General features: G+C 69.2%; 51 protein-coding genes and 5 tRNA genes. 25 read left to right on the forward strand and 31 right to left on the reverse strand.

The genetic code is table 11. From position 1 onward, the window contains the following. Positions 1-1,388: 1,388 nt before the first annotated feature. Both ACWF7A_RS42795 and ACWF7A_RS42800 read right to left on the reverse strand, forming a co-directional pair. Positions 1,389-2,105, reverse strand: a complete 717-nt coding sequence (locus tag ACWF7A_RS42795) for a M23 family metallopeptidase (RefSeq protein WP_452256196.1) — start codon at positions 2,103-2,105, stop codon at positions 1,389-1,391. Between the two features lie 281 nt (positions 2,106-2,386). After that, complete coding sequence (locus ACWF7A_RS42800; protein ID WP_452256197.1) at positions 2,387-3,367, reverse strand: esterase/lipase family protein; 981 nt, start codon at positions 3,365-3,367, stop codon at positions 2,387-2,389. A 124-nt stretch (positions 3,368-3,491) separates the two neighbouring features. On the opposite strand from ACWF7A_RS42800, the gene ACWF7A_RS42805 reads away from it, so the two are divergent. The 7 genes from ACWF7A_RS42805 (at position 3,492) to purH (ending at position 12,253) form a co-directional block, all read left to right on the forward strand. Beyond that, positions 3,492-5,171: a hypothetical protein gene (locus ACWF7A_RS42805; protein ID WP_452256198.1), complete on the forward strand. Its 1,680-nt coding sequence runs from the start codon at positions 3,492-3,494 to the stop codon at positions 5,169-5,171. Between the two features lie 212 nt (positions 5,172-5,383). Beyond that, a complete protein-coding gene (gene sucC, locus ACWF7A_RS42810) occupies positions 5,384-6,550 on the forward strand; it encodes an ADP-forming succinate--CoA ligase subunit beta (RefSeq protein WP_089915033.1) in 1,167 nt (388 codons plus the stop codon). A gap of 5 nt (positions 6,551-6,555) precedes the next feature. Further along, on the forward strand, positions 6,556-7,443 hold the full coding sequence (sucD, locus tag ACWF7A_RS42815) for a succinate--CoA ligase subunit alpha (RefSeq protein WP_452256199.1): 888 nt from the start codon (positions 6,556-6,558) through the stop codon (positions 7,441-7,443). Positions 7,444-7,618: 175 nt separating this feature from the next. Beyond that, positions 7,619-8,362, forward strand: a complete 744-nt coding sequence (locus ACWF7A_RS42820; protein ID WP_452256200.1) for a DUF5336 domain-containing protein — start codon at positions 7,619-7,621, stop codon at positions 8,360-8,362. 118 nt (positions 8,363-8,480) lie between these two features. Then, a complete protein-coding gene (locus ACWF7A_RS42825) occupies positions 8,481-10,022 on the forward strand; it encodes a cell division protein PerM (RefSeq protein ID WP_452256201.1) in 1,542 nt (513 codons plus the stop codon). 45 nt (positions 10,023-10,067) lie between these two features. Next, complete coding sequence (gene purN / locus ACWF7A_RS42830) at positions 10,068-10,685, forward strand: phosphoribosylglycinamide formyltransferase (protein WP_452256241.1); 618 nt, start codon at positions 10,068-10,070, stop codon at positions 10,683-10,685. Then, positions 10,682-12,253 (forward strand): bifunctional phosphoribosylaminoimidazolecarboxamide formyltransferase/IMP cyclohydrolase, encoded by a 1,572-nt coding sequence (gene purH / locus ACWF7A_RS42835; protein ID WP_452256202.1) that lies wholly within the window; start codon positions 10,682-10,684, stop codon positions 12,251-12,253. The genes purN and purH overlap by 4 nt, the downstream gene beginning before the upstream one ends. Positions 12,254-12,304: 51 nt before the next feature. Here the strand turns inward: purH and ACWF7A_RS42840 are convergent, their stop codons facing one another. Then, complete coding sequence (locus tag ACWF7A_RS42840; protein ID WP_452256203.1) at positions 12,305-12,589, reverse strand: hypothetical protein; 285 nt, start codon at positions 12,587-12,589, stop codon at positions 12,305-12,307. Positions 12,590-12,820: 231 nt separating this feature from the next. On the opposite strand from ACWF7A_RS42840, the gene ACWF7A_RS42845 reads away from it, so the two are divergent. The 3 genes from ACWF7A_RS42845 to ACWF7A_RS42855 are packed head-to-tail and all read left to right on the forward strand — an operon-like array spanning position 12,821 to position 18,438. Further along, on the forward strand, positions 12,821-13,591 hold the full coding sequence (locus ACWF7A_RS42845; RefSeq protein ID WP_452256204.1) for a hypothetical protein: 771 nt from the start codon (positions 12,821-12,823) through the stop codon (positions 13,589-13,591). Continuing rightward, positions 13,588-15,090, forward strand: a complete 1,503-nt coding sequence (locus tag ACWF7A_RS42850) for a DNA polymerase Y family protein (protein ID WP_452256205.1) — start codon at positions 13,588-13,590, stop codon at positions 15,088-15,090. Before ACWF7A_RS42845 ends, ACWF7A_RS42850 begins: the two co-directional genes overlap by 4 nt. A 60-nt stretch (positions 15,091-15,150) precedes the next feature. Further along, positions 15,151-18,438, forward strand: coding sequence for an error-prone DNA polymerase (locus tag ACWF7A_RS42855; protein WP_452256206.1), 3,288 nt, complete (start codon positions 15,151-15,153; stop codon positions 18,436-18,438). Position 18,439: 1 nt separating this feature from the next. Here the strand turns inward: ACWF7A_RS42855 and ACWF7A_RS42860 are convergent. The 5 genes from ACWF7A_RS42860 to ACWF7A_RS42880 form a co-directional block, all read right to left on the reverse strand. Then, positions 18,440-18,511: transfer RNA gene (locus tag ACWF7A_RS42860), tRNA-Asn, on the reverse strand. Positions 18,512-18,521: 10 nt separating this feature from the next. Further along, positions 18,522-18,610: transfer RNA gene (locus tag ACWF7A_RS42865), tRNA-Ser, on the reverse strand. An 8-nt stretch (positions 18,611-18,618) separates the two neighbouring features. Beyond that, positions 18,619-18,703: transfer RNA gene (locus ACWF7A_RS42870), tRNA-Ser, on the reverse strand. Positions 18,704-18,821: 118 nt separating this feature from the next. Continuing rightward, positions 18,822-18,893: transfer RNA gene (locus ACWF7A_RS42875), tRNA-Arg, on the reverse strand. A 263-nt stretch (positions 18,894-19,156) separates the two neighbouring features. Beyond that, entirely contained in the window at positions 19,157-19,720 is a 564-nt protein-coding gene (locus ACWF7A_RS42880; protein ID WP_452256207.1) for a dihydrofolate reductase family protein, read from the reverse strand. A gap of 75 nt (positions 19,721-19,795) precedes the next feature. Here ACWF7A_RS42880 and ACWF7A_RS42885 point away from each other — a divergent pair, with 75 nt between their 5' ends. Next, positions 19,796-20,365 carry a TetR/AcrR family transcriptional regulator gene (locus ACWF7A_RS42885; RefSeq protein ID WP_452256208.1) on the forward strand — a complete coding sequence of 190 codons (570 nt, stop codon included), beginning with the start codon at positions 19,796-19,798 and terminating at the stop codon, positions 20,363-20,365. Here the strand turns inward: ACWF7A_RS42885 and ACWF7A_RS42890 are convergent. From ACWF7A_RS42890 to ACWF7A_RS42900, 3 genes are read right to left on the reverse strand one after another with little or no spacing between them, the layout of a single operon-like run. Further along, the gene (locus tag ACWF7A_RS42890) at positions 20,355-20,648 is read right to left on the reverse strand and encodes a DUF3017 domain-containing protein (protein ID WP_452256242.1); all 294 of its coding nucleotides are present in this window, start codon (positions 20,646-20,648) and stop codon (positions 20,355-20,357) included. The genes ACWF7A_RS42885 and ACWF7A_RS42890 overlap by 11 nt on opposite strands. 13 nt (positions 20,649-20,661) lie before the next feature. Beyond that, a complete protein-coding gene (locus ACWF7A_RS42895; RefSeq protein ID WP_452256209.1) occupies positions 20,662-21,510 on the reverse strand; it encodes a bifunctional methylenetetrahydrofolate dehydrogenase/methenyltetrahydrofolate cyclohydrolase in 849 nt (282 codons plus the stop codon). After that, on the reverse strand, positions 21,507-22,427 hold the full coding sequence (locus ACWF7A_RS42900) for a DMT family transporter (protein ID WP_452256210.1): 921 nt from the start codon (positions 22,425-22,427) through the stop codon (positions 21,507-21,509). The genes ACWF7A_RS42895 and ACWF7A_RS42900 overlap by 4 nt, the downstream gene beginning before the upstream one ends. A 138-nt stretch (positions 22,428-22,565) precedes the next feature. Here ACWF7A_RS42900 and ACWF7A_RS42905 point away from each other — a divergent pair, with 138 nt between their 5' ends. Then, positions 22,566-25,343 (forward strand): TNT domain-containing protein, encoded by a 2,778-nt coding sequence (locus ACWF7A_RS42905; protein WP_452256211.1) that lies wholly within the window; start codon positions 22,566-22,568, stop codon positions 25,341-25,343. Positions 25,344-25,403: 60 nt separating this feature from the next. Here the strand turns inward: ACWF7A_RS42905 and ACWF7A_RS42910 are convergent, their stop codons facing one another. Continuing rightward, on the reverse strand, positions 25,404-26,003 hold the full coding sequence (locus ACWF7A_RS42910) for a pentapeptide repeat-containing protein (protein ID WP_452256212.1): 600 nt from the start codon (positions 26,001-26,003) through the stop codon (positions 25,404-25,406). A gap of 93 nt (positions 26,004-26,096) precedes the next feature. Between ACWF7A_RS42910 and ACWF7A_RS42915 the strand changes: the two genes are divergently transcribed. Next, positions 26,097-27,077, forward strand: a complete 981-nt coding sequence (locus ACWF7A_RS42915) for a malate dehydrogenase (RefSeq protein WP_189154450.1) — start codon at positions 26,097-26,099, stop codon at positions 27,075-27,077. Positions 27,078-27,101: 24 nt separating this feature from the next. Next, positions 27,102-27,914: an inositol monophosphatase family protein gene (locus ACWF7A_RS42920; protein WP_452256213.1), complete on the forward strand. Its 813-nt coding sequence runs from the start codon at positions 27,102-27,104 to the stop codon at positions 27,912-27,914. Here ACWF7A_RS42920 and ACWF7A_RS42925 read toward each other — a convergent pair. From ACWF7A_RS42925 to ACWF7A_RS42970, 10 genes are all read right to left on the reverse strand, one after another. Continuing rightward, positions 27,911-28,102 carry a DUF1918 domain-containing protein gene (locus tag ACWF7A_RS42925; protein WP_452256214.1) on the reverse strand — a complete coding sequence of 64 codons (192 nt, stop codon included), beginning with the start codon at positions 28,100-28,102 and terminating at the stop codon, positions 27,911-27,913. The genes ACWF7A_RS42920 and ACWF7A_RS42925 overlap by 4 nt on opposite strands. Positions 28,103-28,200: 98 nt before the next feature. Next, on the reverse strand, positions 28,201-28,548 hold the full coding sequence (locus ACWF7A_RS42930; RefSeq protein ID WP_452256215.1) for a bacteriophage spanin2 family protein: 348 nt from the start codon (positions 28,546-28,548) through the stop codon (positions 28,201-28,203). Positions 28,549-28,593: 45 nt separating this feature from the next. Then, positions 28,594-29,565, reverse strand: coding sequence for an ABC transporter ATP-binding protein (locus ACWF7A_RS42935; RefSeq protein WP_452256216.1), 972 nt, complete (start codon positions 29,563-29,565; stop codon positions 28,594-28,596). Then, positions 29,562-30,359 carry an ABC transporter permease gene (locus ACWF7A_RS42940; RefSeq protein WP_452256217.1) on the reverse strand — a complete coding sequence of 266 codons (798 nt, stop codon included), beginning with the start codon at positions 30,357-30,359 and terminating at the stop codon, positions 29,562-29,564. Before ACWF7A_RS42940 ends, ACWF7A_RS42935 begins: the two co-directional genes overlap by 4 nt. Then, the gene (locus ACWF7A_RS42945) at positions 30,352-31,062 is read right to left on the reverse strand and encodes an ABC transporter permease (protein ID WP_452256218.1); all 711 of its coding nucleotides are present in this window, start codon (positions 31,060-31,062) and stop codon (positions 30,352-30,354) included. Before ACWF7A_RS42945 ends, ACWF7A_RS42940 begins: the two co-directional genes overlap by 8 nt. A gap of 111 nt (positions 31,063-31,173) precedes the next feature. Continuing rightward, complete coding sequence (locus ACWF7A_RS42950) at positions 31,174-32,550, reverse strand: serine/threonine-protein kinase (RefSeq protein ID WP_452256219.1); 1,377 nt, start codon at positions 32,548-32,550, stop codon at positions 31,174-31,176. Between the two features lie 38 nt (positions 32,551-32,588). After that, on the reverse strand, positions 32,589-33,536 hold the full coding sequence (locus ACWF7A_RS42955) for a hypothetical protein (RefSeq protein WP_452256220.1): 948 nt from the start codon (positions 33,534-33,536) through the stop codon (positions 32,589-32,591). A gap of 67 nt (positions 33,537-33,603) precedes the next feature. Beyond that, entirely contained in the window at positions 33,604-34,170 is a 567-nt protein-coding gene (locus tag ACWF7A_RS42960; RefSeq protein ID WP_452256221.1) for an HhH-GPD-type base excision DNA repair protein, read from the reverse strand. 121 nt (positions 34,171-34,291) lie between these two features. Beyond that, entirely contained in the window at positions 34,292-34,876 is a 585-nt protein-coding gene (locus ACWF7A_RS42965; protein WP_452256222.1) for an RICIN domain-containing protein, read from the reverse strand. A gap of 216 nt (positions 34,877-35,092) precedes the next feature. Continuing rightward, the gene (locus tag ACWF7A_RS42970) at positions 35,093-36,208 is read right to left on the reverse strand and encodes a J domain-containing protein (protein WP_452256223.1); all 1,116 of its coding nucleotides are present in this window, start codon (positions 36,206-36,208) and stop codon (positions 35,093-35,095) included. Positions 36,209-36,314: 106 nt separating this feature from the next. Here ACWF7A_RS42970 and ACWF7A_RS42975 point away from each other — a divergent pair. From ACWF7A_RS42975 to ACWF7A_RS42985, 3 genes are all read left to right on the forward strand, one after another. Next, positions 36,315-36,389, forward strand: a tRNA-Trp gene (locus tag ACWF7A_RS42975). Between the two features lie 96 nt (positions 36,390-36,485). After that, positions 36,486-36,857, forward strand: a complete 372-nt coding sequence (locus tag ACWF7A_RS42980; protein ID WP_452256224.1) for an MmcQ/YjbR family DNA-binding protein — start codon at positions 36,486-36,488, stop codon at positions 36,855-36,857. A 20-nt stretch (positions 36,858-36,877) separates the two neighbouring features. Then, positions 36,878-37,138 (forward strand): Prokaryotic metallothionein, encoded by a 261-nt coding sequence (locus ACWF7A_RS42985; protein ID WP_452256225.1) that lies wholly within the window; start codon positions 36,878-36,880, stop codon positions 37,136-37,138. Here ACWF7A_RS42985 and ACWF7A_RS42990 read toward each other — a convergent pair. Beyond that, entirely contained in the window at positions 37,135-37,728 is a 594-nt protein-coding gene (locus ACWF7A_RS42990) for a TetR/AcrR family transcriptional regulator (RefSeq protein ID WP_452256226.1), read from the reverse strand. The genes ACWF7A_RS42985 and ACWF7A_RS42990 overlap by 4 nt on opposite strands. Positions 37,729-37,808: 80 nt before the next feature. On the opposite strand from ACWF7A_RS42990, the gene ACWF7A_RS42995 reads away from it, so the two are divergent. Then, positions 37,809-38,144, forward strand: coding sequence for a nitroreductase/quinone reductase family protein (locus tag ACWF7A_RS42995; protein WP_452256227.1), 336 nt, complete (start codon positions 37,809-37,811; stop codon positions 38,142-38,144). A 5-nt stretch (positions 38,145-38,149) separates the two neighbouring features. Here the strand turns inward: ACWF7A_RS42995 and ACWF7A_RS43000 are convergent, their stop codons facing one another. Genes ACWF7A_RS43000 through ACWF7A_RS43010 form a run of 3 tightly spaced genes read right to left on the reverse strand, consistent with a single transcriptional unit; the run spans position 38,150 to position 40,247 of the window. Further along, positions 38,150-38,728 carry an ABC transporter permease gene (locus ACWF7A_RS43000; RefSeq protein ID WP_452256228.1) on the reverse strand — a complete coding sequence of 193 codons (579 nt, stop codon included), beginning with the start codon at positions 38,726-38,728 and terminating at the stop codon, positions 38,150-38,152. Beyond that, positions 38,725-39,201: a TetR/AcrR family transcriptional regulator gene (locus ACWF7A_RS43005; protein ID WP_452256229.1), complete on the reverse strand. Its 477-nt coding sequence runs from the start codon at positions 39,199-39,201 to the stop codon at positions 38,725-38,727. The genes ACWF7A_RS43000 and ACWF7A_RS43005 overlap by 4 nt, the downstream gene beginning before the upstream one ends. Continuing rightward, the gene (locus ACWF7A_RS43010) at positions 39,198-40,247 is read right to left on the reverse strand and encodes a medium chain dehydrogenase/reductase family protein (protein ID WP_452256230.1); all 1,050 of its coding nucleotides are present in this window, start codon (positions 40,245-40,247) and stop codon (positions 39,198-39,200) included. The genes ACWF7A_RS43005 and ACWF7A_RS43010 overlap by 4 nt, the downstream gene beginning before the upstream one ends. Before the next feature lie 109 nt (positions 40,248-40,356). On the opposite strand from ACWF7A_RS43010, the gene ACWF7A_RS43015 reads away from it, so the two are divergent. Further along, entirely contained in the window at positions 40,357-40,983 is a 627-nt protein-coding gene (locus ACWF7A_RS43015; RefSeq protein ID WP_452256231.1) for a TetR/AcrR family transcriptional regulator, read from the forward strand. On the opposite strand, the gene ACWF7A_RS43020 is transcribed toward ACWF7A_RS43015, so the two are convergent. From ACWF7A_RS43020 to ACWF7A_RS43035, 4 genes are all read right to left on the reverse strand, one after another. Next, positions 40,984-41,928 carry a ribose-phosphate diphosphokinase gene (locus ACWF7A_RS43020; protein ID WP_452256232.1) on the reverse strand — a complete coding sequence of 315 codons (945 nt, stop codon included), beginning with the start codon at positions 41,926-41,928 and terminating at the stop codon, positions 40,984-40,986. It abuts the gene before it with no gap. Positions 41,929-41,938: 10 nt separating this feature from the next. Next, on the reverse strand, positions 41,939-42,421 hold the full coding sequence (locus ACWF7A_RS43025) for a hypothetical protein (protein ID WP_452256233.1): 483 nt from the start codon (positions 42,419-42,421) through the stop codon (positions 41,939-41,941). Continuing rightward, positions 42,418-43,926 (reverse strand): PHP domain-containing protein, encoded by a 1,509-nt coding sequence (locus ACWF7A_RS43030; protein ID WP_452256234.1) that lies wholly within the window; start codon positions 43,924-43,926, stop codon positions 42,418-42,420. The genes ACWF7A_RS43025 and ACWF7A_RS43030 overlap by 4 nt, the downstream gene beginning before the upstream one ends. 78 nt (positions 43,927-44,004) lie before the next feature. Continuing rightward, positions 44,005-44,811, reverse strand: coding sequence for a metal-dependent hydrolase (locus ACWF7A_RS43035; RefSeq protein ID WP_452256235.1), 807 nt, complete (start codon positions 44,809-44,811; stop codon positions 44,005-44,007). A gap of 113 nt (positions 44,812-44,924) precedes the next feature. Here ACWF7A_RS43035 and ACWF7A_RS43040 point away from each other — a divergent pair, with 113 nt between their 5' ends. The 6 genes from ACWF7A_RS43040 (at position 44,925) to ACWF7A_RS43065 (ending at position 49,091) form a co-directional block, all read left to right on the forward strand. Beyond that, positions 44,925-45,767, forward strand: coding sequence for an SDR family NAD(P)-dependent oxidoreductase (locus ACWF7A_RS43040; protein ID WP_452256236.1), 843 nt, complete (start codon positions 44,925-44,927; stop codon positions 45,765-45,767). A gap of 79 nt (positions 45,768-45,846) precedes the next feature. Further along, positions 45,847-47,070: an NADP-dependent isocitrate dehydrogenase gene (locus ACWF7A_RS43045; RefSeq protein WP_382443389.1), complete on the forward strand. Its 1,224-nt coding sequence runs from the start codon at positions 45,847-45,849 to the stop codon at positions 47,068-47,070. Positions 47,071-47,268: 198 nt separating this feature from the next. Then, complete coding sequence (locus tag ACWF7A_RS43050) at positions 47,269-47,556, forward strand: hypothetical protein (protein WP_452256237.1); 288 nt, start codon at positions 47,269-47,271, stop codon at positions 47,554-47,556. Between the two features lie 10 nt (positions 47,557-47,566). Then, complete coding sequence (locus ACWF7A_RS43055; protein WP_452256238.1) at positions 47,567-47,785, forward strand: hypothetical protein; 219 nt, start codon at positions 47,567-47,569, stop codon at positions 47,783-47,785. Between the two features lie 11 nt (positions 47,786-47,796). Beyond that, positions 47,797-48,591 (forward strand): exodeoxyribonuclease III, encoded by a 795-nt coding sequence (locus ACWF7A_RS43060; protein WP_452256239.1) that lies wholly within the window; start codon positions 47,797-47,799, stop codon positions 48,589-48,591. After that, positions 48,591-49,091 carry a hypothetical protein gene (locus tag ACWF7A_RS43065; protein WP_452256240.1) on the forward strand — a complete coding sequence of 167 codons (501 nt, stop codon included), beginning with the start codon at positions 48,591-48,593 and terminating at the stop codon, positions 49,089-49,091. Before ACWF7A_RS43060 ends, ACWF7A_RS43065 begins: the two co-directional genes overlap by 1 nt. Here the strand turns inward: ACWF7A_RS43065 and ACWF7A_RS43070 are convergent. After that, positions 49,088-49,221: integrase core domain-containing protein (locus ACWF7A_RS43070; protein WP_452256243.1), on the reverse strand; the 134-nt coding region annotated here is incomplete at its 5' end. The genes ACWF7A_RS43065 and ACWF7A_RS43070 overlap by 4 nt on opposite strands.

The following is a 49,221-nucleotide window of genomic DNA, read 5'->3' on the forward strand; positions in this document are numbered from 1 at the left end:
CCCCTTTGGGGGGGCCGTTTTTTTTTTTTATACGCCACTGTGGTTTGGGTGCTGGGGGGGGGGGTTCACACCCCGACACGCTCTTCGTCGAGTTGACACCCCCACAGGCATGTGGCCCGCTCCTGGCGCGGCTCGTGACGAAGCCACCCCACCACCGCAACCAACCAAGGCAACAGCAAGCCGCCCAAAGCACCAGGCGTGCCATCTACCCGCGAACGGCGCCGGCCCGGCTTTTGATCAGATTGGCGGGGTCTGGGGCGGAGCTCCAGGAATCAGCGCGAGGACGCCAACGCAACCGGCCCACCTACGGACAACAAACAGGCACTCGCCAACGCAACAGGGAGACGGCAACCGAGGCGCGCCCAAGAAGACTTACGGAACGCCCAAGACCCACCATCCGGCCCAACCCCACACCCCCCATCCCCACCCAAACCGGACCACCCCCACCTCCCTGACCAGCACAAACCCCACCCGCCAAAGAAATCCACAAAATCCCCGAAAACCAGCGCAACGGCAGCCCCACAAGTGCGTCTATGTGGGTGTCGCAAGCAGCACAGCCGGGGAACGTTCGGGGCGGTCCAAGGCACAACGAGCAGCCTGCGGACAAAAGGGGAGCGAAGGGACGGCGGGGGCCTATCTTCGCGGCGAGGTGCGGCCGGACCGAACGGGAGAGCGGTCCGGCCGCACTGTCCATCAAGGCTTGCACTGTCTTCTAGCGACAGTCGTCAGAGGACCTGGATGGGCCAGCGCCACCAAGGCAACGTCCAGCGGCGGCAAGGCAATGGCCGGTCACGGCCTGCCGGAGGCGAGCACAGCAAGCCCGGCCGAGCAAGATCGACGCAGGTCAGCCCACCAGCGTCCAAAAATTGTCAGACCCCCGGAGCATCATCAACCGCATGAGGCAACAACCCCAGCGGGAGAGCTCACAGTGGATCACGTACTGGCCGGCGCCCTGCACGAACGTGTGTTCGCAATCCTCAGCCAGCTGGAATCCCCGGAAACCCACATCCTGGTCGAGTCCTGGCGCACCCTGCTGCGCCACCACGAACCAACGGAGAGCGGGGCCTGCAAAGCCTGCGGCCCACGCTGGCGCAGACACATGTGCTCGGTCTGGCGAGTGGCGGCCAAGTACTTCGCCAGCCCGGAACTGGTCAGAGCCAGCCCCAGAGCTAGTCCGGAACTAGAGCGACACTAGAGGCTCCTGGGCCGCAAGGGCCCCCTGAGGCGCTCTGAACACCGATCCGAACACCCAGAGGCGGCCAAGCGCCAAAAACCCGTCAGAAAGCTACTGAGCCGTAGTTCAGCTACTCCCGAACAAGCGACCGCTCCACAGGCCGATCCGCCGACTGATCCACCGACCGATCAACAGACCCAGGCCGAAGCCAGGATCAGACAGTCACACCGCGAGCGTTCAGCCAGGTCAACGGGTTGATCTTCTGGCCATCCGGGTTCCACACCTCGAAGTGCAGGTGCGGTCCGGTGGAGAACCCGCGGTTGCCCATGCGGGCGATCTGCTGACCGGCCTTGACGACCTGGCCCTCGCGGACACCGATCGTGTCCATGTGGCCGTACACGGTGATGGTGCCGTCGTCGTGCTTGACCCGGACCCAGAGCCCGAACCCGGAAGCAGGTCCGGCCTCGAGGATCACGCCGTCAGCGGCGGAGACGATCGGGGTGCCGATGGGGCCGGCGATGTCGATGCCGAGGTGCATGGTGCCCCAGCGGCCGCCGTAACCGGAGGTGAACTCGCCGGCGGCGGGGCGGACGAACTTCGGGCGCTTCTTCTCGGCCTCGACGGCCTCGCGCTCGGTGGTGAGCTGCTGGCTGCGCAGGAGCTTGGCGGCCTCGGCGGAGCCCTCGGACGTGGTCTTGGAGACCGCGAGGATCTGCGGGGCGGAGGCGGTGTCGCCACCCATGCCGTCGAACGTCGCGGCGCCGTCGGCGTGGTTCGCGAGCTGGACGTCCTTGCTGTCGTCCGCGGCGGCCTGGCCGATCTGGCCTGCGCCTGCCGCGGCGAACGCGCCTACTGCGACGGCGGCGACGACGATGCGTCCGCGAAGCGCCGACGGGGGTGGGGGGAGCCTGTGCGAGCTGACCGGACGCACGGATGCGCGGTCGACTGCCTCTTCAAGCGCAGCACTGCGTTCATGGCCGCCGGGGGAGCGGTGGTGACTCAAAGCTTGCCCTTCCGCCTTCGGGGAGCCTGATCGGGTGGACCGCCGGGCGGGGGATTCCCGGTGAGTCAGGATTCGGGGTTCTGACTCGGTGTCCTTCTGTGATCAGACCGTGACAACGGACCGGGGGACAGTAACGGCGGGGAGCCTCGGAGGGCAAACCCCAGTTCGTTATGTCCTTCCAATGGGCGGCGACCAGCGGGTTTCAACTGTCAACTGTGACCGTCGGTCACTCCGGGCGCCCGACACGCCTCTCCGCCAGCGGCGATGGGGTGAGTTGACAAGTCATCCGATCGGGTGATGGCCGTCACAACTACGTGAAGAGTCCTCGTGTCAACCGGCAAAGAAAGGTGACCTGAATCACGTATCTGGTGCTCTTCGACGAGTAATGACGAGTGCTCCAGCCGGGCGTTGCGCTGAGGCACTATGACCTGGTCCATCTCCGACCAGACCACGACGAAACGCGTGCGGCACGGGCGGCAGGGCTCGGCGAGCTCCGAGAGCAGCTCGGAGCCGGGCCGCAGCTGCTTGGTCAGCGGAGTCGGCAGCAGATAGGCGGCGAGGGTGCCGCTGTGCGGCGTCCCCAAGGTAACGAGTGAGCGAACGCGTGAGTCGCCGTGCAGCCGTTGTACGTAATACCTGGCAATGAGCCCGCCGAGCGAATGGCCGACGACGTGCACCTGATCGGATCCGGTCTGTTCACAGATCCGCTCGATGTGCGCGCCCAGCAGCGCGGCGGAGCGCCGGACGTCGCCGGTCAATGCGGTGAGCACGCTGTAGTTGATGGCGTGTACTACGCCGAAGCCCCGCCTTCGCAGCGCCCCCGACAGCACCGCGAAGGCGGAACGGTTGTCCCCGATGCCATGCACCAACACGATCGGGGTGCCCGCCGCGTCCATCGCCGAAACCATCAGGCCGCGCTGGCGCGGGGGCAGGCCGTCGGTGCGGTAGTGCCGGTACTGGCCTTCCGGCCGCAGCTGCTCGGTGATCGCGCCCCACGGGTAGAGCACCGCGTGGGCCGTCAGCCAGGCCGCTTCCATCGCGACCCCGCGCACGCCGCCGGGCGTGGCCATCGCCCGCAGCGCGACCTTCACTTCCTCCGCGACGTCACGGGCCGTGTGGACACCCCACCCCGCACGGTCGAGGGCCGCGTCTGTCAGACGCGTGATCCACGACCGGACGTTGTCGCTCATATGAGCGACGGTAAGTGATGAAGTCACGGGCTAGGAGTACCCGGCGACTGTTTTCCACATGCGAACGAATTTCGTCTTGATAGGCACACGCGACCACACACCTCTATTGCTAGGTTCGCCCGCGATGACTCGCACCGAGCTCGAGAACCAGACCCCCGCGGCCGCCCGGATCCGCACGTCGTGGGCCCTCGCCGCGGCGGGATCCGTCCTGCTGACCCTCGGCCCGCTGCTCGGCGTGGTCGACGGCGCGGACCCCGCCTTCACGTCGTGGCCGCTCCTCGCCCTGCTGGCGCTGTTGCCGCCGGTCGTCTCGGGTGTGCTGCTGATGCGCGGCCGCCCGTTCGTGGCGGCGGGACTGCTGGCCGCGGTCGGCGTCTTCGCGGTCGGCCGGCTGCTGAGCGACCTGCTGGTCGCCCTGGAGCCGATGGACGTGGCGCGCCCCGAGCTGTTCCGGCCGACCACCCTGCTCGCGGTCACGCCCACGGCGGGCGTGTGGCTGCTGGTCGCGGGGCACCTGCTGGTGATCGCCGGTGGAGCGTTCGCGTCCGGCCGCGCCGGAATGCCCGCGGACGAGTCCGAGCCCCCGACCTTCGTGGGCGTCCCGGTGGTGATCGCCGCGCTGGCGGGGATCGGGCTGCTGGGCAAGCCGTTCGTCTCCACCGACCCTTTCCAGCTCGACCGGGGTCCGTGGGACCTGCCCGTGCTGGGCCTGACCGGCGGCCTGCTGATCGCCCTCGCGGTCCCGCTCGCCACCGCCCTCTCGGCCACCTCGCCCGACCCGGACACCCGCCAGGGCGGCACGATCGGCGTGACGCTGGCGCTGCTCGCCGTCGTGGTGCCGTGGCTCGCGGCCGGCACCCTCGCGCCGGGCCTCGGCATCAGTTCGGGTCCGGTGACGGCGCTGGTCTGCGCGATCGCGCTGCTCGGCGCACCTCACCTCGGCCGCGCCCTGCGAGTGCTGGGCGGCGGGCGTGACGAGACGCGTGACCCCGCACTGCCGTCGCTGCGGCGCATGCACGTCATCACCGGCGCCTTCGCCGTCGCCGCCGCCGTGTCGATGCTCGTCGGCGCGCTCCTCCCGCAGCTCACGCTCACCACCGGCGGCGCGGCGCCCGACCTGGCGACCGTGAACCTGCTGTGGGCGGCCGGACTCGCGTTCGGCGCGATCGGACTCCTCCTGTTCGTGCCGTCCACCGCCGCGGTGGTGCGTCCGGCACTGGTGGGCGGCTTTTTCGCCATGCAACTCGCCGCGGCGGGCACCACCGAGTCGGTCCTGGCGGCGAGTCAGGTGGGGGTCGCGCAGCCCGGCGCGGGCTTCTGGCTGATGGTCGTCGAACTGCCGCTCGGTCTGCTGGCACTGGTCTGCTCGGGCCTCGCGGCCGCGATCGAGCGGGAGAACGCGGGCGAGTTCGAGCGCGAGCAGATGCCGGTGGCCGAACTGGGCGCCGTGCTGCTCGCGGGGCTCTTCGCGATCGGCGCCTTCGTCCTGCCGACCATGCGCGCCGACGGGTACACGTCACCGACGCTGCTCCCCGACACCGATCCCGCGGTGTTCACGACGCTGCTGATCTCCCTCATCGTGCTGATCGTCACCCTCGCGCTGGTGAACAGGTCGAGGCCCGCTCGCGGTGCCGCGACCCTCGCGGGTCTCGCGCTGCTGCTCGGCGTGCGGGTGCTCGAACTGCCGCTCACGGGCGGTCGTGTCGAGGGCGCGGTGGCCGCTCCCGGCACGTGGCTCGCGCTGGCGTCGCTCGCGGCTCTTCTGCTCGCGGCCGGCTTGATGGGTGCTCGTTCGACCCGCTGAAACGTGACTCGCACGCGCTTTTCCTTATATCGCGCGCGTGTGCGTGATCGACCTCACCGCCGTTGAGACCGACCTCACCGGTGGTGACGTGCGAGCGGTACCCGCAGGTCGATAGTGTCTGGGCCCAGCCGCGTCAAGTGGGTTCGCTTGGCCCCTTGAGGACCACCCAGGCGCGGTGTTGTGTTCCGACACCGACGTCGCAGGAGACCCGAGTGGACCTGTACGAATACCAGGCGAAGGACCTCTTCGCCGCCCACGGCGTCCCGGTACTGCCGGGCGATGTGGCCACCAACCCCGCCGACGCCAAGGCCATCGCCGCGAAGTTCGGCCAGGCCGTCGTCGTCAAGGCCCAGGTCAAGACCGGCGGCCGCGGCAAGGCCGGTGGTGTGAAGCTCGCTTCCACCCCGGAGGAGACCGAGGAGAAGGCGACCGCCATCCTCGGCCTCGACATCAAGGGGCACATCGTTCACCGCGTGCTGGTGACGCCCGCCTCCGACATCGCGGAGGAGTACTACTTCTCCTTCCTCCTCGACCGCGCCAACCGCACCTTCCTCGCCATGGCGAGTGTCGAGGGCGGCATGGACATCGAAGAGGTCGCCGCGACCAAGCCCGAGGCCCTCGCGAAGATCGCCATCGACGCCATCAAGGGTGTCGACGTGGCCAAGGCCACGGAGATCGCGGACGCCGCGAACTTCCCGGCCGAGGTCAAGGACCAGGTCGTCGACACCATCGTGAAGCTCTGGGAGACCTTCGTCTCCGAGGACGCCACGCTGGTCGAGGTCAACCCGCTGGTCCGCGACCCGCAGGGCAAGATCGTCGCGCTCGACGGCAAGGTCACGCTCGACGAGAACGCCGACTTCCGCCACCCGGCCCACGCCGAGCTGGTCGACAAGGCGGCCGAGAACCCCCTCGAGGCCAAGGCCAAGGAGAAGGGCCTCAACTACGTCAAGCTCGACGGCGAGGTCGGCATCATCGGAAACGGTGCCGGTCTGGTCATGTCGACGCTGGACGTCGTCGCGTACGCCGGTGAGCAGTACGGCGTGAAGCCCGCGAACTTCCTCGACATCGGTGGCGGCGCGTCCGCCGAGGTCATGGCCAACGGCCTGGACGTCATCCTCGGCGACGAGGCCGTCCGCTCGGTCTTCGTCAACGTCTTCGGTGGCATCACCGCGTGCGACGCCGTCGCCAACGGCATCGTGAAGGCGCTGGAGATCCTCGGCGACTCGGCCACCAAGCCGCTCGTCGTCCGCCTGGACGGCAACAACGTGGAGGAGGGCCGCGCGATCCTCGCCGAGGCCAACCACCCGCTGGTGACCGTTGTCGACACGATGGACAACGCGGCCGCCAAGGCCGCCGAGCTCGCGGCTGCGGGGGTCTGAGTCAGATGGCTATCTTCCTCAACGAGAACAGCAAGGTCATCGTCCAGGGCATGACCGGTGCCGAAGGCACCAAGCACACCAAGCGCATGCTCGCGTCCGGCACGAACATCGTCGGTGGCGTGAACCCGCGCAAGGCGGGCGAGAAGGTCGACTTCGACGGCACCGTCCTCCCGGTCTTCGGCACCGTCAAGGAGGCCATGGAGGCCACCGGCGCGAACGTGACCGTGATCTTCGTCCCGCCGGCCTTCTCGAAGGCCGCCGTGGTCGAGGCGATCGACGCCGAGATCGAGCTGGCCGTCGTCATCACCGAGGGCATCCCGGTGCACGACACCGCCTACTTCTGGGCGCACGCCGTCGCGACGGGCAACAAGACCCGCATCATCGGCCCGAACTGCCCCGGCATCATCAGCCCCGGCAAGTCGAACGCCGGCATCATCCCCGCGAACATCGCGGGCAGCGGCAAGATCGGCCTCGTGTCGAAGTCGGGCACGCTGACCTACCAGATGATGCACGAGCTGCGGGACTTCGGTTTCTCCACCGCGATCGGCATCGGTGGCGACCCGATCATCGGCACCACGCACATCGACGCCCTCGAGGCCTTCCAGGCCGACGACGAGACCGTCGCGATCGTGATGATCGGTGAGATCGGCGGCGACGCCGAGGAGCGCGCGGCCGCGTACATCAAGGACAACGTGACCAAGCCGGTCGTCGGCTACGTCGCGGGCTTCACCGCTCCCGAGGGCAAGACCATGGGCCACGCCGGCGCCATCGTCTCGGGCTCGGCGGGCACCGCTCAGGCGAAGAAGGAGGCCCTCGAGGCCGCCGGCGTCAAGGTCGGCAAGACGCCGTCCGAGACGGCCGACCTGATGCGCGAGATCATGAAGGCGCTCTGAAAGTCTGACGTTTCAGGCACGTAGAGCAACGCGAGGACCGGATTCCGAGTACTTTCGGAGTCCGGTCCTCGCTCGTATGGCGGAACCGGCATGATCGGCCCAACGTCTTAGTGGCGGGTGGCAGAGCACTGCTAGCGTCAATCGACGCACCCTGGTTTGAGGAGGAGACCTCGACATGTCCGTGCCTTACGGCGCACCCCAACAGCAGCCGCCGGGTCCGGCACAGCACCAGGCACCGCCGCCGGCCCACGGGGCCCCCGGCGCCAACAACATCAACCTGGCCCTGATCCTCCCGCTGGTCGCGGCGGGTCTCGGCCTGGTGGCGTACCTCGTCGCGTTCGCGGACGACGTCAGCAGCGGCAACGTGGTCTACCTGCTCGCCGCGGGCCTGCTCGCCGGCCTCTCGGTGCTCCCGAGCACCCCGAAGGGCTTCGTGCCGGTCGCGGCGGTCCTGGCGGCCGTGCAGACGCTGCTGCAGCTGCAGGGCGTCATCAAGTCGCCGTCCGTGCAGGGCCTCGACATCGTCCTGCTCATCGTCGCGTTGCTCGAGACGGCCGCGGTCGTGCTCGCGTTCCTGCTGGCCGAGGGCATCGTGAAGTTCGAGCCGAAGCCGGCGAACCCGTACGCGGGCCAGCCGCAGCAGCAGCAGGGCCAGCCGGGTGGCTGGAACCCGCAGTCCGGTGCGTTCCCGCAGCAGGGCCAGCAGGGTCAGCAGGCCCCGCAGTCCGGCGCGTTCCCGCAGCAGGGTCAGCAGGCCCCGCAGCAGCCGTCGTTCGGCCAGCAGCAGCAGTTCGGCCAGCAGCCGCAGCAGCCCGCGCAGCCGGGTCAGCCGCCGCAGCAGACCAGCTTCATGCCGCAGCCGGGCCAGTTCGGCTCGCCGGGCACGCCGCCCGGCGGCTTCGGCGGACCGCAGCAGTAGGGTCCGCTCACCGTTCGACCTCAGGGGTGGTGCCGGTTCTCCGGCACCACCCCTGTCGTATGACCCGGCGTGCCTGCCTCGAATGGCCCAGCCGGCCTGACACAGTGGAGAAGTGCCCGTGCTGCAACGCGATGTGACCCGCGAGGTCAACACCGTGCGCCCACCGGAGTTCTCGCGGTCCGAACGCACGCGGGTGCTCGTCGCCGCCGCGGTCGGTTCGGTGGTCGTCGGATACGCCGCGGTCGCCGCGGTCCTCGCGCTGGTCTCCGCGACCGCCACGTACGCGGACTTCTCCACGTCGGGCGTGCTCAGCGCGGCCGCGCCCGCCTGGCTGGCGGCCCACCACGTGCCGTTGCGCTTCGAATCGGGCCAGCTCGGCGTGCTGCCGCTGCTGCCCACCGCGTTGCTGATGCTGCTGATCGGCCGCACCGCCGCGGGCACCGCCGACCGCCTCGGTCTCTACGAACCGCTGCAGGTCCGCGGTGTCGTGCTCAGCATCGCCGGATCGCACGCCGTCGTCGGCGGGGCGATCGCGCTGGTGATGGGCGACGGTGTCGTGCGCGCCACACCGGCTGTCGCGTTCTTCGGCTGTGCCGCGGTCTCCGGTCTCGCTGCCACGCTCGGCGTCGCCCGCCGATGCGGCCTGTACGAGGTGGTCTTCGACAAGCTCGACCCGGTGGCGCTGCACGGACTGCGCGCCGGGTTCATGGCGTTGTTCGCGCTGGTCAGCGTCGGCGCACTCGCGGTGGCGGCCGGTCTTGCCGCCTCGTGGCCGCGCACCAGCGAGCTCTTCGCGGGCGCCGGGGCGTCGTTCGGCGTCGGCCTCGGCGTGTTCCTGCTGTGCCTCGCCTACCTGCCGAACGCGATCATCGCGGGCTTCTCGTACGTCGCGGGCGCCGGGTTCTCCCTGGGCGGCGTCGAGGTCACGCCGTTGAAGTTCGTCGGCGGTCAGGTGCCCCCGGTGCCGCTGCTGGCGGCCATGCCGGAGAGCGAGTTCGGGTGGAGCCCCGCCGTGCTGGTGGGTGGTCTGGTGCTCGGCCTGGTCGTCGGCTGGACCTGCCGCAAGGTGTCCGACCGGCCGACCTCGCGGTTCCGCGCGGTCCTGGTCGCCGCGGTGACGGCGGGCGTCGGCAGCCTCGTGCTCGCCGCGACGGCCGGGGGACGGCTGGCTGGTGGCGCGTTCGACCCCGTGACGATCCCAGCGGGCCTGCTCGCACTGGCCGTGGCGCTGTGGGTGCTGGTGCCGGGCGCGCTGGTGGCCTGGCTCGCCGGCCACCGCGGGAAGGCCGCGGTGGCGGCGGCGGGTGCCTCCGAGTTCGTCGAGCCGGACTACGACGAGGACGCCGCCGACGACCCGGACGTGGTGTTCGAGGACGACGAGCTCACCGACCAGTTCGAGCAGCTCGAAGTAGTGGACTCGGACGAGTTCGAGGTCGATGAAGATCTCGAGGACGACGACTACTACGACGAGGACGAGTACGACGGCGAAGAGCCCGAAGACGTCGAAGACGTTGAGGACGAAGAGGAAGACGACGCCGAACCCGAGGCCGCCGAAGACCCCGAGGAAGACCCCGGGGACGAAGAGGACCTCGAAGCGGAGTTCGACGAGATGCTCGGCATGGAGGCCGAGGAGGACCTGGACGGCAAGCCGGGACGGTGACGTCATAGGCTGCTCCTGAGCTGCTGCAACGACCAGGAGTAGACGCTGAGCACCGAACTTCGGCTTCCCACACCGGCGCGCGTCGTCGTACTCGTCTCCGGTTCCGGAACCCTCATGCAGGCCCTGCTGGACGCCGACCTCCCGATCGAGGTCGTCGCGGTCGGCGCCGACCGCGAGAACATCGAGGGCCTCAAGCGCGCCGAACGCGCCGGGGTGCCCCACTTCGCCGTCAAGCTGCGCGACCACCCCGACCGCACGGCCTGGGACGCGGCGCTGACCGAGGCGGTCGCGTCGTACGAGCCCGACCTGGTCGTGTCCGCCGGCTTCATGAAGATCATCGGCGAGAGGTTCCTCGCCCGCTTCGGTGGCCGGATGATCAACACCCACCCCGCGCTGCTGCCGTCCTTCCCCGGCGCGCACGCCGTGCGCGACGCCCTGGCCTACGGCGTGCACGTCACCGGATCGACGGTGCACCTGGTCGACGCGGGGGTCGACACGGGGCCGATCCTCGCGCAGGAGGCCGTGGTCGTCGAACCCGGCGACACCGAGGACACCCTGCACGAACGCATCAAGGTCGTCGAACGCCGGCTGCTCGTCGAGACAGTCGGCCGGCTCGCCCGCGAGGGCTGCACCGTGAACGGACGAAAGGTGAGCATTCCGTGAGCACTCCTGCCGAGAGGCGACCGGTCCGCCGGGCCCTGATCGGGGTCTCCGACAAGGCCGGCCTGCTGGAACTGGCCACCGGCCTGCACGCGGCCGGAGTCGAGATCGTGTCCACCGGCGGCACCGCGAAGGTGCTGGCCGACGCGGGTGTCCCCGTGACGAAGGTCGAGCAGGTCACCGGGTTCCCCGAGTGCCTCGACGGCCGCGTGAAGACGCTGCACCCGCGCGTGCACGCCGGTCTGCTGGCCGACCTGCGCAAGGACTCGCACGTCCAGCAGCTGCGCGAGATGGACATCGCGGCGTTCGACCTGCTGGTCGTGAACCTGTACCCGTTCACGCAGACCGTCGCGTCGGGTGCCTCGCAGGACGACTGCGTCGAGCAGATCGACATCGGCGGCCCCGCGATGGTCCGCGCGTCGGCGAAGAACCACGCCAACGTCGCGGTCGTCGTCGACCCGGCCCGCTACGACTGGGTGCTGGAGAACGTCCGCGAGGGCGGCTTCACCATGACCGACCGCCAGCACCTGGCCGTGGACGCGTTCCGCCACACCGCGTCCTACGACGTGGCCGTCGCGTCGTGGATGGGCAACGTGCTGGCGCCGGACGACGAGGGCAGCGGCTTCCCGGGCTGGGTCGGCGCGACCTGGAACCGGTCGAACGTCCTGCGCTACGGCGAGAACCCGCACCAGAGCGCCGCGATCTACACGCAGGGCGACGGCCGCACGGGCCTCGCGTCGGCGACGCAGTTGCACGGCAAGGAGATGTCGTACAACAACTACCTCGACGGTGACGCCGCGTGGCGTGCCGCGTGGGACCACGAGCTGCCCTGCGTCGCGATCATCAAGCACGCCAACCCGTGCGGCATCGCGGTGTCCGAGCTGAGCATCGCGGACGCGCACCGCAAGGCGCACGAGTGCGACCCGGTCAGCGCGTTCGGCGGCATCATCGCGGCGAACCGCGAGGTCACCGTGGAGATGGCCGAGTTCGTCTCGGAGATCTTCACCGAGGTCGTCATCGCCCCGTCCTACGAGGACGGTGCCATCGAGGTGTTGCAGCGCAAGAAGAACGTGCGCATCCTCGTGGCCAACGCCCCCGCCCGCGGCGGCGCGGAGATGCGTCCGGTGTCCGGTGGCCTGCTGCTGCAGCAGCGCGACGCCATCGACGCCGCCGGCGACTCGCCGAAGAACTGGACCCTCGCGTGCGGCACGCCCGCGGACGAGAAGACGCTGGCGGACCTCGAGTTCGCGTGGCGCGCCATCCGCGCGGTGAAGTCGAACGCGATCCTGCTGGCGAACGACGGCGCGACCGTCGGCGTCGGCATGGGCCAGGTCAACCGGGTCGACTCGTCGATCCTCGCGGTGAAGCGCGCCGGTGAGCGGGCCAAGGGCGCAGTCGGTGCCTCGGACGCGTTCTTCCCGTTCCCGGACGGCCTGGAGGTGCTGCTGGAGGCCGGCGTGCGCGCGGTCGTGCAGCCCGGTGGTTCGGTGCGCGACCCGGAGGTCATCGCGAAGGCCGAGCAGGCGGGCATCACGCTGTACCTGACGGGCACGCGTCACTTCGCGCACTGACGCTCGTTGCTGGGAGAGGGGCCGCTTCCGTCGGGGGAGCGGCCCTTTTCGTCAGAGCTCGCCGATCATCTTCTCGGCGACGCCCTTCGCGGCGGCTTCGAGCTCCGCGAGATCGGGCTTCGTGGTGGCGAACAGGCCCGCGTCCCAGCCCGAGTGGTCGCCCTCGACGACCATCTCGCCCTTGCGCACGATGAGCGGCATCTCGGTGAACGCCGACTTCGTCTCCACGAGGACCACCACGGCCTCGGACGCGTTCCCGCACAGCGAGGGCAGCTTGTCGGCGCGCTTGCTGCTGCCGCCCTTGTTCACGTTCAGGTGGACCACGAGTCCGGTCACGATTCACTGTTTCCCCAGTTCGCGGTGCTCATCGGGTCGCTGCGGACGACCATCCGGACACGTGTGGCCGTGTCCACCAAAAGGGTGACGGTCTGGCGTTGACACAGGGGTGTGTGCACGCGCTACGATCATCTCGTTCGTTCGAACAAGAGTTCGAATAAGCAAGTCGCCGAACTTCCCTCGGCGGCCGTGCACAGGGGTGCGCACGGTCCGTGAAGGGAGGTGGGTGGAGTGTCCAGGTCGGCAACGGCGTCGTTGGCCGCGCTCGGGGTGAACCCGGCCAGCGAGCTGACCAGCACCACCACCGACCACGCCACGGGGCGGGTCCTGCCGGTTCGCGGGGAACTGGCGGGCCTGCTCCCGTGGGGCGGCTTGCGGCGTGGCAGCACGGTGTCGGTGGGCGGATCGACATCGTTGCTGCTCGCCCTGCTGGCAGGGGCGACCGCGGACGGCTGTTGGGCGGCCGTGGTCGGCCTGCCGCAGCTCGGAGTGCTGGCCGCTGCCGAACTGGGTGTCGCCGTGCAGCGGCTGGCGCTCGTTCCGCACCCCGGCTCCGACCCCGGCCCGGTGATCGCGGCCCTGCTGGACGGCGTCGACCTGGTCGCCGTCGCCTGCCCACTACCTCCTTCCCTCGCGCGTCGCCTCACGGCCCGCGCTCGTCAACGTCGTGCGGTGCTCATCGCCTTCGGCTCGTGGCCCTCGGCCGACGTCGAGCTGACGGCGGAGTCCGTTGGCTGGAACGCCCTGGACGACGGCGCGGAAACGTTGCGGCGTCAGCAGATCAGCGTGCGCAGCGGCGGCCGCGGCTCGGCCGGGCGCGCCAGGCAGGTGCTGCTGACGTTCGGCGAGGAAGAGATCGAGCTCCCCCTGGTGGCCGGTGGACCGGCCCGTTCCGACGAGCCGGCTGATGCCGGTCCGGAGCGGTCCGACGAACTGGCCACCAGGCGGGCGGAAGCAATCGAACGCCTGGTCAGGCTCGCGCGCAAGGGTTCCGCCACGTGAAGGACACCCGTCTGATCGCGGTCTGGTGCCCCGACTGGCCCGTCATCGCCGCCTGCACCGCCACCGGCACCGCGCCGCACGTGCCGGTGGCGGTCGTCGACGGCAACGAGATCGTGTCCACCTCGGCCGTGGCGCGGGCCGAGGGCATCCGCCGGGCGATGCGCAGGCGCGCGGCCGAGGCCATGTGCCCCGAGCTGATCACCTTCGAGCACGACCCGCAGCGCGACGCCCGGTTCTTCGAGCCGGTGGCGGAGGCCGTCGAGGAGCTCGCGCCCGGCATCGAGGTCGTGCAGCCGGGGCTGGTCGCGGTGCCGGCGCAGGGCCCGGTGGGGTACTTCAAGTCAGCGGAGCAGGCCGCCGAACGGATCGTCGACCACATCGCCTCCCGCACCGGCACGGAAGCCCAGGTGGGTCTGGCCGACAGCCTGTTCGCGGCCACGAAAGCCGCGCACCGCAACGTGATCGTGCCGCAGGACCGGACCGCGGAGTTCCTCAGGCCGTTGGGGGTGCACGAACTCGACGCGCCCGAACTGGTCGACCTGCTCAGGAGGCTCGGGCTGAAGACGCTCGGCGCGTTCGCGGACGTGCCGGAGAACGCGGTGGCGACCAGGTTCGGCGGGCCGGCGACGCGGCAGCACCGGCTCGCGCGCGGGTTGCCGGAACGTCCGCTCGACAAGCGCAGGCCCGCACCCGAGCTGGCGGTCACCGAGACCTTCGACGAACCGGTCGAGCGGATCGACGCGGCCGCGTTCGCCGCGAAGCTCCTCTCGGAACGGCTGCACGAGAACCTCGCGGCCCGCAGCCTCGCGTGCACGCGGCTCGGCATCCACGCGCGCACCGAGACCGGCGAGGAGCTGCACCGGGTGTGGCGGGCCGCGGAACCGTTGACACCACGGGGAATCGCGGACCGCGTGCGCTGGCAGCTCGACGGCTGGCTCACCCGCGAACGCCTCACCTCCGGCATCCGCACGCTCACCCTCGAACCGGTCGAGGTCGTCGACGGCACCGCGCTGCAGCTGGGGTTGTGGGGCCACGACGACGAACGCGCGGTGCGGGCGTTGCTGCACGTGCAGGGCCTGCTCGGCCCGGACGGCGTGCTCACCGGCGTCATCGACGGCGGCAGGGGGCCGAGGGAGCAGGTCAGGCTCGTGCCGTGGGGTGACGAACGGGTTCCGTCGAGGAACCCGGACCACCCGTGGCCCGGCCGGCTCAGCAGAGCACCCGCGACGCTCGCCGACGACCCGGCGGAGCTGAAGGACGAGACGGGCGGCGAGGTCGGCGTGACCGGCCGGCTCGAACTCACCGCACGGCCGAAAAAGCTGATCGTCAAAGGAAGAACGCGCGAGGTCACCGCGTGGGCCGGGCCGTTCCCGGTCGACGAGCGGTGGTGGGCACCGGATCCGCACCGGGCCGCGCGCATCCAGGTGCAGACGGACGACCAGGCGTTCCTGCTGATCCGCAGGGACCAGAGGTGGTTTCTGGAAGGGGTGTACGACTGATGCAGGACGACTACTGGGATCTGCTGGAGACTCTGATTCCGTTGCCGCGCAGGGAGATCGATGGGCTGGAATAACCCGCCGGTCCGCTGGAGGGACCTGGAACGGGCTCTGTCCGGCAAGCCCCACGAGCAGAAGCCCGACGGCGGTGACGGTCCGGGGTGGGGAAGACACCGCGACCGGTACACCGCTCCGCCGGGGTTCCAGCTGCGCGCGGACGAGATGGCGGCCACCCGCAAGCGCGTCCCGTACGCGGAGCTGCACTGCCACTCCAACTTCAGCTGGCTCGACGGCGCGAGCCACCCCGAGGAACTGGTCGAGGAGGCGCAACGGCTCAAACTCGACGCCATCGCGATCACCGACCACGACGGCATGTACGGCGTGGTGCGGTTCGCCGAGGCGGCCAAGGAGCTGGGCATGCACACGGTGTTCGGCGCCGAGCTGAGCATCGGACTGAGCAGGCCCGCCAACGGTGAACCGGATCCCGAGGGCGACCACCTGCTTCTCCTCGCACGCCAGCAGGAGGGCTATCACGCGCTGTGCCGCACGCTCACCACCGGACACCTGGAGGAGGGTGCCGAGAAGGGCAAACCCGTCTACGACATCGACCAGATCATCGCCGACACCAAGGGTGACGTCGTCGTGCTCACGGGCTGCCGCAAGGGAACCGTGCGCAGGGCGCTGGTCAGAGAAGGCCCCGAGGCGGCGTTCGAGGAGATCGTCAGGCTCACCGACCTGTTCGGCAAGGGGCGTGTCCACGTCGAGCTGACCGATCACGGCCTGCCCGAGGACAGCCGGCGCAACGACATCCTCAACGCGATGGCGCAGAAGCTGCAACTCCCGGTCGTGGCAACGAATGCCGCGCACTACGCGACCCCGAGCCGGGGCAGGCTCGCCGCCGCGATGGCCGCCGTGCGCGCGCGAAGCAGCCTCGACGACATGGCCGGTTGGCTGCCGCCGTCACCCGCCGCGTTCCTGCGCAGCGGTGAGGAGATGTTCCACCGCTTCCGCCGTTTCCCCGGTGCCGTGCACAACGCCGCGTTGCTCGGCATGCAGCTGGCGTTCGACCTGCGGCTGGTCGCGCCGAAGCTGCCGCCGTTCGACGTGCCGGACGGCCACACCGAGATCACGTGGCTGCGTCAGCTCACCTTCGAAGGTGCCCGGCGCCGGTACCCCGACGGCGACGAGAAGGCGTTCGGGCAGATCGAGCACGAGCTGAGGATCATCGAACAGCTCGGCTTCCCCGGCTACTTCCTCGTCGTGCACGACATCGTGGACTTCTGCAAGCGCAACGACATCCTCTGCCAGGGCAGGGGGAGCGCGGCGAACTCCGCGGTGTGCTTCGCGCTCGGCATCACCAACGTCGACGCGGTCCGGTTCGACCTGCTCTTCGAACGGTTCCTCGCCCCCGCCCGCGACGGCCCTCCCGACATCGACGTCGACATCGAGTCCGACCGGCGCGAGGAGGTCATCCAGCACGTCTACTCCAAGTACGGGCGCCGGCACGCGGCGCAGGTCGCGAACGTCATCACCTACCGCGCCCGTTCCGCGGTGCGCGACATGGCCCGCGCTTTGGGGCACTCGCCGGGCCAGCAGGACGCGTGGAGCAAGCAGATAGACAGGTGGGGCCCGCTCGGCACCACCACGGACGACTGCGACATCCCGCGTGACGTGCTGGAACTGTCCGCGCAGCTGGAGAACTTCCCGCGCCACCTCGGCATCCACTCCGGCGGCATGGTGATCTGCGACCGCGCCGTCAGCGAGGTGTGCCCGGTCGAGAAGGCGCGCATGGACAAGCGCACGGTCCTGCAGTGGGACAAGGACGACTGCGCGTCCATCGGCCTGGTGAAGTTCGACCTGCTCGGCCTCGGCATGCTCTCCGCGCTGCACTACGCCATCGACCTGGTCCGCGACCACGAGGGCGTCGAGGTCGACATGGGCAAGATCGACCTGGCCGACCCCGCCGTCTACGAGATGCTGCAGAAAGCCGACTCCGTCGGCGTCTTCCAGGTGGAGAGCCGCGCGCAGATGGCGACGCTGCCGCGCCTCAAACCGCGCACCTTCTACGACCTGGTCGTCGAGGTCGCGCTGATCAGGCCGGGCCCGATCCAGGGCGGCTCGGTGCACCCGTACATCCGGCGCCGCAACGGGGTCGAGAAGTGGGACTACGACCACCCGTTGCTGGAGAACGCCCTTCGCAAGACGTACGGCGTGCCGTTGTTCCAGGAACAGCTCATGCAGATCGCGGTCGACGTGGCCGGCTTCACCGCCGCCGAGGCCGACGAACTGCGCCGCGCGATGGGCGCCAAACGCTCGACCGCCCGGATGGAACGCCTCCGCGACCGCTTCTACGAGGGCTGCGCAGCCCAGGGCATCAACGAGGACCTGGCCGGCCGCATCTACGCGAAGCTGCTGGCGTTCGCCAACTTCGGCTTCCCCGAAAGCCATGCCCTGTCGTTCGCGCACCTGGTGTTCGTGAGCGCGTGGTTCAAGCTCTACTACCCGGCGGCGTTCTGCGCGGCCCTGCTCAGGGCCCAGCCGATGGGCTTCTACTCGCCGCAGTCGCTGGTGATCGACGCCCGCCGCCACGGCGTGACGGCACACGGCCCGTGCGTGAACCGTTCCCTGCCCTGGGCAGGCCTGGAACCGCATGAGGGCGCGCAGGCCGTCCGCCTCGGCCTCTCCGCCGTCCGCGGCATCGGCGACGCGGACGCCGAGCGAATCGTTGCGGCACAACCGTTCCGAGACATGGAGGACTTCGGCACCCGAGTGCAGCTCACCGCAGCACAGGTGGAGGCGCTGGCCACCGCAGGCGCGTTCTCCTGCTTCGGCCTGGAACGTCGCGAGGCACTCTGGGCGGCAGGCGCCGTGGCCGCCATCCGCCCCGATCGCCTGCCCGGCACCGTCGTCGGCGTCGACGCCCCGGCGTTGCCGGGCATGGACGACGTGGAACTGGCCGTCGCGGACGTCTGGGCCACGGGCCTGTCCCCGGACAGCTTCCCGACCCAGTTCGTCCGGTCCACTTTGGACTCGATGGGCGCACTGCCGGTGGAGTCGCTCGCGTCCGTCGAACCCGGTACACGCGTGCTGATCGGCGGCGCGGTGACCCATCGGCAACGGCCGGCGACGGCGGGCGGGGTCACGTTCCTCAACATCGAGGACGAGACGGGGATGGTGAACGTCGTGTGCTCGCCGGGGTTGTGGGCGCGGTACCGGAGGGTGGCTCGGGGGAGCGGCGCGATGCTCGTGCGGGGCGTGGTCGAGTCGGCCGAGGGCGTGGTCAGCCTGCTGGCGGACCGGTTGCAACACCTGGACCTGCGGATCCCGTCGAAGTCACGGGACTTCCGCTGAGTTCCCCTGCCAGGATTCGAACCTGGTCCTCCCGCGTAACAGTCGGGCGTGCTGCCATCAGCACTTCAGAGGACACGGTGGAGCGGAGGATGCAGGATTCGAACCTGCGCAGCGCTCGCGCGCTGACCACTGTTTTCGAGACAGCTGCCTTACCGGGCTCGGCCAATCCTCCCCAGGACGCGGAGGGCGCGCGGATCGAACGCGCGCCAGACACAGCTGGACCTCGGATTAGCAATCCGGTGCCTTACCACTCGGCCAGCCCTCCCTTGCCCTGCGATACCGGTGCGCCCTGAAAGGCGCCTTTCCGTCGGATGCCCGCGAGTCGAACGCGGTGTGTCCTCATCCCAAATGAGGTGGGTTGCCGTCTCCCTCGCACCCGGAAGTACCCCTGCCAGGAGTCGAACCTGAATCTCGGCGTTCGTAGCGCCGCACTCTCTCCATTGAGCTACAAGGGCAAGAATTGCACAACAAACAAAGAGAACCGCCCTGATCGGTTTCCCGATGGGCGGCTCCCTGTGTGGCTTCGATGCTCATGCCACTACAAGGAGCTCACCTGCGAAAACGGTCGCGAGGAGCCGGGACGCCGCGATGAGTGCAGGCACGCGACAGCGCTGCGGAAGCTGCTGCCTCGCATCTCCTGGCTCGTCATGACTGTCCCCTTCGGCTTGGTGTGTGACATGAGTATTGCGGGCGCAAGAGGCGCCCGTCAATCATTTTTCTAAAAGCGGTCGTAAGTCATGAACGAAACTCCGCTCTCGAACAGTCGCGCATCGGTGCGCTGGAACTTCCTGATGTCGGCTTTCCCGTCGAACAACGGGATGCCGCGCCCGAACACCACGGGGTGGATCTTCAACAGCAGCCGGTCGATCTCGGGCAGCAGCTCGGCGGCCAGCTTGCCGCCGCCGCACAGCCAGATGTCGAGGCCGTCCTCCGCCTTCAGGGCGCGCACGCGGCCGACGACGTCCTCGCGGATCACCTCGACGTCGGACGGCGTGCCGGTGACCTTCGTCGACACGACGAACTGGCGCAGGTGCGCGTACGGCGAGGCCAGGCCGCCGGGCACCTGGTAGGTGTTGCGGCCCATCAGCACCGTGTCGAAGTGCTGGTTCGGCGCGTCCGTCAGGCCGAACGGCTCGCGGATCTGGGTCGGCAGCGTCTCCGGGTAGTGCTCGTTGATGCCGGCCATGTGGTCGCCCTCGTAGACGAACCCGTCGAAGGTCCCGTCCTCGGCCGCGATGAATCCGTCGAGCGTCACTGCCACGTAGTAGACGAGCTTTCGCATCACTGAACCCCCTGGGATCTCGTTCAACCACGACAACTGTAGTACTATGTCTGTAGTGGTTGTCAAGGAGGCATCGTGGTCCGGAACGAGGCACGGCGAACTGCTCTGTTGGACGCGGCGATCGACGTCCTGGCGCAGGAAGGCGCGCGGGGGCTGACCTACCGCGCGATCGACGCGAAGGCCGCGACACCCGCGGGTACCGCGTCGAACTACTTCGCGAACCGCGACGAGCTGATGTCGGAGGTCATGACGCGCGTGCACGCCCGGCTCATGCCGTCGGACGAGTCGGTGGCGGAGTCGCTGTCGCGCCCGCGTGACCGGCAGCTCACGGTCAAGTTCATGCACGACATCATCAAGCGGGCGGACGCCGACAAGGCCTGCTACCTCGCGATGATGGAGCTGAGGCTGGAGGCCACGCGCAGGCCGGAGATCCGGCGGGCGCTCACTAAGACGATCGCCGACAACATCGAGGCCAACGTCGCGTTCAACGAGGACTCGAAGCTGCCGGGCGACCGCATGACCGTCGTCTCGCTGTACTTCGCGATGACGGGGTTGATCTACGAACGGCTGACGCTGCCGGACGTGGTCGCGCCCATGGACCTCGACGAGCTCGTCGAGGTCATGGTGGACCGCGCTATCGGCTGAGCGGGCCGCCGGTGATCGTCAGGGCGACGGCGATCACCACGACGCCCAGCGTCGAGTACAGGAACGCGTCCATGCCGCGGCCGCGGATCTTGATCAGACCGGCCTGCTCGTCGGTCACGAGGATCCGCAGCACCGCCGCGACCAGCAGCGCCACGCCGAGCAGCACGGCGCCCTGCCGCCAGTGGTACTGGAAGGTCCGCACCAGCCCGAGCACGCCGATCCCCAGCACCAGCGCGAACGGCAGGTGCTTCGCGGGGCCCGAGCGCCAGCGCTGTTCCGGCATGAGCGCCTCGGCGTCAGACCGCTTCATGGGCGCGCTCGGCGGCTTCGACGGTGTTGGTCAGCAGCATCGCGACGGTCATCGGGCCGGAGCCACCGGGGATCGGGGCGAGCCAGCCGGCGACCTCGCGGACCTCGGGGGCCACGTCGCCGACGAGACCGGCCTCGGTGCGGGTGATGCCGACGTCGACCACGGCCGCGCCCGGCTTGACCATGTCAGCGGTGATCAGGCCCGGGCTGCCAGCGCCGGCGATCACGATGTCCGCGCGCCGCACCTCCGCCGCCAGGTCCTTCGTGCCGGTGTGGCACAGCGTCACGGTGGCGTTCTCGGTGCGACGGGTCAGCAGCAGGCCGATCGGGCGGCCCACGGTGACGCCGCGGCCGATGACGGTGACGTTCGCGCCCGAGATCGGCACGTCGTAGCGGCGCAGCAGCTCCACGATGCCGCGCGGCGTCGCGGGCAGCGGGGCCTCCTCGCCGAGCACGAGCTTGCCGAGGTTGACCGGGTGCAGGCCGTCGCCGTCCTTGGCCGGGTCGATGCGCGCCAGGATCGCGTTCGCGTTGAGGTGCTTGGGCAGCGGCAGCTGGACGATGTACGCGGTGACCTCGGGGTTCGCGTTCAGCTCGTCGATGACGGCCTCGAGCTCCTCCTGCGTGGTCGACTCGGGCAGGTCGCGCCGGATCGACTTGATGCCGACCTTCTCGCACGCGCGGTGCTTGCCCTTGACGTAGGAGTGCGAGCCGGGGTCGTCGCCGACCAGCACGGTGGCCAGGCCCACGGAACCGGGCAGCGCGGCGACCCGCGCCTTCAGGTCCTCGAACAGCGCGTTCCGGGTTTCGTTGCCGTTGAGCAGCGTCGCAGTCACGCCTTCATCCTCCCACTGGGCAGCGCGGCGACGCCCACCGACACCAGCGTGAGCGCCACGCCGATCGCCGTCGGCAACGCCAGGTGCCCGCTCACCGCGTCGAGCAGCACGGCACCGATGAGCTGCCCGGACACGCCGCACAGCCCGACCATCAACACGCCGATGAACCGCACCGACGTGATCGCGCCACCGACACCGACGATGCCCAGCAACCCGCCGAGGTACAGCCACCAGGCGGACGGGAAAGCGCCGGGCACACCGTTCCACGCCACGGCGTTGACCAGCGTCAACGCGACCGTGCCCACGCTGAAGTTCACCAGGATCGTCGCCATCGAGTTGGCCGCGGCCTCGCGCACCAGCCCGTTCACCGCCTGCTGCCAGCCCATCAGCAGGCCCGCGACCAGCGGCAGCACCGCGAGCCACAACGCGCCCGGCGACGTGAACTGGTGCGACACCGCGACCGTGACGGCGATAACACCGACGGCCGCGCCGACGACACGTGTCTTCGTAATCGGCTTCGACTCGCCGGGCCCGACCCCGAGGTTGTCCATGACCATGCTGCTCACGACCTGCCCGATCACGACCGCGACCGTGAACACCGCCACACCGATGGTCGCGACCGCGAGCCCCTGCGAGCCCACGAGCACCGCGCCGCTGATGCCGCCGACGCATTCCCACCAGCGGATGCGGCGGTGCCTCAGCGCGTCCCGCAGCCGCAGCAGGCCGTCCCGTCCGGACCGTCGCGTCAGGACGACCGCGAGCAGCACGAACCACCCGCCGGCGAAGGAGATCAACGCCGCGAGCAGGCCGTTGCCGAGCTCCTGCGCGAGCGATCCGTTGACCCGGGCCTGGACCGCGATGGCCACTCCGCCCGCCGCCGCCAGCAGACCGCCGGTCACCTGCGCGGACCGCGTCACATCGCCTCCAGACAGACCAAAAGTGTTCTTGATCAGCTTTAACCTTGCACGTCCACCGCGTTATGGTCGGGCCTCCACCGTTCGGCGCAGTGGCGGGGGACGTGTGCGATCCGGCGAGTTGCGGGGGAAGATGTTGGCGTGTCCGAGCCGAAGCCGTTGAACCCTACCGAGCAGGACGCTCTGGTTAAGCAGATCGGCCTGACTCTGATGCGGGCCGCACCAGAGGACTGGCGCAGTGTGATCGCGCAGTACCGCGCCACCGGCCGGTACTTCGAACTGGAGGCCGAGCTCCGGCTGCAGGACGGATCCAAGCGCGCGTGGGCCGTGCCCCAGGAGGTGGCCTCGCTCTTCGCGCGGCTGCGGGCCGGCATGCACCGCGAGGGCCGGGGCAGCTGGACCAACGCCAGGTACCAGCTCGATCACCCCTCCAGCTACAACCTCGACTTCGACCGCGCGGAGCCGAGCTGGCAGACCCCACCGCCGCAGCAGGCCTACGTCGACGAGATGCGGTTCTTCCCGCGCGCCGAGGAGAACGTTCCGGACTGGTTGCGCCGCAGGCTGAACCCGCCGACGCCGGTGTTCCGCACGGTCCGCGTCTTCGACGGCGCCGGACCGAACGGTCGTCCGTCGGTCAACCGCCCGCCGGTGCCCGAGCCCGAGGTCGCGCCGTTGCTCGCGTACCTGTCGAACGCGCCGGTCGCCGTGGCCGGTCGTGGCTTCGACAACGACGTGCTGCACCCGGACGCGCCGCCGGTCGTGCCGTCCGGGTTCCAGACGGACGGTGCGTGGATCTGGCCCGCCGGGGTCTCGTACTACCTGCGCAAGTACGGCGTCCCGCCCGAGCCGGAGCTGGTGGAACGGGCGCGCGCCGCCGGGTTCACCCTGCCCGAGGTCAGCGAGGAGTCGAGGCTCGGCGCCGCCGCGAACCTCGGTGCTCCCGCCGCGCCTCCTGGCACCGTCGTGCCGGCGCCGGTCGAGCCCGAACCGGAGCCCGAGCCCGAACCCGCCGCGGACGCGACGCAGTTCGTCGCCGCGCCGAAGTTCGACGCCGCCCCCCAGTTCGACCCGGCCCCGAAGTTCGACCCCGCTCCGCAGCACGAGCCTGCTCCGAGGCATGAGCCCTCTCCGAAGTTCGAGGAGGAGGCGGAGGAGGAGTACGACTTCGAGCCGATGTACCCCGAGCCGCGTGCGGTCGAGGTCACGGCCGAGCAGCCGCAGGTCGCGCCCGAACCGCTGCCGGTCCGCGACGACCTCGGCGAGACGCTCGCGGTGGCCGCGCCCCCGCTGTCCGGCGACGGTCCTCCGTACCGGGTGGTCTTCGACTCCGACGGCGTGCCCGACACGATCGACGAGCGGACCCTGCGCGACACCTACGGCGCGGGTATGGACCTCTTCGCCCCGCACCCGAGTGATCTCGCGGAGCCCGAGGCACCGGAGCCCGTCCGTCCGCCGGAACCGGTCCGGCCGCCCGCGCCCGTCCGGGAGAGCGCGCCGGAGATCGTCCGGCAGCCCGTCCGCGAGGTCGCTCCCGAGCCGGTCGAGGAGTTCGTTCCCGAGAAGTCGAACGAAACGGCCGTCGAGGACGAACACGAAGACGTGGACGTTCCCGAGGAACCCGAGATCCCCACCGCCGGGCCGGACGAGCCCGAGCTCCTCACGCACCACCGCGACGCCGAGCTCACGGACCACCTCGACGCCGAGACCGAGGAACGTCCGCGCGACGCCATGCAGGACACGATGGCGTGGAGCCCGGTCCTCGACGAGCCGCTGGAGAGCCCGTCCGAGGTCACCGAGGAGCACCCGGTCGTCGAGGTGGCCGAGGACGAGCCCGACCTCGCGCCCGAGGAGGAGATCGAGTCCACGACGTCGTTCGAGGCGCAGCTCGACTCGCACTTCGAACCGGAGCGGGAGCAGGAACCCGAGCCGCTGCCCGTGGTCGTGGCCCCCGCGCCGACGCGGTCCGAGGAGACCACCCAGTTCGACGCGGCGCTGTTCAACGAGCCCGAACCGGAGCCGGAACCCGAGCCCGTGCCGGAGCCCGAACCGGAACCGGAGCCCGAGCCGGTCAAGCCGCCGCGGCAGGTCACGCAGGAGGAGGACCGCGAGCTGGCGGGCACCCGCCGAGCGCTGGACGACCTCAACGTGCCGCACGGCGTGTTCCGGATCGGCGGCGAGCCCGCCGACCGCACCTGGACGCTGCGCCTCGACGGGGACAGCTGGGAGGTCAGCTGGTTCGACCACGGCCCGAAGAACCCGGTGCGGTTCGACAAGGTCGAGGACGCGTCGGCGTACCTGATCGGCAGGCTCGTGCTGGGCAACTTCCGCACGGTCCCGCCGCGGGCGCCCCAGCCGCCGCAGCGGCCGATGACCAACGGCTTCCGCGAGGAGCCGCGCCGTCCTGTGCCGCCGCAGCAGCGCCCGCCGATGCCCCCGCAGCAGGCCCAGCCGATGCCGTCACCGGCGGCCGCGCCGACCCAGGTGCAGCAGGTCCCGCCACCCGCACCGCAGCAGGCCCCGGCCCCCTCGCCGGTCGCCGCCGCCGTGGCGCAGGAGGAACCGTCGAAGCGGAAGTTCCCGATCTCGCCGCTCGCGGGTGAGCCGCCGCTGACGTTGTTCCGCCACAAGCAGATGTTCGAGCTGCCGGCGGGCACCGAGGTCGACCGCTACGGCGACCAGAGCGGCAACCTGGTCTACGTGGCCGGCACGCCGTTCCCGGAACGCAGCCTCGTGCCGTCGTGGATCAACCGCCCGTACCGCGTGTACCGGTTGCGCCGCCCGCTCGAGGTGCTGACCGGCGTGGCCGTGCCGTGGTTCGAGCAGCCGGGCGGCGGCACCGCCTACCTGCTGCCGAAGTCCGTCGACGAGATGGTGGCCGACGGCGTCCTGGTGGAGATCACGGGCTCGAACGACAAGTAGCTCCAGACGGACAACGGCCCCGAACGACGAGTCCGGGGCCGTTGCCGTGTCCGGTGGAGGTCAGCCGACGACCAGTCCGTAGGCGGCCGCGAACGCGATCGCCTGCTCGACGTCGATCAGCGCCCCGGCGAGCTTGGCCTGCCGGAGCCCGTTCGCGTCCACCTTCGCGCCGCGCAGGTCTGCGCCGTCGAGCTTCGCGTCGAGCAGCCGCGCGCCCATCAGGTCCGCCTGGCTCAGGTCGGTGTTGCGCAGGTCGGCCTCGCTGAGGTTCGTCTCGCGGAACCGCTGCCCGCCGAGCTTCAGGTCGTACAGCGGCGCCTTCACGAACGACGCCAGCGTGAAGTCCACCTCGGTGAAGGTGACGGGCCGCAGCACGCAGTCGACGAAGTTCGACCCCATGAGGCTGCACGAGTCGAAGGCCGATCGCGTCAGCACCGTGCGGTCGAAGGTGCACTGCCGGAACGCGGTCGCCGTGTGCTTCGACTCGCCGAGATCCGTCCGGGTGAAGTCGCAGCGGGTGAAGGTGCACCCCGTCGTCACGAGCTCGCGGAGATCGGCCTCGGTGAAGTCGCAGTCGGTGAAAGACCGCTTCTCCCAGTGCTGACCCGGCAGGTTGGCGTCGGCGTAGTCCTCGCCGATCTCTTCGTCGGGGTTGTCCACTCTCACACTCTGCCATTGGCCACGTGTTGGTAACGTGCGGGTCGCCGGGCAGACCCGCCCGACGTCAACGAGGACCGTCATTCGGGAAGGCTCATGACCCGCACGCCCGTGAACGTCACTGTCACCGGTGCAGCCGGCCAGATCGGCTACGCACTTCTCTTCCGCATCGCTTCCGGCCACCTGCTCGGCCCGGACACCCCGGTCAACCTGCGGCTGCTGGAGATCACCCCCGCGCTGAAGGCCGCCGAGGGCACCGCGATGGAGCTCGACGACTGCGCCTTCCCGCTGCTCAAGGGCATCACGATCACCGACGACGCGAAGACCGCGTTCGACGGCGTGAACGTCGCCCTGCTCGTCGGCGCCCGCCCCCGCACCAAGGGCATGGAGCGCGGCGACCTGCTCGAGGCCAACGGTGGCATCTTCAAGCCGCAGGGCGAGGCGATCAACGCCGGCGCCGCTGACGACGTGAAGGTCCTCGTGGTCGGCAACCCGGCCAACACCAACGCCCTCATCGCCCAGCAGCACGCGCCGGACGTTCCGCGCGAGCGCTTCACCGCGATGACGCGCCTGGACCACAACCGCGCCCTGTCGCAGCTCGCCAAGAAGCTGGGCGTCGCGGTCACGGACATCCAGAACATGACGATCTGGGGCAACCACTCGGCCACCCAGTACCCGGACCTGTTCCACGCCAAGGTGGGCGACAAGACCGCCGCCGAGGCCGTGAACGACCAGGCGTGGCTGGAGAACGACTTCATCCCGACCGTCGCGAAGCGCGGTGCGGCGATCATCGAGGCCCGTGGCGCGTCTTCGGCCGCCTCGGCCGCGAACGCCGCCATCGACCACATCTACGACTGGGTCAACGGCACCGAGTGGACCTCGATGGCCATCCCGTCGGACGGGTCGTACGGCGTGCCCGAGGGCATCATCTCCTCGTTCCCCGTCCGCACCTCGGGTGGCTCGTACGAGATCATCCAGGGCCTGGAGATCGACGAGTTCTCGCGCGGCCGCATCGACGCCTCGGTCGCCGAGCTCGTCGAGGAGCGCGACGCGGTCAAGGGCCTCGGCCTGATCTGAGTTTTCCGTGGCAGTGTTGGGGACGTGCTGATTCCTTGGGACGTCCCCGCGCCACAGCTCTCCGACGCAGTGCACCCCGCGCTCGCTGACGCCGCCCGCGCGGCGTCAGCGGCGTACGGGCGTGCCCGATCTCTGCACACGCGCCTCGAGCTCCGCGAGGAAGTCGCGGACGGTGCAGACGGAACACCGACGATGCGCGTCGACCGCATCGTCGAGGACGCGATCCTGGAGTCGATCCACCGCAGTCGCGTGAACCTGCTCTCCGAGGAAGCCGGGTTCGTCGACAACGGCTCCTCGATCACCCTCGTCATCGACCCGGTCGACGGGTCTGCGAACGCCGCGTTCGGCGTCCCTCTCTCGTGCTTCGCCGGTGCGCTCGTCGAGGACGGCACGGCAAAGGAAGCTCTGACGACGTGGTTCGACACGGGCCGTGCGTGGCACGCGCTCGCAGGAGTGCCGACGTCGTTCCGCACCACCGGACGCACGACGCTCAAGGGCGCGTCCGTATGTCTGATGCGCCCCAAGACAGGCACTCAGGACGCGTGGCTGCGCATCGCGAACACCGCCGACCGCATCCGCGTGCTGTGCACGACCTGCCTGGAGACCATGCTGGTCGCGGAAGGCACGGTCGACGCGTTCATCGATCCGGGCAGCGACACGCACCGGATCATGGACCTCGCGACGGCGCTCGTCACCGTGCCGGCCGCGGGGGGTGTGCTGGTCGACCTGCACGGGCGGCCGTTCACGTTCGAACCCGACCTGACCCACCGGTGGTCGGGCGTGGCGGCAGCGACTCCTCAGCTGGCCGAGGAGCTGATCGCGACCGTGCTGGGTTAGACGCTTCCGCGCGGCTCGACGACGCAGTCGGGTCCGGGGAACACCAGACCTTCGTGGCCGTCGTTGAAGCGGACGAGGTACGGCGGATGTCCGTCGCTCCCGCGCACTTCGAGGATCTCGCCGAGGCGCTCCTCCAGTCCGATGGAGCGGCTGTGGACGTGGAGCCTGTCACCCACTGTTGCTTGCATGGTGCTGCAACACCTCCGGTGTGCGGCGTGAGGCCTTGGCACGATGAACGCGTCAAAGCCTAAGCCGCCACCGGAGGTGCGCAACAGGGCTCAAGTGCTCATCCGCCGCAAGCCGAGGAGACCTTCGCGGCGAGGTCGGCCTTCTGGGCCACCCAGTCCGCCGCGGAGTTCACGTTCTGCATGCCGTTCGCGGCCTCTTCGAGAGCCTTCTTCACGGTCTCGTCCGGCGCGGAGTTCGCGAGGGTCTCGAGCTCCTTCGCCTTGGCCTGGGTCTCCTCCAGGGCCTTCTGCGGGTCGCTCATGTCCGGCGAGAAGCCGACGAGCGAGATCGCGTCGGCGCACAGCTTCACCTTGTCCGCGGTGTCACTGACGCCCTGGATCGCGTCGCACGCCGTCAAGCTGCCCAACGCGATGACAGCCGCGGCAAGCGGTCCAATAAGGCGCATTCGCGCTCCTTCTGCCCGATGTGTCCGTTTGTGTTGCTTACGACTCTACCGATGGACGTCTTGATCGAGTTGGCGTTGGTAGAGCTTGCGGATGACGTCGTCGATTTCCGGCTCCACGACGGCGAGGTCGTGGACCTCCACCTGCCGCACCACCTGGGTGATCAACTGGGCCGCCGTCGTCTCCGCCCTCCTGAACGTGAGGTGGTGGCGCAGCCCGCTGGCCTCACTGCGCACCGCCGTTACTCCGGGGACGTCTGGCGCCGGTCCGGGTTCCCGCAGGTCGATGACCAGCTCGCGGTCCGGGGTGACCTCGGCGCGCAGCTCCTCCAGCGGACCGTCGGCGAGCACCCGGCCGTGGTCGATCACCATCAGGCGCGGGCAGAGCCGTTCGATGTCGTCCAGGTCGTGCGTGGTGAGCAGGAGGGTTGTGCCGCGGCGGGTGTTGATGTCCGCGAGGAACTCCCGGAGGCGCTCCTTCGACTCGAGGTCCAGGCCGATCGTCGGCTCGTCCAGCACCAGCAGCTCCGGCGCGTGCAGGAGAGCGGCGGTGATCTCGCCGCGCATCCGTTGCCCCAGCGAGAGCTGCCGCACCGGGGTGATCAGGAGCCCTTGCAGGCCGAGGAGTTCGACGCACTCGTCGAGGCGCCTGCGGTAGTCCTCCGCCGAGACGCGGTAGATGGACCTGAGCAGGTCGAAGCTGTCCTGCAGCGGCAGGTCCCACCAGAGCTGGCTGCGCTGGCCGAACACGACGCCGATGCGTTTCGCGAGATCGCGCCGCTGTTTCGACGGGTCGACGCCGTTCACCCTGATGTGGCCGCTGGTCGGCACCAGGATCCCGGTCAGCATCTTGATCGTCGTGGACTTGCCGGCACCGTTCGGCCCGACGTACCCAACGGCTTCGCCCGCCTCGACCCCGAACGTGACGCCGTCGACCGCCGTGACGGTCTTGTAGTTGCGCCGCAGGCCTTTCGACGTGGCGACCTTGAACTCCCTGCGGAGCTCCCTGACCTCGATCATGATCCCGTTCCCCGGTAGTGCCTGACCGCGAACCGCCACACGAACCCGGCGACGACCGCCGCCAGTGCCGCGACGAGCGGTGATGTCCAGCCGACCCAGCCTGGCAGGCCGAGCGGATCCTGCTTCCCGAGCAGCGCGAGGCTCGGGTAGTACGCGACGAACGCCCCCGGCACGATGAACGCCATCAGCCAGCGCAACGGCACGGTGTAGACGTTGACCGGGTACGAGGTGAAGGCGCCGCTGCCGTAGGTGAAGGCGTTGGCGAACTCACGGCCCTCCACGATCCAGAAGCAGACCGAGCACGTCACGACCCAGATCGAGCTGAAGATGACCGCACCCGCCAGCGGTGTGGCGACGACCAGCAGGACCTTCGCCGGCGTCCAGCCGACGCTGACGTGCGCCAGCGCGTAGACCATCACGGCCAGAGCGCCGAGGATGCGCCCGATCCTGCGCAGGCGGACGTCCGACACCATGATCTGCGGCAGCGTGCCGAGCGGCCGCATCAGCAGCACGTCGAAGGTGCCGGAGCGGATGTACGTCGGCAGGTTGTCGAGCTGCCCCGCGAAGAGGTCCGCGATGCCGAACGCGATGCCGGCGAACGCGTACATCAGCAGCACTTCTTCTTTGGTGAACCCGCCGAGCGCGCTGATGTGACCGAACAGCACGAGGATCACGACCAGCTCGACCCACTGCGCCAGCACCTGCGTGACGAGGTCGATCGCGAACGACGCGCGGTAGGACATCTGGCTTCTCAGCCGCGCGCCGATGAGCCTCGGGTAGATGGTGTCAGCCACCCTGGACCACCACCTTGCGCACCGCGCGTTGGAGGACCAGGTGACCGGCGGCGAGCAGCGCCACGGCCCAGAACCCCTGGTAGAGCAGGGTTCGCATCAGGTCGCCGCGCCCGAGGAACACGTCGATCGGCGCCTGCATCAACGCGGGGAACGGGGTCATCCACAACACGTCCCGAGCCCACTCGGGGAAGAACGCGATCGGCACGGTGAGCCCGCACAGCAGGCCGGACGTGACGTTCCAGAACCCGTACAGCCCCCTGTTGTCGAGCAGCCAGAACGCGCTGGCGTCGATCAGGAAGCGGCACGCGAAGCTGACGACCAGCGCGATGACCGCGCTGAGCAGGAACAGCGGCCAGCGCACCGGACTCGCCGGGAACTGGAACGGGAACAGCAGCATGCCGAACACCATCGGCGGCGCGAGCCTGGTCAGGAACGCGAAACCGCCGCGGCCCAGGTCCTGCGCGAGCATGGCGCTCTGCAGGTGCCAGGGCCGGTACAGGTCGACGACGACGTCACCGGATCGCACGCGCTCGGCGAGCTCGTTGGTCCCCCACAAGAGGATGAACCCGAGCAGCCCCTGCCCGATCCAGACGTACGTGTTGGTGGCAGCGATGTCGTAGTCCGCGATCTCGCCGTTCGCCGCTGTCAGAGCAGCGGCGAGCACGGCGACCCGCAGCAGGCCGAAGACCACGTTCGCGGTCATTCCGGCCAGCATCGCTTGTCGGTAGGTCGAGTACCTTCGGAATCCAGCAATGATCAAATCGGCGTGAACACGCACGTCGATCTACGTTAGTGACCGTCGCAAGTGGATTTCTCAGGACCCGAACGCGCTGGTGACGACCTCCCCGGCCTCGGGCTGCGAGCCCAGGCACAGGAAGTAGTTGCGGCTGCCGTCCTTGAACCCGACGGCCGTCATCTCCCACCCCGTCGTGTCGACGGTCGGCCGCGAGTTCGCCTTCATCACGGCGGACGTGCAGACGTCCTTCAGCTCGGGCGAGGCCATCAGCTCGTCCGAGTCGACCGCCGGGATCTCCCCGGAGAGCCAGCCACCGGAGAACGCCTCCCAGTAGTGCAGGTCCGCGCAACTGCCGACCTTCCGCGAGACCGCCGGCATGCCACCGATGTTCGTGATGCCGCGGAAGCAGGTCGACTTGTCGATGCAGAACCCGGAGTCGCACTTCTTGAGGTACGGCGGAACGGCCTCGGCACCGCCCTGCTGCGTCGTCGACGGCCCGGCCCCCTGCGCGGTCGTCTGCTGCTCCTTGTCGAACGGGTTCCACACGACCAGGCCCACCAGGAGCGCGACGACGACTCCGGCCGCGGCGGCGACCAGCGGCCACGTCTTGCGCTGGGGCGGGGGAGTGACCGGCACGGTCGGCATCCGCGTCGGATCGACCAGTTCGTCGCGCAGCTGTGCCGCACTGGGAGTGCGCAGGTTCGCGTCCGGGTGCAGCGCCCTCGCCAGCGCCTCGTGCATCGCGGGCGGCACCCCCGGCACCGCGGGCACGGGCCGGCGCAGGATCTCGCCGAGCTGGTCGAAGCTCGTGATCGGCCACGGCACCGGCCGCGGCGGCTTGCCCGCGAGCAACGTGTAGAGCGTCGCGGCGAGCGAGTAGACGTCGGCCTGCGGCGTCGGCTCGGCCATCGCGAACGCCTCGGGCGGCGCGTAACTGGGGCTCAGGGCGTCACGCGTGACCGTGCTGCCGCCCTGCGCGTCGAGCAGCGCCGCGAGCCCGAAGTCGGCGAGCTTCGGTGTCCCGTAGCGGTCGAGGAGGATGTTGGCGGGCTTGATGTCCCGGTGCAGCACGCCTTCCTGGTGTGCCGCGGCGAGCGCGTCCGCGAGCTTGATGCCGAGGTCCCGCACCCGGTCGGGGTGCAACGGCCCCTGCTGGTCGAGCTGGTCGGCGAGCGACCCGCCTGTGCACAGCTCCATGACGATGTACGGCGTGCCTCGGCCCGTGATGTTCGCGTCGTGCACCCCGACGACGTGCGGATGACCCGACAACTTGGCCGCAGCCTGCGCCTCGCGCAGGAACCGACGCCGGTCCCGCTCGTCGACCAGCACCCGGTTGTCGATCTTGACGGCGACGTCCCGGCCGAGTTGTGCCTGGTGGGCGGTGTAGACGGTGGCGAAACCGCCCGCGCCCAACGGTCTCAGTTCGGTCAGGCCGGGAATGTGGGGTGCGGTCACGCGCGGGAGCATAGTTCCGCACCCCGACAATCCTCCGGCTAGGCCGTGCAGTTCACCGTGCCGCTCCTCAGCGCGTGGCTGCTGGTGTTGTCGTCGTCCGCCCAGAGGGTCAGCTTCTTGCCGTTGACGCAGGCCGGCGAGATCGCGAAGCCCTCGAGGTTCACGTTCGGCAGCCTGGACGGCCGGTCGTACGTCGCCGTCACCTTGAACCTGCCTTCACTGATCGCGAGCGTCGTCGCGCGCCCGCTGCAGTTGCTGTCGCAGGTCGCCCAGAGCCGGTTGCTCTCCCACTCCAGGTCCATGACCTGCGCCTGCCCGCTCGCGAACTTCGAGACCAGCTCGGCCCCGCCGTCCTGCAGCGCGTACAGGAAGATCCCGCCGGTCGCCTCCAGCCCGACGGCGAACAACCCGGTCCCGTGCGAGGGGTAGTCGGCGGGGTTGTAGAGCTTGCCGCTGTCGTCCTTGAACTGCTGCGAGGTCAGGAACGAGTCGGGCACCCACGAGATGGCCTCGGGCCCGTCGTTGGGATCGACGGAGGGCATCCCGGGCAGCTTCCACTCGGCCGCCGCACTGCTCCCGCTGCCGATCTTCAACACCGTCGGCGCACTGACGTCACCGTTGTCGTTGTCCCGCTCGGAGACGACGAACAACCCGTCCGGCGTGCTCACCACGCCCTCGGCATCGGGGTCGCCCTTGCCGTTCTTGAACTTCAGCGACCGCTTCGAGTCGACCTTCCACGTGCTTCCGCTGGGCACGAGCCGGTAGAGCGTCGACGGCCCGTTCTTCACCGCCCACACGACGTTCGCACTCTCGAACGACAACCCGCTGAGGTTCTTGCCGAACACGTTGGTGCCATCGGCGTTCTTGACCGCCGAGTCACCGGGCCACGTCGTGGCAGCATCAGCCGAGGAGACCCCCAGGCAGAGCGCCACGACCGTGAACACGCCAATCGCCTTGATGCGCAACGGAACCGCCCCTTCTCTCACGAGGCAAGGTCGCACCTCGTGCAGGCTGACGGCGGACGTCCAGTGCACCAGACGATGAACAGTCGTGCTACTTCTTGGCCGCTGCCTTCGCGGCCTTCTTGAAGTCCCGCACCTCCAGCAACGACACCTGGTCCCGCACGTCAGCGACGCTACGTCGGCTTCCTTCGTCCCCGTAGTGCCCGGCCGCGGCTCGCCACCCCTCGGGCTGGATGTCGAACTGTTTGCCCAGAAGTGCAAGGAAGATCTTGGCCTTCTGGTCCCCGAACCCGGGCAGCGCCTTGAGTCGCTTGAACACCGCGGCCCCGTCCCCGTCGGCCCAGATCCGCGTGACGTCGCCGTCGTAGGTCTCGACGACGAACTGCGCCATCGCCTGCACTCGCTTGGCCATCGAGCCGGGGAACCGGTGCACGGCGGGAGGCGTGGCCATGACGGTGGCGAAGGCCTCGGGGTCGGCGTCGGCGATGCGGTGGACGTCGAGGCCGCCCATGCGGTCGGCCAGGACCTTGGGGCCGGAGAAGGCCTTCTCCATGGGGATCTGCTGGTCGAGCATCATGCCGAGCAACAGGGCGAACATGTCCGACGCGAGGAGTGCGTCCGCGTCGGGGTTCTGCGCGAGGCACACCGTGCGGGTCATGGCGAGAAGGATCGCACGCCCGGCGGAAGATCGCCGGAAGTGGTCCCCGGAGAGAATCCGGAAACACGAATGACCGCCCGCGCAAATGTGCGGGCGGCCACTTCACGTGCACTTCAGATAATTAGCTGGCCTTGTAGAGCGTGAACTGCTGGTTGGCGTTGCCGTGGCAGTCCCACTGCAGGAATCCGGTGCCATTCGCGGTGCCGCTGAAGTCGGTGTCCAGGCACTTGCCGGTGGCCTTGTTGCGGAACTGGACCGGCCACGTGTGGGTGTTCGGGTCGGCGCCGGTGGGGAGCACGACCTCCCAGCGCTGGTTGCCGCCGTTGTGGCAGTTCCACTGGATCACGTGGGCGCCGTTGTTCACCGAACCGCCGGACACGTCGAGGCACTTGCCCGAGTTGCCGTTGATGAACATCGCGGTGCCGTACTGGCTGCTGGGGTCCTCGACCCAGATCGGAGCCCAGGTCTGGTTGGAGGTGGCGAAGCAGTCGAACAGGATGACGCGCGCGCCGTTGTCGACGGAGTTCCAGGCCACGTCCGCGCAGCGCGGCGTGGTGCTGCCGTGGTTGGGGTCGGTGGTCTTCGGGACGATGAGCGTCCAGACGGCCGGCTCCGCCGCGGCCGCCTTCATCTCGGCGCCCGCCTTCGGGATCTGGTACGGCTCGAACTTCGGCGCGGCCGAGGACGGCGCGATCGCGATCGACATCAGGGCGGCACCCGCCGCAATGGCGACAGAAACTCTGCGAATGACGTTCTTCACTTCGAATCCCCCATGATTGCATGACTGAAAGAATCCATGGGAGGGCGTCCCCCGACGCTTAGTTGCTCCCCCAGGAACAATGCCAATCTTTCAGGATGCCCGGCAACAGTCAAGGGTCTTTTTGTCTTAATCGCGTGCTGTGTTCGTGCGGGACGAAACAGGTCAGGCGCCGGCCACGCGCACTTCCGAGACGACCTGGCGCACGAGAACGCGCAACGCTTCGCGGTCGACGGTGGACGGGTCGTCGGCGAGCCAGTCGCCGATCTCGGCCACGAACTGCTCGGGGGTCATCGGCGGCACCTCGAAGTCGAGGTCGTCGTCACACGTGACCTCGCCGGCGCGGCTCGGGTAGACGAGCAGGGCGCCGCGGACCTCGAGCCACGGGAGGAGCTCGGCGAAGCGTTCGACGCCTTCGATGAGCTGGGAGCCGCCGCCGCGGAACGGGTGGCCGTTGCGCCAGAGCTCGCCGTCCTCGTCGCAGTAGTAGTGGCCGGGCAGCCACGACTTCGACTCGATGAGGACCAGGCGGCGGCCGCACAGCAGGGCGTGGTCGATGTCCGTGAACACCGAGCCGGGCCAGGCGAGGCCGTGGAAGATGCGCACGCCCGGTAGTTGGGTCATGTACTCCGTGAGCAATCCGGCGGTCAGCCGTTCGCGTCGGTTTTCACCCGGACGGCCGAAAATCGTGTTCCCGTCGTACTCGCCTGCGAACGCCCGTTCTGCCCGCGCGACCGTCATGTACCGGCGTACCAGTCGGAACGCCCCGTAACCGGCGACCGCCACGAGCGGTAGCCAGACGGCGAGCAGCAGCGGTGACAGGGTCATCGTCAACGGGATGAGCAGGACGAACCACCCACCGATCGCGGCTGCCGCGGGGGCGTGGCCGAGGCCGGTGGCGGGGACGTAGCGGACCCGCGCGCCGAGGTCGATGCGGTGCCACCACTCCATCGAACCGAGGTCGACGCGGGGGCGCGGCGCCATGTAGTTCGGGTCGTCGCCGAAGTCGCGAAGGCGGCCCGTGTGGCCTGTTCTACGAGGTCGCGGCCGTGTCTGCGGTCGCACGACCGGCGGCGCCGTCGTGGCGGGGCGGTCGTAGTCGCGGCGCCGGACCGGGTCCTTCAGCGTCTCGTAGGCCTCCTGGAGCAGGCGGAAGCCGCCAGACGTCCCACCCGCGTCGGGGTGCATGACCTTGGCGAGAGAGCGGTAGGCCGACTTGATCTCCGAGGCGCTGGCGCCCCGGTCGACACCGAGCAACTCGTAGTAGTCGATCCCTGGCACGACACCGTCCAGTTCGGGGTTGGTCCGTGAACCTTATTGGGTCCAACACTTTCGCAGGGCATACGGCCCGGAGTTCGCCGACTAGTGTGAGCGGTGCGGTGACGAAGGGGCCTGTAGCGCAGTGGTTGACGCGCCCTCCTCCAGGGGAGGGAGAACGCCGGTTCGAATCCGGCCGGTCCCGCTCAGCACGGTTCCGCAGTCCCGCCTTTCCTCTCCCAGATCGTCCTTTGTGGACTGACGCTGGCCGTGCACACCTCGCGAGGCGCAGGATGTGCGGGTGGACGCACTCGAACGCCTGCGCCGCCTCTGTCTCGCGCTTCCAGAGGTGAGCGAACGCCTGAGCCACGGCGAACCCACCTGGTTCGTGCGCGGCAAGAAGACCTTCGTGACGCTCGCCGACCACCACCACGACGACCGCAGCGCGTTCTGGTGCGCGGCCGGCCCCGACGTGCAGCAAACGCTCGTCGCTCAGGCTCCGGAGCAGTACTTCCGTCCGCCCTACGTCGGTCACCGCGGCTGGCTCGGCGTGTACCTCGACGTGCCCGTCGACTGGGGTGTCGTCGCCGATCTCGTCGAGGACGCCTATCGGGTGATCGCCCCGAAGACGCTGGTCGCGCAACTCGACGCTTCGAGTTGCCGACCCGACTGACCTGCCGCAGTCTTCCGCGCATGTCGACCTGTGACGTCTGTGGCAACGAGTACTGGATGGCCTTCGAGGTGCGCACCGTCGGCGGCGGTGTGCACACGTTCGACAGCTTCGAGTGCGCGATCCAACGGCTGGCGCCGCGCTGCGAGCACTGCGACTGCCGCGTGATCGGGCACGGTGTGGAGGTGGAGGGCAAGTTCTTCTGCTGCGCGCATTGCGCACGGACGGGATCGGCCGACCTGGGTGCGATGATCCGCGACACCGTCGGCGCGCACCCCGGTTAACCCAGCACGAGGTCGAGGCTGAGCGGCACGGGCGGAGGCAGAACGTCCGTGCCCGCCCGGAACGACTCCAGCAGGTACGCGACCAGGCGCCGGGACCCGGCCATCGCGACCTCCACGGGCAGGCTGGACAGCCCGCCGTTCGCGATGAGCACCAGCGTCAGGTCGTGCGGCGAGAAGTCGGCCCGCAGGTGCCCGCTGTCCTTCGCACGCTGCACCAACGCGCCGAAGTCCTCCCACGTCCGGTCGCGCACCTCGGTGTGCAGGTCGGGGAACGACGCCGTGAACGCGGCGCTGAACCCGCGGTCGCACGCCTGGAGCTCGCACACCTTCTCGATCACCGTGCGGAACCCGCGCCACGGGTCGGGGTCCTTCAGCGCGTCGACGATGACGGCCTGGCACACGGCGAACTGCTCGGTGAAGGCCTCGACGACCAGCGACTCCTTCGTCGGGAAGCGCCGGTACAGCGTCGCGACGCCCACTCCCGCGCGGCGTGCGATCGCGGCCATCGGCACCTCCAGGCCGCGCTCGGCGAACAGCTCCCGTGCGACGGTCAGCACCCGTGCGCGGTTCTCTCTCGCGTCGGCTCGCATCTGAGACGGTTCGGCAGTCACTTCTTCTCACTTCGCACCAAGTGGACGGGGGTCTCCACTTAGCAGGCTACGTTCGTGGCATGAACTTCAACAGGCCGATCGTGAACCGCGTCAACAAGCTGGTCGTCGGGCTGCGGGACGCGCCGCTCGTGGGGAAGCTCGTGCGCAAGGGGATCACCGTCGTGTCCTACACGGGCCGCAAGTCGGGTCGCACGTTCACCACACCCGTTGGCTACCAACGCAAAGGTGACACCGTGAACATCCAGGTGATGATGCCGGACTCCAAGAGTTGGTGGCGCAACTTCAACGGTGAGGGCGGCCCGCTCACCCTTGAGCTCGACGGCACCGAACGGACCGGACACGCGACATCGCACCGTGACGACAAGGGTCGTGTCACGGTGCGAGTGCAGCTGTAGAAGCCTTACGCGGCAAGGCGTCGGCGCTCCAGGAACGCTGCCACGAGGTAGGCGCCGCCGCCCAGCACGGCCAGCACGCCGAAGAACCCGGCTCCGGGAACGAACAGCGTCGCGGCGGCGACCAGCATCAGCCACGTGCCCAGGTTGTAGTGCAGGGCGTTGCCGCGGATCGCGCCCTCGGCGAGGTAGATCATGCCGACGACGATGGTCGAGCCGGCGGGCCACAGCACGGTCTGCAGCTCCGGCTTGTCGAACACCGTGCTCAGGCCCGTGACCGCCAACGCCAGTGCGGCGAACCCGGTGATCCAGGCCGTTCCCACGAGCTTCTCGGCTCGTCGCCGGGCCTCCGTGGCGGCTTTCTGGGCACGCAGCGACGCGCTCATGGCGAAGACCGTGCCGGCGAGGAGCCCGGTGGCGAGCAACGCGATCGGCAGCCACGCCGGCATGGCCACGGCACCGGACCTGGACAGCATCGCGGCGCCGTGGCCGAAGACGTAGGCGAACGCGAAACCCAGGTAGGCGGCACGGTTGTCGACCTCGGTGGACGCGATGGCGGTGGTGGTGCGCAGGGCGGTGGCGTTCATGACGGGGACTCCTGGGAGACGAGTGAGGTGATCAGGCGTGGTGTGATGACGACGAACTGGGTCGAGCGGCGGAACGAGGCGCGCTGGTCGGCGAGGCCGTGCAGGCCCAGCCAGAACATCAGCGCGCGGTCGGGGTCCTGGAGGACCTGCGTGAACAGCCGCAACGCCTGCGAGGAGAGATCGGCCGCACCGAACATGACGCGGTAGCGGCGGGGGTGCAGGACGGCGAAGTCGAGGTAGGCGAGACCCGCGGAGTAGGCGTCGGGTGCGCCGAGGACGGCGGCCTCGAGTTCGCCGAACGCCTCGTGGCACACGGCCAGCAGGATGGCCGCCGGGTCGGGGAACTGCTGGTAGATCGAGGAGGTGGGGACCTCCGCCGCGCGGGACACGGCCCGCAGCGTCACGGCGTGGTCGGAGTCGACCAGGGCGGTCGCCGCCGCCAAGATCGCCTGGCGGCAGCCCGGCCTGCTCACGGCTCCGGGACGATGACGACCTTGCCCAGCACTGTGCGCGACTCGGCCAGGGACAGCGCGGCGGCCGCGTCCGACAACGGGATGCGCGCGGCGATCTGCGGCTTCAACGCACCGGCCTTGACCAGCTGCAACACCTGCGTGAGGTCCTCGGCCAGACGAGCGCGAAACGCGGCCGTGCGGAACCGCTTGCCGGCCCAGAAGTTGTAGAAGCCCGCGCGCTTGCCGTTGGGCAGCAGGTTCCACAGCGCGAGCTGACCGAAGTTCTTGAGCACCGGCAGCGTCCCGTTGCCCTGCTCGTCCTTCGTCGCGGCCGAACCGTAGTTGACCAGCGTGCCGCCGCGGCGGACCAGCTTCCAGGACCCGTGCACGCCGGGGCCACCGACGTGGTCGAACACGGCGTCCACGCCTTCGGGCGCCAGCCCGCGGATGCGGTCGTACATGTTCGGGTCGCGGTAGTCGACGGGGATGGCGCCGAGCTCGCGGACCGCGTCGTGGTGACGCTTCGACGCCGTGCCGATGACCTTGATGCCGGCGTGGCGGGCGAGCTGCACCAGCGTCGAGCCGACGCCACCGTTCGCACCGAGCACCACGATCGTGTCGCCGCGCTTGACCTTGGCGGTCCGGTACATCATCTGCCACGCGGTGACGCCGTTGACGGCGACGGTCTCGGCGGCGGCGGAGTCCACGCCGTCCGGCACGGGCACCAGGTCCGCGGCCTCGACGATCAGGTGGCTGGCCCACCCGCCGATCTTGGTGACCGCGGCGAACCGGTGTCCCCGCAGGTCGCGGTCGACGCCGGGGCCGGTCCCGACCACCGTGCCGACGACGTCGTAGCCGGGCACGAAGGGGAACGCGGGCTGGTCGTAGTACTTGCCCAGGCGCATCTGCTGCTCGGCGAACGACACCCCGGTCGCCTCCATGCGCAGGACGACCTGGCCCTCACCCGGCGCGGGCAGGTCGCGGACCTGGACGTGCAGGCCGTCGGGCTCGACGACACCCGGCATGACGATCTCGGTGGCGCGGGTGGTGGCGGTCGTGGCGTTCATCGTGTGGCTCCTTGCGGTCTCGGCTGTGCTTACGGATATAAGCTAACGCCCGTAAGTCTACGGGCGCAAGGCCTAACAGCCATAAACTTTCAGGTGTATGGTTACGACCGTGACGAACACGGAACCGCGCAGGCGCAACCGCCGGGGCGAGGGCGGGAAACTGCGGGACGAGATCATCGCGGCGGCCGTCGCGCTCCTGGACGAGGGCGGCGACGAACGCGCGGTCACCCTGCGCTCGGTCGCGCGGAAGGCGGGGATCGCGGCACCGTCGATCTACCCGCACTTCGCGGACCAGCCGTCGATCATGCTGGCCGTGGTGCAGCAGGAGATGGACGCGCTCACGGCCACCCTGCGCCAGGCCGACGACAACGCGGGCACGGGCGCGCGAGCGAGGCTTTTCGCGGTGTGCAACGGATACCTGGACTTCGCCCAGGCGCACCCGCAGCGCTACCGGATCATGTTCGGGGGCCTGTGGACGCCGTCGGTCGAGGACACCTCGATCACCGACGCCGACCTCGACTCACTGGGTGTCGAGGCCTTCACGCTGCTAGTCGACGTGCTCGGAGCGTGCGTCGAGGAGGGGATCGCGCACGCCAGCGACGACCTCTACGGCGACGCGGTGGCGTTGTGGCTGGGGCTGCACGGCCTCGCGCACCAGCGGGCCGTGGTGCGCAAGATGCCCGGACCGGCCGACGTCGGCGATCGGCTGATCAGGGCACTCGCGCACCTCAAGTGACTACGGGGCCTCGAAGAGGGTCGACACCGACTCACCGACGTTGATCCGCCGCATCGCCTCGGCCATCGCCGGCGCGATCGACAGCACCTTCAGCTTCGGCACGACCTTGTCGTCCGGGATCGGCACGGTGTTCGTCGCGACGATCTCCAGCACGTCGTCGAACGCCTGCAGCCGGTTCAGCGCACCGGACGAGAACAGCCCGTGCGTGCACGCGACCCGGATCGACCCGGCCCCGCGCTCCCGCAGCTTGTCCAGCAGCTCGATCACCGTCGAACCCTTGGCGATCTCGTCGTCGAGCACGATCACGTCCCGCCCGGCCACCTCGCCGATGACCGTCGAGATCTGCACCTCGTCGTCGGCGAACCGCTGCTTGGCGCCGGCCGCCACGGGCAGCCCGAGGATCCGGGCGAAGTGCGCGGCCTCCTTGGCGTTGCCCAGGTCCGGCGACACCACGACCGTGTTCGACAGGTCGTGCTGCGAGAAGTGCGCGGCCAGCTCGCGCAGGGCGTGCAGGTGGTCGACGGGGACGGAGAAGAACCCGTGCACCTGCGGCGAGTGCAGCGTCATCGCCAGCACCCGGGACGCGCCCGCGGCCACCATCAGGTCGGCGACCAGGCGGCCGCCGATCGAGATCCGGGGCGCGTCCTTCTTGTCCGAACGCGCGTACGCGTAGTGCGGCAGGACGACGGTCGTGCGCGCGGCGGAGGCGCCACGGGCAGCGTCGAGCATCAGCAGGAGCTCGACGAGGTGTTCCTGCACCGGCGGCACCAGCGGCTGGATCAGGAACACGTCCCGCTCACGGCAGTTCGCCTGCAACTGGACTTCCAGGCAGTCGTTGGCGAACCGCGTCAGCCGGCTGGGGGAGAGATCGACACCGAGGTGACCACAGATCTCGGCGGCGAGTGAGGGATGGGCAGAACCACTGAAGACAGCGATGTCACGCACACCCGCGAACCTAGTCGACGACCAGCACCAACTTGCCGTCGCGGAAGAACGGCGTCAGGTTCCCGCGCGTGTCGACGGTGTGCGTTCCGCGCGGGAAAACGGCCTCTATGGCCGTGAACGCGAGGATGTCCGACACGCCGTGACGGCCGCGCAACGACCGTTGGCCTTGGTAGCGAAGAGCGCGCCCCTCGCGGCGGTACTGGTGGGCCTCAGCAGCAGTGGAGGCGCCTACTCGAAGCGCCTCCGGGCCTACCAGACGTCCTGAGGACGCACCCCGTACGGAGACGCCGAAACCCTGCGCGACCAGTGAGTTCACCACTGCGTCGGACGGGGGGACGGGCAGGAGGAAGGACATCGCGAAGTGGCTGTCGACCTCGTGCACCACGACCGTTCGGGCCGTGGTCAGCACGGTGTCGTGCAGCTCCAACGCGATCTTCTCCGCTTCCCAGCGGTTTTCATAGCCGGCGTCGATGCCGACGAAGGTGCTGGTCACCTGACCTCCACGAAGATCGGGTTGGTGTAGCACCACAGGTCCTCCCACGGGTTCGCGGCTCCCGGTACGTCCGCCTGCGGTTCGAACGCGCCGCGGTTGCCGTCGGTTCCGCGCAACCGGAGGTAGAAAGGCTCCCGGACGTTGCGGAACGTGTGCGTGAAGACCGCATGGTGCCAGCGCGGCTCGTAGGATCGCTCGACCTTCACATGTGGCGTGGCCAACGTTTCAGATGATGATCGTCCGGTTACCGCGCCCTTGATGAGGTCCAAACGGCGCAATCGTGGCACGAATCCGGCGCTGTTGGGGCGAGTCGCCAGACGTGCCTTGACCAGCACCGTCACGTCCGAGCCACGCCGGACGCGCAGCCGCCCGCCCATCGTCTGCGTTCCACCGGATGCGTAAACGTGGAATTGAAGATCATCGACGAGGCCACCGTGCGACACCCACGCCCGGCCTGCGCGAAGACCTTCCATCACGGCTCCGCGCGTCCGCCGGGTCGCGCCGACGACGGTCCGTGAGAACTCACAGGGGAAGAAGTCGACGTACGGCGGCGACACCTGCGGCACGGCGCCTTCGATCGGGTCGAGGTGCTTGCCCATGAGGTCGAACTGATCTCCCGGCTCCGGGACGCGGACGATCGTGTCGCGCGAGTTGAAGTGCGAGTCCGAGTTCGACGTGACCCACCAGCCGAGACCTTCGGCGAGCAGCGAGTCCCAGACCCCGCCGACCTTCGCCGTCATCCAGTCGAAGCCGCCGTACGTCCTGTACGCCTCGGGCGGGTAGGGCGCGTACGAGTTCGAGCCGGGACTGTTCGCGTACCCGCCGCGATGGCCGCCCGGACCGCGCAACGGATCTCCGTCGCCCTGCGCTCCCGGCGCGCCCTCCATGCCGACAACGATGTCCGGAGCCAGGTCGCGCATGTTCCGGAGCTCGTACGGCGCCACCCGGCCGTTGCGCATCGGGTGGTTCACGAACACCAGCGCGGACTTCATGGTGCCGTTGCGGATTTTGGTCTGCAGGAACCGGATCGCGTCGAGCGCCTTCTGCTCGTTCGCCGGGCTCGAGGCCTCCGCGCCGTTCAGCCGCCAGTCGAACTGCCGCTCGAAGTCGCGCAGCACGCCGGCCTCGTCACGGCAGTCCTCGAAGAACAACGTGGCGTGTTCGGCGCCCGGGACGTTCCACTCCATCCCGTGCCACAGCAGCAGTTGCGGGAACTTCCGGGCGGCCCGGCGGAGGTCGGCCGCGGTCTGCTCGACCGAGTGCGCCTCGTGCGACGCGTGACCGTGGTCGGTGACCACGAGCCAGTCCGTGCCGTGCCGCAACGCGCCGCGGATCTGCTGCTCGACGGTGTACATGCCGTCGTACGAGTACTGCGTGTGCGTGTGGTGGTCGCCGGAAAGCCACTGGTAGCGCCCGGATGCCGACGCGGTCCCGGTCCCCAGCGCACCCGCCACACCGAGCACGCCCGCTCCCTGCAGGAAGCGTCTGCGAGCTACTTCGGACATGGCTGGACCTCCACGAGACGGGTCGGGGTCCGTGGAGGCTAGGCCGATCGGGTGTGCCGCAGGTGGACTGCGGATGAACTAGACGGGAAGCAGGTCCACCCAGTCCAGGAACGGCAGCGCGCCCGTGCCCTGCAACGCCGCGAGCCCCAGCCAGATCGACAGGATCGTCACGACGGGCCCGACGATGGCCATCTCCACCACGCCACCGGTCTTCATCCGCATGATCTTGGGCGGCGCCACCGGATACCAGGTCTTGCCGAAGATGGGGATCGGCCACAGGATCGGGCAGCCCTGCTCGGTGATCGCGTCACCGACGTAGTGCGCGAAGCACCCGATGCCGACCGCGATCCCGCACGCCGCCGCGGACGCGTCCGTCTGCGAGGTCCACGCGATCATCGCCCAGGTGATGCCCGCCGAGACCACGGTGATCAGCAGCGCGTCCTGCTTGGGGCACCAGTCGTTCATGATGCCGCGCACCGCGAGACCGGCGAACACGAACATCAGCACGGGCAGCGCCCACTTCTGGCTGTTCTGGATGACCGCGGCGGTGAAGACGGCGGAGAAGATGGCGAAGACGAGCGTGTGGGTGAGACCGCGATGCCCGCCGTCTCGCTTGGAATCTCTTTTCAGCCGTGTGGTCCGGTAGACGAAGCTGCTCAACGCGTTGATGCCCGCGGACAGCCCGCTGCTCAGTGCTCCGAACGTGCGCGAGATGGTCGAACCGGGGTGGTCGAGGTCGGGCAGAAGTGCTGCCCCGGTGGCGAGAACCGCTCCCACGGCCCAGCTCTGCGGCGAGAGCTGGCCGATCGGGTGACTCGACGCGAGTGCGGTGACAGCGCTCCAGGCGAGCAGCCCACTCATCGCATGTGTTGGCCCAGTTGACACTTACGCCCCTTCTAGTGATCACCCGACGGTGAAAACAGTAGTCGCCGGTATCAGGCGCCCGTGCCAGAACTCCATATGTCCGGACAACCATCTCCATCCAAAGGAGTTCCGACATGGCGCAGGTGTGGCTCATCACCGGCAGTTCCCGCGGCGTCGGCCGCAAGACCGCCGAAGCGGTTCTCGCCGCCGGGCACCAGCTCGTCGCGACCGCTCGCAACCCGCGCGATCTCGACGACCTCGTCTCTCAACACGGCGACAGGGTCCGATCTGTTGCACTTGACGTCCGTGACGTTGCTCAAGCCCGTGAGGCCGTGGCGACTGCAGTCCGCGAGTTCGGCCGGCTCGACGTTGTGGTGAACAACGCGGGCGCCGGCCGGGTCACCTCGATCGAGGAGTGCTCGGAGGAGGACTTCCGCGACCAGCTGGAGGTCAACCTCTGGGGTGCCGTCAACGTCACCCGCGCCGCGCTGCCGGTGTTGCGCGCGCAGCGGTCAGGGCACTTCCTGCACGCCGGGTCGACCGCGGGGCACACGGCGCTGGGTGGCGGGCTCGGCCCGTACGTGATGTCGAAGTTCGCGCTGCGCGGGTTCAACGAGTCGCTGGCCGCCGAGTGCGCGCCGTTCGGCGTCAGGTCCACGTTGATCGAGCTCGGAGGCATGCAGACGGACTGGACCGGCAGCTCTCTGGTGGTGACCGAGCACGGACCGGACTACGTTCCGTCTGTCGGGGTACTACTGGGCATGGTGCGAGGAGCCGACGGCAACATGCCCGGTGATCCCGCCAAGGCGGCGAAGGTCATGCTCGACGTGGTAGCCATGGACGAGCCGCCGCTGTGTCTGCTGCTGGGCAGCGACGCGGTGGATATGGTGCGCCTGGCAGACCAGGCACGGAATGCGGAAATCGACAAGTGGGAGCACGTGAGCCGGTCGACCGACCGCAACCCTGAACCGGTGTAACCAGGGTCGCAGGCGCGGGTGGTCGGTTTACCAGTACGCTTGTCTTGCTTGCATCGTCGCGAGAGGAGCGCCCAGGGTTATGGGCAAGATCAAGGTTCAGGGCACCGTCGTCGAACTCGACGGCGACGAGATGACCCGGATCATCTGGCAGTTCATCAAGGACAAGCTGATCCACCCGTACCTGGACGTCACTCTGGAGTACTACGACCTGGGCATCGAGCACCGGGACGCCACCGACGACCAGGTCACGATCGACGCCGCCAACGCCATCAAGAAGCACGGCGTCGGCGTCAAGTGCGCCACGATCACGCCTGATGAGGCGCGCGTCGAGGAGTTCGGCCTCAAGAAGATGTGGGTCTCGCCGAACGGCACGATCCGCAACATCCTCGGCGGTGTCGTCTTCCGCGAGCCGATCATCATCTCGAACGTGCCGCGCCTGGTCCCGGGCTGGACGAAGCCGATCATCATCGGCCGTCACGCCCACGGCGACCAGTACAAGGCCACCAACTTCAAGGTGCCCGGCGCCGGCAAGCTCACGATCACGTTCCAGCCCGAAGACGGCTCGGACCCGATCGAGCACGTCGTCACCGAGTTCCCGGCGGAGGGCGGTGTGGCGATGGGCATGTACAACTACAACAAGTCCATCGAGGACTTCGCCCGCGCCTCGTTCTCCTACGGCCTGCAGCGGGGCTACCCCGTCTACATGTCGACGAAGAACACGATCCTCAAGGCCTACGACGGTGCCTTCAAGGACATCTTCCAGGCCGTGTTCGACGCCGAGTTCAAGGCGGACTTCGACGCCGCCGGCCTGACCTACGAGCACCGCCTCATCGACGACATGGTCGCAGCGGCCATGAAGTGGGAGGGCGGCTACGTCTGGGCGTGCAAGAACTACGACGGTGACGTCCAGTCCGACACGGTCGCGCAGGGCTTCGGCTCGCTCGGCCTCATGACGTCGGTCCTGATGACGCCGGACGGCAAGACGGTCGAGGCCGAGGCCGCGCACGGCACCGTGACGCGTCACTTCCGCCAGCACCAGGCCGGCAAGCCGACCTCCACGAACCCCATCGCGTCGATCTACGCGTGGACCCGTGGCCTCATGCACCGCGGCAAGCTGGACAACACCCCCGAGGTGATCCGCTTCGCCGAGGCGCTCGAGGAGGTCGTGATCGAGACCGTCGAGGCCGGTCAGATGACCAAGGACCTGGCCCTGCTGATCAGCAAGGACCAGGCGTGGCTGACGACCGAGGACTTCCTCGCCGCGCTCGACGAGAACCTCAAGAAGAAGATGGCGTCGTTCTGATCGCCTGACTCGAGTACGTGAGAAGGCCACCCCGGTCACACCGGGGTGGCCTTTTTCGTGGTGTGTCACCCGGTCGGTTCCTCTTGCGGGTGGTAACCGCGCCGAGCCGTCCACACAGGCCGTGCAGCCGATATATCTGCTGATCCAGGGCTTGTGGTGTGCGGAGGGTTCGACATGTTCGGTGTGCCGGTTCGGGGAATGATCGTCATCGGAGTGCTCGGGGTCGCCGGCGTCATGTACGCGGTGAACGGCGGCAAGCCGATGGGCAGCGACAAGAGCGCGGAGATCTGCAAGATCACGGTGACGGCGGACATCCTCAACGTCCGCTCCGGCCCCGGCGACATGCAGCCGATCGTCTCGACGATGCCGCGCGACGCGGTGACCGAAGCCCAGGGCCGCGTCGAGAACGGCTACCGGATGCTGAGCGACCGCCGTTGGGTCAGCCAGTCGTTCGTGGCGCTGACCAGCGACTCGACCTGCAAGTAAACTCGCGGGCATGTTGCGGAACATGTTTCGGTGGGGCAGGGACAAGGGCGTCACGCAGTGTTCCTGCGAGCCCGAGTGGCAGGGCCTCTACACCGAGATCTACGGCGAGCGCCAGCTGGCGCTGCCCCGCGACGAGATGGCCACGCTGGTCGGCTACCTCGACCTGACGGCCCGCTGCGCAGGCTGCGGCGCCGAGTACCCGAAGCCCTGGGGCCTGGCCTCCCAGTAGGCTCCCCGGTCGTGCTCACGGTCTCCACGGTCAACGTCAACGGTCTGCGCGCCGCCGCGAAGAAGGGCTACCTCGAGTGGCTCGCTGCGTCCTCAGCGGACGTGGTGTGCCTGCAGGAGGTTCGCGCGGAACCCTCCGAGCTGGCGCCTGAGGTCCACTCGCCCGACGGGTGGTTCGGCGTGTACGCGCCGTCGTCGTTGAAGGGCCGTGCGGGCGTGGGCGTTCTCTCGCGCGTCGAACCCACGTCGATCCGTGTGGGCTTCGGCACCACCGAGTTCGAGGCGAGTGGCCGGTACGTGGAGATCGAACTGCCGGGCGTCGTCGTCGCGTCGCTCTACCTGCCGTCCGGTGACGTCGGCACCGAGAAGCAGGACGAGAAGGACCGCTTCATGGCGGCCTTCCTGCCGTACCTGGTGTCGCTGCGGGAGAAGGCGGCCGTCTCCGGACGTGAGGTGCTCGTGTGCGGTGACTGGAACATCGCGCACCAGCAGGCAGACCTGAAGAACTGGAAGACGAACCAGAAGGAGTCCGGCTTCCTGCCTTACGAGCGGGAGTGGATGACTTCCGTGTTCGCGTCTGGGTACAACGACGTGATGCGCGCGCTGCACCCCGACGTGGTCGGGCCTTACTCGTGGTGGTCGTACCGCGGGAAGGCGTTCGACAACGACTCCGGGTGGCGGATCGACTACCAGGTCGCGACGGACGGGCTGGCGGGCCGGGCGCGGACCGCGGTGGTGGAGCGGGCCGCGACGTACGCCGAGCGCTGGTCGGACCACGCGCCGGTGACCGTGGTGTACGGCGACTGATGCTGGAACGGTGGCGCGCCGTCCTCGGCGAGGTGCCGGGAGGGCCCGCGTCGATCGACTGGCGTGCCGTCGAGGCCGAACTGGGCACCGCTCTGCCCACCGACTACCGGGTCTACGCGGACAACTACCCGGCGCTCTGCGTCGAGGGCTTCCTGCACGTGTCGCACCCTGTGGGCGAGTGGGCGTTGCGCGAGGCTGCGGAGGCGGCGCTCGTGCCGTTGCGCGGCCACCGGGAGGAATTCCCGGAGTTCGTGCCGTACGCGTTGTTCCCCGAACCGGGCGGGCTCCTGCCCTGGGGCATCACGGACAACGGTGACGACCTCTTCTGGTCGACCGAGGGCGACCCGGACGACTGGCGGGTGGTCGTCAGCGACCACGCCGAGTGGTGGACGCACGACGGCGGGGTGCTGAGCTTCCTCAGCGGGCTGCTCCGGCGCGAGATCGAGTGCCCGTTGCTGCCCCGACTCGGCGAGCCCGGTTACGAGGTCCGCGCCGACTAGGTGTAGTGCCCTGAGACGTTGTCGACGCGGCTGAGGGGTGGTTGTCCGCCGAGTGCGGTGTGGGCTCGGTGGTGGTTGTAGTGGTGCAGGAATTTTGGCAGGGCGTCGGCGCGTTGCTGGCTGCTGGTGA

The sequence above is a fragment of the Lentzea sp. NPDC055074 genome (assembly GCF_053608005.1).

Bases quoted from the DNA above. Each gene is read 5' to 3' on its own strand.
- ACWF7A_RS42965 (WP_452256222.1), bottom strand. From the start codon at position 34,876: ATGTCGATCGCGATCGCGCCGTCCTCGGCCGCGCCGAAGTTCGAGCCG.
- ACWF7A_RS43010 (WP_452256230.1), bottom strand. From the start codon at position 40,247: ATGAACGCCACGACCGCCACCACCCGCGCCACCGAGATCGTCATGCCG.
- ACWF7A_RS42995 (WP_452256227.1), top strand. From the start codon at position 37,809: ATGAACTTCAACAGGCCGATCGTGAACCGCGTCAACAAGCTGGTCGTC.
- ACWF7A_RS42915 (WP_189154450.1), top strand. From the start codon at position 26,097: ATGACCCGCACGCCCGTGAACGTCACTGTCACCGGTGCAGCCGGCCAG.
- ACWF7A_RS42945 (WP_452256218.1), bottom strand. From the start codon at position 31,062: ATGACCGCGAACGTGGTCTTCGGCCTGCTGCGGGTCGCCGTGCTCGCC.
- ACWF7A_RS43045 (WP_382443389.1), top strand. From the start codon at position 45,847: ATGGGCAAGATCAAGGTTCAGGGCACCGTCGTCGAACTCGACGGCGAC.
- ACWF7A_RS42800 (WP_452256197.1), bottom strand. From the start codon at position 3,367: ATGAGCGACAACGTCCGGTCGTGGATCACGCGTCTGACAGACGCGGCC.
- ACWF7A_RS42880 (WP_452256207.1), bottom strand. From the start codon at position 19,720: ATGCGAAAGCTCGTCTACTACGTGGCAGTGACGCTCGACGGATTCATC.
- ACWF7A_RS43055 (WP_452256238.1), top strand. From the start codon at position 47,567: ATGTTGCGGAACATGTTTCGGTGGGGCAGGGACAAGGGCGTCACGCAG.
- ACWF7A_RS42985 (WP_452256225.1), top strand. From the start codon at position 36,878: ATGTCGACCTGTGACGTCTGTGGCAACGAGTACTGGATGGCCTTCGAG.
- ACWF7A_RS43030 (WP_452256234.1), bottom strand. From the start codon at position 43,926: ATGTCCGAAGTAGCTCGCAGACGCTTCCTGCAGGGAGCGGGCGTGCTC.
- ACWF7A_RS42805 (WP_452256198.1), top strand. From the start codon at position 3,492: ATGACTCGCACCGAGCTCGAGAACCAGACCCCCGCGGCCGCCCGGATC.
- ACWF7A_RS43050 (WP_452256237.1), top strand. From the start codon at position 47,269: ATGATCGTCATCGGAGTGCTCGGGGTCGCCGGCGTCATGTACGCGGTG.
- ACWF7A_RS42935 (WP_452256216.1), bottom strand. From the start codon at position 29,565: ATGATCGAGGTCAGGGAGCTCCGCAGGGAGTTCAAGGTCGCCACGTCG.
- ACWF7A_RS42925 (WP_452256214.1), bottom strand. From the start codon at position 28,102: ATGCAAGCAACAGTGGGTGACAGGCTCCACGTCCACAGCCGCTCCATC.
- ACWF7A_RS42855 (WP_452256206.1), top strand. From the start codon at position 15,151: ATGGGCTGGAATAACCCGCCGGTCCGCTGGAGGGACCTGGAACGGGCT.
- ACWF7A_RS43065 (WP_452256240.1), top strand. From the start codon at position 48,591: ATGCTGGAACGGTGGCGCGCCGTCCTCGGCGAGGTGCCGGGAGGGCCC.
- ACWF7A_RS42960 (WP_452256221.1), bottom strand. From the start codon at position 34,170: ATGACCCGCACGGTGTGCCTCGCGCAGAACCCCGACGCGGACGCACTC.
- ACWF7A_RS43000 (WP_452256228.1), bottom strand. From the start codon at position 38,728: ATGAACGCCACCGCCCTGCGCACCACCACCGCCATCGCGTCCACCGAG.
- sucD (WP_452256199.1), top strand. From the start codon at position 6,556: ATGGCTATCTTCCTCAACGAGAACAGCAAGGTCATCGTCCAGGGCATG.
- ACWF7A_RS42930 (WP_452256215.1), bottom strand. From the start codon at position 28,548: ATGCGCCTTATTGGACCGCTTGCCGCGGCTGTCATCGCGTTGGGCAGC.
- ACWF7A_RS42820 (WP_452256200.1), top strand. From the start codon at position 7,619: ATGTCCGTGCCTTACGGCGCACCCCAACAGCAGCCGCCGGGTCCGGCA.
- ACWF7A_RS43040 (WP_452256236.1), top strand. From the start codon at position 44,925: ATGGCGCAGGTGTGGCTCATCACCGGCAGTTCCCGCGGCGTCGGCCGC.
- ACWF7A_RS42990 (WP_452256226.1), bottom strand. From the start codon at position 37,728: ATGCGAGCCGACGCGAGAGAGAACCGCGCACGGGTGCTGACCGTCGCA.
- ACWF7A_RS42890 (WP_452256242.1), bottom strand. From the start codon at position 20,648: ATGCCGGAACAGCGCTGGCGCTCGGGCCCCGCGAAGCACCTGCCGTTC.